Annotated in this window: 51 protein-coding genes, 1 tRNA gene and 1 pseudogene (1 of these 53 running past the window's edge); 23 read left to right on the top strand and 30 right to left on the bottom strand. The window is 63.8% G+C overall.

Annotated features, from left to right (window positions below; genetic code table 11):
• The first annotated feature begins 357 nt into the window (after positions 1–357).
• The 5 genes and pseudogenes from D0Z70_RS14460 to D0Z70_RS14440 all read left to right on the top strand — a co-directional run.
• A complete protein-coding gene (locus D0Z70_RS14460) occupies positions 358–660 on the top strand; it encodes a hypothetical protein (protein ID WP_119747601.1) in 303 nt (100 codons plus the stop codon).
• Positions 657–2,702 (top strand): type IV secretion system DNA-binding domain-containing protein, encoded by a 2,046-nt coding sequence (locus D0Z70_RS14455; RefSeq protein ID WP_119747599.1) that lies wholly within the window; start codon positions 657–659, stop codon positions 2,700–2,702. The genes D0Z70_RS14460 and D0Z70_RS14455 overlap by 4 nt, the downstream gene beginning before the upstream one ends.
• Positions 2,699–5,653: a MobF family relaxase gene (gene mobF / locus D0Z70_RS14450; protein WP_119747597.1), complete on the top strand. Its 2,955-nt coding sequence runs from the start codon at positions 2,699–2,701 to the stop codon at positions 5,651–5,653. The genes D0Z70_RS14455 and mobF overlap by 4 nt, the downstream gene beginning before the upstream one ends.
• Complete coding sequence (locus tag D0Z70_RS14445; protein ID WP_420820384.1) at positions 5,631–6,221, top strand: lytic transglycosylase domain-containing protein; 591 nt, start codon at positions 5,631–5,633, stop codon at positions 6,219–6,221. The genes mobF and D0Z70_RS14445 overlap by 23 nt, the downstream gene beginning before the upstream one ends.
• 473 nt (positions 6,222–6,694) lie before the next feature.
• Positions 6,695–7,732: pseudogene (locus D0Z70_RS14440) on the top strand (recombinase family protein); the annotation flags it as partial.
• 33 nt (positions 7,733–7,765) lie between these two features.
• Here the strand turns inward: D0Z70_RS14440 and D0Z70_RS25195 are convergent.
• The 4 genes from D0Z70_RS25195 to moaA form a co-directional block, all read right to left on the bottom strand.
• Positions 7,766–7,930 (bottom strand): hypothetical protein, encoded by a 165-nt coding sequence (locus D0Z70_RS25195; RefSeq protein WP_220475648.1) that lies wholly within the window; start codon positions 7,928–7,930, stop codon positions 7,766–7,768.
• Positions 7,931–8,249: 319 nt separating this feature from the next.
• Positions 8,250–8,324 (bottom strand) — tRNA-Asn (locus D0Z70_RS14435).
• Between the two features lie 124 nt (positions 8,325–8,448).
• The gene (locus tag D0Z70_RS14430) at positions 8,449–9,225 is read right to left on the bottom strand and encodes an NAD kinase (RefSeq protein WP_119747595.1); all 777 of its coding nucleotides are present in this window, start codon (positions 9,223–9,225) and stop codon (positions 8,449–8,451) included.
• Positions 9,222–10,235: a GTP 3',8-cyclase MoaA gene (gene moaA, locus D0Z70_RS14425; protein ID WP_119747593.1), complete on the bottom strand. Its 1,014-nt coding sequence runs from the start codon at positions 10,233–10,235 to the stop codon at positions 9,222–9,224. The genes D0Z70_RS14430 and moaA overlap by 4 nt, the downstream gene beginning before the upstream one ends.
• Before the next feature lie 78 nt (positions 10,236–10,313).
• Here moaA and D0Z70_RS14420 point away from each other — a divergent pair, with 78 nt between their 5' ends.
• Positions 10,314–12,371, top strand: coding sequence for a putative bifunctional diguanylate cyclase/phosphodiesterase (locus tag D0Z70_RS14420; RefSeq protein WP_239018934.1), 2,058 nt, complete (start codon positions 10,314–10,316; stop codon positions 12,369–12,371).
• A gap of 178 nt (positions 12,372–12,549) precedes the next feature.
• Here the strand turns inward: D0Z70_RS14420 and D0Z70_RS14415 are convergent, their stop codons facing one another.
• From D0Z70_RS14415 to D0Z70_RS14405, 3 genes are all read right to left on the bottom strand, one after another.
• Positions 12,550–12,945, bottom strand: a complete 396-nt coding sequence (locus D0Z70_RS14415; RefSeq protein WP_119747667.1) for an MAPEG family protein — start codon at positions 12,943–12,945, stop codon at positions 12,550–12,552.
• Positions 12,946–13,008: 63 nt separating this feature from the next.
• On the bottom strand, positions 13,009–16,473 hold the full coding sequence (gene mfd / locus D0Z70_RS14410; protein ID WP_119747591.1) for a transcription-repair coupling factor: 3,465 nt from the start codon (positions 16,471–16,473) through the stop codon (positions 13,009–13,011).
• 114 nt (positions 16,474–16,587) lie between these two features.
• Positions 16,588–16,854, bottom strand: coding sequence for an FAD assembly factor SdhE (locus D0Z70_RS14405; RefSeq protein ID WP_119747589.1), 267 nt, complete (start codon positions 16,852–16,854; stop codon positions 16,588–16,590).
• An 87-nt stretch (positions 16,855–16,941) separates the two neighbouring features.
• Here D0Z70_RS14405 and recG point away from each other — a divergent pair, with 87 nt between their 5' ends.
• Positions 16,942–19,005, top strand: coding sequence for an ATP-dependent DNA helicase RecG (gene recG / locus D0Z70_RS14400; protein WP_119747587.1), 2,064 nt, complete (start codon positions 16,942–16,944; stop codon positions 19,003–19,005).
• Positions 19,006–19,012: 7 nt separating this feature from the next.
• Here recG and D0Z70_RS14395 read toward each other — a convergent pair whose 3' ends face one another.
• A complete protein-coding gene (locus D0Z70_RS14395) occupies positions 19,013–19,366 on the bottom strand; it encodes a PilZ domain-containing protein (protein ID WP_119747585.1) in 354 nt (117 codons plus the stop codon).
• Positions 19,367–19,442: 76 nt separating this feature from the next.
• On the bottom strand, positions 19,443–20,660 hold the full coding sequence (gene tyrS / locus D0Z70_RS14390; protein WP_119747665.1) for a tyrosine--tRNA ligase: 1,218 nt from the start codon (positions 20,658–20,660) through the stop codon (positions 19,443–19,445).
• 54 nt (positions 20,661–20,714) lie between these two features.
• Here tyrS and D0Z70_RS14385 point away from each other — a divergent pair, with 54 nt between their 5' ends.
• Positions 20,715–21,800: an anhydro-N-acetylmuramic acid kinase gene (locus D0Z70_RS14385; RefSeq protein WP_119747583.1), complete on the top strand. Its 1,086-nt coding sequence runs from the start codon at positions 20,715–20,717 to the stop codon at positions 21,798–21,800.
• Between the two features lie 106 nt (positions 21,801–21,906).
• On the opposite strand, the gene D0Z70_RS14380 is transcribed toward D0Z70_RS14385, so the two are convergent.
• From D0Z70_RS14380 to D0Z70_RS14370, 3 genes are read right to left on the bottom strand one after another with little or no spacing between them, the layout of a single operon-like run.
• Complete coding sequence (locus tag D0Z70_RS14380; protein ID WP_119747581.1) at positions 21,907–22,785, bottom strand: DUF817 domain-containing protein; 879 nt, start codon at positions 22,783–22,785, stop codon at positions 21,907–21,909.
• Positions 22,782–23,762: a 2OG-Fe(II) oxygenase gene (locus D0Z70_RS14375; RefSeq protein ID WP_119747579.1), complete on the bottom strand. Its 981-nt coding sequence runs from the start codon at positions 23,760–23,762 to the stop codon at positions 22,782–22,784. The genes D0Z70_RS14380 and D0Z70_RS14375 overlap by 4 nt, the downstream gene beginning before the upstream one ends.
• The gene (locus D0Z70_RS14370; protein ID WP_119747577.1) at positions 23,762–24,937 is read right to left on the bottom strand and encodes a vWA domain-containing protein; all 1,176 of its coding nucleotides are present in this window, start codon (positions 24,935–24,937) and stop codon (positions 23,762–23,764) included. Before D0Z70_RS14370 ends, D0Z70_RS14375 begins: the two co-directional genes overlap by 1 nt.
• A gap of 143 nt (positions 24,938–25,080) precedes the next feature.
• On the opposite strand from D0Z70_RS14370, the gene D0Z70_RS14365 reads away from it, so the two are divergent.
• Entirely contained in the window at positions 25,081–26,445 is a 1,365-nt protein-coding gene (locus D0Z70_RS14365; RefSeq protein WP_182913974.1) for a methyl-accepting chemotaxis protein, read from the top strand.
• A 42-nt stretch (positions 26,446–26,487) separates the two neighbouring features.
• Here D0Z70_RS14365 and D0Z70_RS14360 read toward each other — a convergent pair whose 3' ends face one another.
• On the bottom strand, positions 26,488–27,762 hold the full coding sequence (locus D0Z70_RS14360; protein ID WP_119747572.1) for a serine hydrolase: 1,275 nt from the start codon (positions 27,760–27,762) through the stop codon (positions 26,488–26,490).
• A gap of 32 nt (positions 27,763–27,794) precedes the next feature.
• Complete coding sequence (gene parE, locus D0Z70_RS14355) at positions 27,795–29,771, bottom strand: DNA topoisomerase IV subunit B (protein ID WP_119747570.1); 1,977 nt, start codon at positions 29,769–29,771, stop codon at positions 27,795–27,797.
• 159 nt (positions 29,772–29,930) lie between these two features.
• Between parE and D0Z70_RS14350 the strand changes: the two genes are divergently transcribed.
• Entirely contained in the window at positions 29,931–30,773 is an 843-nt protein-coding gene (locus D0Z70_RS14350) for an outer membrane protein (RefSeq protein WP_119747568.1), read from the top strand.
• Positions 30,774–30,843: 70 nt separating this feature from the next.
• On the opposite strand, the gene D0Z70_RS14345 is transcribed toward D0Z70_RS14350, so the two are convergent.
• Complete coding sequence (locus D0Z70_RS14345) at positions 30,844–31,548, bottom strand: GcrA family cell cycle regulator (protein ID WP_119747566.1); 705 nt, start codon at positions 31,546–31,548, stop codon at positions 30,844–30,846.
• 115 nt (positions 31,549–31,663) lie between these two features.
• Here D0Z70_RS14345 and D0Z70_RS14340 point away from each other — a divergent pair, with 115 nt between their 5' ends.
• On the top strand, positions 31,664–32,524 hold the full coding sequence (locus D0Z70_RS14340; protein ID WP_119747564.1) for an ABC transporter permease: 861 nt from the start codon (positions 31,664–31,666) through the stop codon (positions 32,522–32,524).
• 3 nt (positions 32,525–32,527) lie between these two features.
• Here D0Z70_RS14340 and D0Z70_RS25690 read toward each other — a convergent pair whose 3' ends face one another.
• Positions 32,528–32,650, bottom strand: coding sequence for a hypothetical protein (locus tag D0Z70_RS25690; protein ID WP_275402219.1), 123 nt, complete (start codon positions 32,648–32,650; stop codon positions 32,528–32,530).
• A 226-nt stretch (positions 32,651–32,876) separates the two neighbouring features.
• Here D0Z70_RS25690 and wecB point away from each other — a divergent pair, with 226 nt between their 5' ends.
• The 4 genes from wecB (at position 32,877) to D0Z70_RS14315 (ending at position 38,436) form a co-directional block, all read left to right on the top strand.
• A complete protein-coding gene (gene wecB, locus D0Z70_RS14335) occupies positions 32,877–33,986 on the top strand; it encodes a non-hydrolyzing UDP-N-acetylglucosamine 2-epimerase (RefSeq protein WP_119747562.1) in 1,110 nt (369 codons plus the stop codon).
• A gap of 266 nt (positions 33,987–34,252) precedes the next feature.
• On the top strand, positions 34,253–35,548 hold the full coding sequence (gene wecC / locus D0Z70_RS14325; protein ID WP_119747558.1) for a UDP-N-acetyl-D-mannosamine dehydrogenase: 1,296 nt from the start codon (positions 34,253–34,255) through the stop codon (positions 35,546–35,548).
• A 102-nt stretch (positions 35,549–35,650) separates the two neighbouring features.
• The gene (locus D0Z70_RS14320; protein WP_119747663.1) at positions 35,651–36,346 is read left to right on the top strand and encodes a polysaccharide biosynthesis/export family protein; all 696 of its coding nucleotides are present in this window, start codon (positions 35,651–35,653) and stop codon (positions 36,344–36,346) included.
• Complete coding sequence (locus tag D0Z70_RS14315; protein ID WP_119747556.1) at positions 36,346–38,436, top strand: GumC family protein; 2,091 nt, start codon at positions 36,346–36,348, stop codon at positions 38,434–38,436. The genes D0Z70_RS14320 and D0Z70_RS14315 overlap by 1 nt, the downstream gene beginning before the upstream one ends.
• A 46-nt stretch (positions 38,437–38,482) precedes the next feature.
• On the opposite strand, the gene purQ is transcribed toward D0Z70_RS14315, so the two are convergent.
• On the bottom strand, positions 38,483–39,157 hold the full coding sequence (gene purQ, locus D0Z70_RS14310) for a phosphoribosylformylglycinamidine synthase subunit PurQ (RefSeq protein ID WP_119747554.1): 675 nt from the start codon (positions 39,155–39,157) through the stop codon (positions 38,483–38,485).
• 3 nt (positions 39,158–39,160) lie between these two features.
• Positions 39,161–39,394 carry a phosphoribosylformylglycinamidine synthase subunit PurS gene (gene purS, locus D0Z70_RS14305; RefSeq protein ID WP_006959918.1) on the bottom strand — a complete coding sequence of 78 codons (234 nt, stop codon included), beginning with the start codon at positions 39,392–39,394 and terminating at the stop codon, positions 39,161–39,163.
• A gap of 166 nt (positions 39,395–39,560) precedes the next feature.
• On the opposite strand from purS, the gene D0Z70_RS24940 reads away from it, so the two are divergent.
• A complete protein-coding gene (locus D0Z70_RS24940; RefSeq protein ID WP_182913972.1) occupies positions 39,561–39,710 on the top strand; it encodes a hypothetical protein in 150 nt (49 codons plus the stop codon).
• A gap of 46 nt (positions 39,711–39,756) precedes the next feature.
• A complete protein-coding gene (locus D0Z70_RS14300; RefSeq protein WP_119747552.1) occupies positions 39,757–40,509 on the top strand; it encodes a sulfite exporter TauE/SafE family protein in 753 nt (250 codons plus the stop codon).
• A 97-nt stretch (positions 40,510–40,606) separates the two neighbouring features.
• Here the strand turns inward: D0Z70_RS14300 and purC are convergent, their stop codons facing one another.
• The 7 genes from purC to D0Z70_RS24935 all read right to left on the bottom strand — a co-directional run bounded on the left by purC (position 40,607) and on the right by D0Z70_RS24935 (position 47,356).
• Positions 40,607–41,389 (bottom strand): phosphoribosylaminoimidazolesuccinocarboxamide synthase, encoded by a 783-nt coding sequence (purC, locus tag D0Z70_RS14295; protein WP_006959912.1) that lies wholly within the window; start codon positions 41,387–41,389, stop codon positions 40,607–40,609.
• A 242-nt stretch (positions 41,390–41,631) separates the two neighbouring features.
• The gene (locus D0Z70_RS14290; RefSeq protein WP_119747661.1) at positions 41,632–42,909 is read right to left on the bottom strand and encodes an aminotransferase class V-fold PLP-dependent enzyme; all 1,278 of its coding nucleotides are present in this window, start codon (positions 42,907–42,909) and stop codon (positions 41,632–41,634) included.
• Positions 42,910–42,983: 74 nt separating this feature from the next.
• Positions 42,984–43,115 (bottom strand): hypothetical protein, encoded by a 132-nt coding sequence (locus D0Z70_RS25685; protein WP_275402218.1) that lies wholly within the window; start codon positions 43,113–43,115, stop codon positions 42,984–42,986.
• 9 nt (positions 43,116–43,124) lie between these two features.
• Positions 43,125–44,531: an alpha,alpha-trehalose-phosphate synthase (UDP-forming) gene (gene otsA, locus D0Z70_RS14285; protein ID WP_119747550.1), complete on the bottom strand. Its 1,407-nt coding sequence runs from the start codon at positions 44,529–44,531 to the stop codon at positions 43,125–43,127.
• On the bottom strand, positions 44,528–46,372 hold the full coding sequence (locus D0Z70_RS14280) for a glycoside hydrolase family 15 protein (RefSeq protein WP_220475647.1): 1,845 nt from the start codon (positions 46,370–46,372) through the stop codon (positions 44,528–44,530). The genes otsA and D0Z70_RS14280 overlap by 4 nt, the downstream gene beginning before the upstream one ends.
• Before the next feature lie 29 nt (positions 46,373–46,401).
• Positions 46,402–47,148, bottom strand: a complete 747-nt coding sequence (gene otsB / locus D0Z70_RS14275; RefSeq protein WP_239018932.1) for a trehalose-phosphatase — start codon at positions 47,146–47,148, stop codon at positions 46,402–46,404.
• Between the two features lie 49 nt (positions 47,149–47,197).
• Positions 47,198–47,356 (bottom strand): hypothetical protein, encoded by a 159-nt coding sequence (locus D0Z70_RS24935; RefSeq protein WP_182913971.1) that lies wholly within the window; start codon positions 47,354–47,356, stop codon positions 47,198–47,200.
• A gap of 117 nt (positions 47,357–47,473) precedes the next feature.
• Between D0Z70_RS24935 and D0Z70_RS14265 the strand changes: the two genes are divergently transcribed.
• The 5 genes from D0Z70_RS14265 (at position 47,474) to D0Z70_RS14245 (ending at position 53,188) form a co-directional block, all read left to right on the top strand.
• Positions 47,474–48,400, top strand: a complete 927-nt coding sequence (locus D0Z70_RS14265; RefSeq protein WP_182913970.1) for a LysR substrate-binding domain-containing protein — start codon at positions 47,474–47,476, stop codon at positions 48,398–48,400.
• Between the two features lie 40 nt (positions 48,401–48,440).
• Entirely contained in the window at positions 48,441–48,689 is a 249-nt protein-coding gene (locus tag D0Z70_RS14260; protein WP_119747546.1) for a type II toxin-antitoxin system CcdA family antitoxin, read from the top strand.
• A complete protein-coding gene (locus tag D0Z70_RS14255; RefSeq protein WP_119747544.1) occupies positions 48,689–48,985 on the top strand; it encodes a CcdB family protein in 297 nt (98 codons plus the stop codon). The genes D0Z70_RS14260 and D0Z70_RS14255 overlap by 1 nt, the downstream gene beginning before the upstream one ends.
• A gap of 52 nt (positions 48,986–49,037) precedes the next feature.
• A complete protein-coding gene (parC, locus tag D0Z70_RS14250; protein ID WP_119747541.1) occupies positions 49,038–51,365 on the top strand; it encodes a DNA topoisomerase IV subunit A in 2,328 nt (775 codons plus the stop codon).
• 68 nt (positions 51,366–51,433) lie between these two features.
• A complete protein-coding gene (locus D0Z70_RS14245; protein ID WP_119747539.1) occupies positions 51,434–53,188 on the top strand; it encodes a putative bifunctional diguanylate cyclase/phosphodiesterase in 1,755 nt (584 codons plus the stop codon).
• On the opposite strand, the gene D0Z70_RS14240 is transcribed toward D0Z70_RS14245, so the two are convergent.
• From D0Z70_RS14240 to D0Z70_RS14225, 4 genes are read right to left on the bottom strand one after another with little or no spacing between them, the layout of a single operon-like run.
• Positions 53,152–54,363, bottom strand: coding sequence for a CCA tRNA nucleotidyltransferase (locus D0Z70_RS14240; RefSeq protein ID WP_119747653.1), 1,212 nt, complete (start codon positions 54,361–54,363; stop codon positions 53,152–53,154). The genes D0Z70_RS14245 and D0Z70_RS14240 overlap by 37 nt on opposite strands.
• Positions 54,360–54,959 carry a CoA pyrophosphatase gene (locus D0Z70_RS14235; RefSeq protein ID WP_119747537.1) on the bottom strand — a complete coding sequence of 200 codons (600 nt, stop codon included), beginning with the start codon at positions 54,957–54,959 and terminating at the stop codon, positions 54,360–54,362. Before D0Z70_RS14235 ends, D0Z70_RS14240 begins: the two co-directional genes overlap by 4 nt.
• Positions 54,956–55,522 (bottom strand): DUF1285 domain-containing protein, encoded by a 567-nt coding sequence (locus tag D0Z70_RS14230; protein WP_119747535.1) that lies wholly within the window; start codon positions 55,520–55,522, stop codon positions 54,956–54,958. Before D0Z70_RS14230 ends, D0Z70_RS14235 begins: the two co-directional genes overlap by 4 nt.
• Before the next feature lie 44 nt (positions 55,523–55,566).
• Positions 55,567–56,079 (bottom strand): GNAT family N-acetyltransferase, encoded by a 513-nt coding sequence (locus tag D0Z70_RS14225; protein WP_182913969.1) that lies wholly within the window; start codon positions 56,077–56,079, stop codon positions 55,567–55,569.
• A gap of 134 nt (positions 56,080–56,213) precedes the next feature.
• On the opposite strand from D0Z70_RS14225, the gene D0Z70_RS14220 reads away from it, so the two are divergent.
• Positions 56,214–56,597, top strand: a complete 384-nt coding sequence (locus tag D0Z70_RS14220; protein WP_119747649.1) for a dihydroneopterin aldolase — start codon at positions 56,214–56,216, stop codon at positions 56,595–56,597.
• A gap of 78 nt (positions 56,598–56,675) precedes the next feature.
• On the opposite strand, the gene D0Z70_RS14215 is transcribed toward D0Z70_RS14220, so the two are convergent.
• A protein-coding gene (locus D0Z70_RS14215) for an isopenicillin N synthase family dioxygenase (RefSeq protein ID WP_119747646.1) crosses the window boundary here: on the bottom strand, positions 56,676–56,746 show its 3' end. Its footprint extends 877 nt past the window's final position; only the last 71 of its 948 coding nucleotides appear in the window; its start codon lies off the right edge, out of view — the gene reads right to left on this strand; its stop codon occupies positions 56,676–56,678.

Raw genomic sequence — 56,746 nt, 5'->3', positions numbered from 1 at the left:
GCCCTTCGGGGGAGCCGCGCCCCTTCCGGTGCGAGGCTACGCAGCGACGCTGTCGCAGCGAAAGGGAGGACGCACGCCCTGGGGCGTTTGTAATGCACCCCACGCACGGGTGCTGCGGCGCAATTTCTGCCGGATTAATAATATCTTGCATGTGTCACAGATCGGCAGCCATTTTGGCGCAGTTTGGCTGCCCGTGGCAGCCACGCGATAGGCGTGATCGAGCCAAGTGTTTGATCTTCCTTGGCACAATGTGGCTGCCAGCGGCAGCGACCATAAATCCTTGAGATCAAGCGCTAATTCTGGTATAAGAGCTGCGCTTCATCACGATCGTCAGGGTGCCAGACCGGAGTCTCGCCCTTGGCTCGCATTACAATCCGCGTCGATGACGCCCTTTTCAGGCGCCTCGATGCCCGTGCCCGCGACGCGGGAACGCCCACAGCAACCTACTGCCGCGACATCCTCGATCGCCATGAAGGCACGGACCCGACCGGGTATCACGCCCGCTTCGATGAACTGCATGCGACCGGCATACAGACGCTCGCAATCCTCGCTGCGTCGGTGGGCAAGCGCACGCCAGATATCCTTGAACAGGGCCTCGCCGATGCCCGCCGCCTCCTCCGGGAAAGGGGGCTGCTCGATCCCGAGCAGGATCGGCCATGAGCATCTTCCGGCACGATACGCTGGGGAGCTGGACGCGCGGCGGCCAGGCGATCGTCCACAATGTCCGGATGACCACGCAGGTCTTCTATCAGACCCTGCTGGCGGGGCTGGTCATCTGGATCGGCGGGATCATCTGGTACGGGTTCGAGAAGTCCACCGAATATGAACGCTATGTCCTGCTGAAGCTGGGGCAAGCGACCTTCATGGGGGACGCGGTTCCGGGCAATGCGACGCCCATATTGTTCAAGACGCCGGCCGGCCGGGAATATTGGACGACTCCGAAGGGACTTCTCGACTCCGGGGTCGCACACACCACGCTGGAGGCGTTTGAACGCTATCTCATCCACGGGGCGGCGCTCTCGGGTGTGTTCGCGCTGGCCATGCTGTTCTGGGCCTGGTTCTATTTCACCCGGACGGGAAGGGGTCTCGGCTCCAACCAGTTCTTGCGCGGCGCCCGGTTCGGAACTGTGCGGGAAGTACGCCGCGCGCTGTGGCGTCATGCACGGGGCAGCTTCGAGATTGGCGGGGTCAACGTCCCTGATATCTTCGAGCCGGAGCATATCCTGATCTGCGGTGCTCCGGGCACCGGCAAGACCAACATCATCATCAAGATGCTCGCCGGCATCCGCAAACGCGGCAAGCGGGCGATCGTCTATGATACCGCCGGCACCTTCGTCGAGAAATTCTACCGCCCCGGAATTGACGTCCTGCTCAACCCGCTGGACGTCCGATCCGACTGCTGGTCCCCCTGGGTCGATGTCCCCAAGGACTATCATTATGACCAGATCGCGGAGTCCACGATCCCGGACAAGGCGGGCGATCCCTTCTGGGCCAAGTCTGCTCGCGGCACCCTGGTGGCGGTGCTCCGCAAACTCGCACGCCAGCAACGCACGCTCGTCTCGATCCTTCTCGATACACTGCTGCGCTCCAAGCTGAAGGATCTCGCCGCCTTCGCGCAGGGGACCGACGCGGCGGCATTCATCTCCATGGAGGGAGAGCGGACCTCGGCCGGCATCCAGGCTGAACTCGCCTCGGTGATGCGGTCGTTTGCCTATCTGGACGACACCGAGGATGGGCTGTCGATCCGCGACTGGGTGGCGAATGAGCGGGACGACAGTTGGCTCTTCATCACCGTGAAGGCCGATCAGCTTCCCTCGCTCCGTCCCCTGATCACGGTATGGCTCGATATCGCGATCAGCGCGATCATGAGCCTCTCGCCCGACCGGGCACGGCGCCTCTATTGCGTTATCGACGAGCTTCCGTCGCTCCAGAAATTGCCGAGCCTTTCCGACTTCCTGGCCCGCGCCCGGAAATATGGCGGGTGCGGTATCCTCGGCTTCCAAAGCTACCCGCAGCTCGAAGCGACTTACGGCATCCAGGATGCCGCGGCGATCACCGGCTACTGCTCAACCTGGGTGGCGCTGCGCGCGAATGACACCCCGACCGCGAAGCATGTCAGCGAGAATCTCGGCCAGGTCGAGCAGGTCGAAGCGAATGAAGGCATGTCCTACGGCGTCAATGATATGCGGGACGGCGTGAACCTCTCGCGGATGCAGGTGACCCGGCCGCTGGTGATGCACACCGAGGTCACCAACCTTCCCAATCTTTGCGGCTATCTGCGGTTCGGCCGCAATCTGCCCGTGGTGCGTTTCGAGGACAGCTATAACCGCATGCCCTCCATCGGAGCCGCGTTTGAGGAGCGCACGACCGGTCCCGTCCGGATGATCTTGGAGCCGCTCGCACCACCCGAGCCGCCCGCCGAGCCACCGCCGCCGCCCTCGCGTCCGACGACGCGGCGGCGGCGCTCGTCTCCTGCGGACAGCGGACCCGAACTGCCGCTGGGCCAGCCCGCTCCTTCACCACCAACCGAAGCGGTGGAACCGATCGACGCGCCGATTGCGGAGGCGGCCGACCCGGGCCGCGCCGGAGATGTCGCACAGCCATCGTCCCCACCGCTCACGCTTTACGGGAAGCCGACCGCTTCCCGGCTGCGCCAGCATGGTCGCCATAGTGGCGACCGGAACTCGGCGAGGCCGGCATGATCAATCCCATCCGCCTCAAGGGCACGCCCGCCAATATCAGTCGCTATTATACGGTCGGCGACTATTACACCAAGGGCACCGACGAGCATTCGGAGTGGGGCGGCCAGATCGCCGCCGAACTCGGGCTGGAGGGTAAGGTCGACCCGGCCGTGTTCCAGGATCTGCTTGCCGGGAAGGTGGGCGATCTTCAGCTTGGCCGTCACCGCGCCGAGGGGAAGATCCAGCATCACCCTGGCTGGGATTTCGCGGTCAATGCTCCGAAGTCCGTCTCGATCATGGCGCTCGTCATGGGCGACGAGCGTATCCTCGCTGCCCATGAGAAGGCCGTCGGCGTAGCGCTCGACTATCTCGAGGAACATGCTTCCCTGCGGCACCGGGTCGCAGGCGAAATCGTCCACGAAACGACCGGCCGGCTGATCTTCGCGCGCTTCACCGAACATGCATCGCGGGAACTTGATCCGCACCTCCACACGCATGTCGTCGTCATGAACATGACCAACCGCCAGGACGGCGATCGGATGGTCAGTCTCGAAACCAGGGCGATGTTCGTCGAGCAGATCGTCGCCGGCCAGGTCTATCGCAACGAGCTGGCGCACGACCTTCGCGCGCTTGGCTATCAGATCGACTTCGACCCCCGCAAAGGTCTTTTCGAAATCCGGGGGATACCGTCCGAGCTGGCCAAGGCCATGTCGCAGCGGGCCGAACAGATCAATGCGCATGCCAAGGAGCATGGCCTGACCGGACAAGCCGGCCGACAGAAATCCTTCTATGCGACGCGTGGTCCGAAGGAGAAAATCTCGCTGGAGCAGTTGCACGACCAGTGGGCGTCCAGATCGGCGCCTTATCGGAAGATACTCGACGCCACGCGAGAAAGTGCAGACCGCAGCGAGCATGACATCGGGCCCCCGGATGATCGCACCTCGGCCCGCGCAATGCTGTTCGGTATTCGCCAGGCAGAGACCCGGGAAGCCGTCAACAATCTGGGACGCATGTTCCGGCTGGCGCTTGCCTCTCATGTCGGAGAGGTTCGGCTCTCGGATATTCGCCCCCTGGTCGAGGAGCATGAAAACCGCTTCAAGCTGCTTGCGACAAGGCATCAAACCGGAGATGAAATCCACACGCGAGGGCGCACCACTCGGCGCACGGCTCGCCTGGAACTGGCCCTTTCCGAGCATCTCTCGCTTTCGCTGGGCGACGCGACGCCCATTGCGACGGCCGAACGCATCCGGGCTGTCATGGCCGAAGCTGGCCTCAATCCCGCCCAGGAGGCAGCGCTCCTTCACATCGGGACGACCGGCGACCGTCTTGTCGGGGTCCATGGCGTCGCTGGTGCGGGCAAGTCGACGCTGGTGAAGTCACTGAACGACACCGCGCCACAAGGAATGACGCTGATGGCGCTCGCGCCAACTTCGTCGGCGGCGGCCAAACTTGGCGCCGACGCACGGATCGATTCCCGGACGGTCGCCAGTCTCGTCGCGGGAGGCGGGCGCACCATCGATGACAGCTATGTCCTCGTGCTCGACGAGGCGGGCCAGCTCGGCAACCGGCAGGCGCTGCGTGTCCTAGAAATCAGCCGCATCACCGGCGCAAGGCTGATCATCCTCGGTGACAACAAGCAGACGGGTGCCATCGAACAGGGAAAGGCCTTCTGGCTGTTGCAGAAGCTGGGCCTCCCGACGGCCGAGCTCACCGAGTCCGTGCGTCAGGAAACGCGCATGATGAAAGCCGCGGTCACGCAGGCCCGGCTGGGCAACTATGCCGCATCGCTTGAGAACCTCGACAAGGTGGTCAGCGGTGGGGATGCCGAAGCGCTGGCCAAAGGATTGGTCGGCGAATGGACCAGGCTCAAACCGGAGAACCGCGCCAACACCAATATCCTCGTGCTGGAGAATGCCACCCGGCTGATCGTCAACAGCAAGATCCGGGAAGCGCTGAAAACTGAGGGCGCAATTGCGGCGGAAGACGCTCGCCTCTCAGTGCTCACGCCCGCCGGGATGACGGATCAGGAGAAGCACTTCGCCCGCTTCTATTCGGGCGGGCAGGTGCTGATCTTCTCCCGCGACAATGCCGGGCTCGGGATTGCTCGCGACGCCGAATATCGGGTTGTCGGGATCGGCCGTGACGCGAACGGTCGGCAGGTGGTCCGGATGGTCGACGAACATGGTCGGACCATCCGGTGGGACCCTCGTATCGGACGTGCTTCGCAGGTCAATGTGTTCCGCAGCGAAGAGCGCGATTTGGCCACGGGTGACCGTATTCAGTGGCGATTGGTGAGCCATGACCTCGGCTTGAAGAACGCCGAGCGGGGGACGGTCGAGCGCCTGGATGGAGCCGTTGCCACGATCCGCTGGGATCGGGAAGGGCGGGTCCAGGACATCGACCTTTCGCAGCACAAGAGCTGGGACCATGGCTATGCGGAGACGGTCTATTCCGCACAGTCGAAGACCTATGACCGCGCCTACGTGCTGGCGCCGGTGAACTCCGGCCTCGTGACGGGCCAGAACTATTATACCGCGATCACGCGAGCCCGCTACGGCGTGAAGCTGTGGACCGAGGATCGGGAACGGCTCGTCGAGAAGCTCGAACGCCACTCCGGTGAGAAGACCTCCGCACTAGAAGGCCTCGGCAGGCTCGATCGCGACAGTCACAGGGCCCGCGAGGAGCGCCACGGAGAGCGCTGGGATCGACTGCGGGATCAGCAGCGCGGCGATCGCGAGGAGCGCAAGGATCGGATGCGCGCGGAGCGAGAGGCTCGCGAGCGCCCGGAACCAGATGGCCTTGCCCATCTGCTCGCTGGTCGTGCGCAATCGGCGGTAGAGACCGTGGATCGGTGGCTTACGAACATCCTGACACGGAGTGTCGAGGAGGGCCGGCACGGTCCGACGGCGCCCTCACGTGCTGATCCGACCCCCGCACAACAGCACGACCATGGGGCTGGCCATGATCACTAGGGCCGCTTTTGCGCCCAGGTTCGCGCCGATCTTCATCAGGCCGATCTTGGCTGCCCTGGTGTTCGCATTCCCTGTCCATTCCCTGGAAGCCCGAACAACCCGTCAAAACACGATCGACGAACAGATCGTCGCGACGTGCATCGCCCGGTCGGCCGCCGGCCGCGACTGGCTTGCCAAGACGCTCTGGGGATTGCGCGATCAGGAGGGCGGCTGGGTAGGCGCGGAAGTCGCAAACAGCGACGGCAGCCACGACCTCGGGCCATTACAGGTCAATAGTTGGTGGGTACCGCGGCTGGCGGCGATCACAGGTCGGCCGGAGCAACATGTCCGCCATTGGCTGAAACAAGATGCCTGCTTCAACGTCGAGGCTGCACGCTGGATATTCCTCTCCGGCTTGGCCGCCACGCGTGACTATTGGAAGGCGATCGGTGTCTATCATAGTCCCACGGGATGGCGACAACAACGCTACACCTCGAGCGTCCTCGTTCATCTACGGCGACGGTTCGGGGCCAGCCTCTTTGCTCGACCCTCAAAGGGGCCATCGCCAGTTTCTGGGTTTACGCCATGAGGCGTCGTCGGCGGCCCAAGGCTCTGGGAGCCAGTTCACCACCCCCTCCGCCCGTAGTGGCAGAAGTTGTCGCCTCACCTCCAGAATTTGATTCCGAGCACGATCCAAAGCCCGTCGCACCGCCACCACTAGCTTTGATGACTGTGTCCTCCGGGATGCATGACACATCGCCTAGCTTTGGAAGGCGACGGGTTTCCAGGCGCGCGATGTTCTCGGCCGCCCTAGTCGCTGACGCCAGAGCGTATTTCGAACAGCACCTCGATCGTCCTGTCAGCGACGATGAAGCGAGAAACTTTCTGGGGGATTTCGCGGATTTTTTCACCGCCTTCGACAGTCGCAAATAGGATCGTGGAGGGAACCGTCAGGTGCAAGGAAAATCAAACAACCCCAAGTAATACACACATCGAACTTTTCGGATGACTTTCAAAAACGGGAGGATGGATGGTATATTGGGGTGAGGAGGAGTAATTGAGATGACGAGACCCCGCGCAAAGATCGTACAGCCGAAGGCAAAGCGTATCATTCAAGAACGCAATAAGGCCGTCATGTACGCACGAGTATCAACCAGCGAGCAGGAGAAGGAAGGGTTTTCTATCCCGGCACAGCAGAAGTTGATGCGAGAGTATGCAGTTCAGAACGGCATAACGATCGCCTCTGAACATGTTGACGTGGAGACCGCGAAGCGCGCCGGTCGTACCGGATTCGAGGAAATGCTCCGCTACATCAGATCCCATCCGAGCGTCAGAACGATTCTGGTCGAGAAGACCGACAGGCTCTACCGCAACCTCAAGGATTGGGTGACGGTCGACGGATTGGATATCGAGATCCATTTCGTGAAGGAGAATGTCGTTCTCTCTCGGGATTCGCGATCGTCGGAGAAGTTCATGCATGGCATCAAGGTTTTGATGGCCAAGAACTACATCGACAATCTCTCTGAGGAGACCCGCAAGGGAATGCTCGAAAAGGCAGAGCAGGGGATTTGGCCGACCTTCGCTCCGCTGGGCTATGTGAATGTGATGGGCCCGCTCGGCAAGAAGGTCATCACAATCGATCCGGATATCGGTCCGTTGGTGACCCGCGTGTTCGAATGGTTCGAGAGCGGCCAATATTCGCTCAAGGAAGTGACCCAATTAGCCGTCAGGGCTGGCCTCCGGTACCGCAAGAGCGGAAAACCGGTGGGCGTGAGCACGATCAATACAATGCTACGCAGCCGGATTTACACGGGCTCGTTCGAGTGGCTGGGCAAACTCTACAAGGGCTCGCATACTCCGCTGACGACCTTTGCCACCTGGTCCAACGTGCAGGAGATCCTGGATGGCCGGAGCATCTCCAACGTCCACGGCAATCGGCTTCAATTTGCTTACACCGGACTGATCACCTGCGGTCACTGCGGTTGCGCGGTCACGGCCGAGATCAAGAAGGGCCGATACATCTACTACCACTGCTCCCGGTTCAAGGGGCGCTGCCCTGAGCGGTATATCCGCGAGGAGGCCCTCGACGATCAGTTCGCAGCTGTCCTCAGGCGGCTTCGGTTGGATGATGCGTCATTCCGGCTCATTGAGCGAGCGATCCGCGAGAGTCATGCAGACGAGCGGCGCGACCGCGACGAATCGGTTGAGCGCTTGCGAGCGGAGGCTGATCGCCTTCAACACCGATTGGACACCCTCTACCTCGACAAGCTCGATGGGCGGGTCACGGTCGAATTCCACGACCGGGTTTCAGCGACCTGGCGTGAGGAGCGGGATCGGACTCTGCGAGACATGGAGAGCCTGCATAGCGCAGAGGACGACCTGATCGATGATGGTCTGGCATTGCTGGACTTCGCGAGGACCGCCCACAACCAGTTTGCGGATCAGCCCTTGGCGACCAAGCGGCGGGCTCTGAATTTGATATTATCGAACTCGTCATTCGCGGGTGGAGCGCTGACCGTCACGTTCCGCGAACCGTTTGGAATTCTTGAAAAAATCGGCGAAACTGGCGGTTCCGGCCCAGCACCAAAAGGGGGCAAAAAACCCCCAATTTTAGAATTGGCTCCCCGAGTAGGATTCGAACCTACGGCCATTCGATTAACAGTCGAATGCTCTACCGCTGAGCTATCGGGGAGCAGCCCGACTTCCGCCGGGCAGGCCGCGCCTATAGCAGCGGCTTTTAAGAATTGGCAAGCGCTAATCTGATGATTTTTTTGGCTCCCCGTCAGGCCGGGCTTTGGCTCCGTTCAAGCCCCCGTTCAGGCGATGAACTGTTCGGCCGCAATGCGATCGTCCAGCGTATGTTCCGGGTCGAACAACAAGGTCAGCGGGGTCGCGCGGTCGATCTTGATTTCCACCTGGGCGACGTCGCGGACTTCGCGCTGGTCGGCCACGGCGCTGACCGGGCGCTTGACCGGATCAAGCACCGTGAAGCGGATGATGGTATTTTCCGGCAGGATGGCGCCGCGCCAGCGACGCGGGCGGAACGGGCTGATCGGGGTCAGTGCGACCAGCGCCGAACCCAAGGGTAGGATCGGCCCATGGGCCGACAGATTATAGGCGGTGGACCCGGCTGGCGTCGCCACCAGCACGCCGTCACACACCAGTTCGGGCAGGACGACGCGGCCATTGACCTGCACCTCCAGCTTGGCGGTCTGGCGGGTTTCGCGCAGCAGCGACACTTCGTTGATGGCGGGGATGGAAAAACGCTCGCCATCGACCGTATCGACGATCATGCGCAACGGATTGACCTTGAACATCTTGGCCGCTTCCAGCCGCTGCTCCAGCCGCTCCAGCCGCCATTCGTTCATCAGGAAGCCGACCGTGCCCAGGTTCATGCCGAACACCGGGACGATCCGTCGTGCTTCCAGCATCGAATGGAGCGTCTGAAGCATATAGCCGTCGCCGCCCAGCGCGATGATCATCTCGGCCTGATCGACCGGCACGAAGTCGTAGGTGGCGCGCAACCGTTCCTCGGCGGCCTTGGCTGCCTGGGTAGGGGACACGACCAGCGCGCGCCGAACTTCGCCGCTCATCCGCCGGTGACGCTCATATGACGACGGGTTGCAGGCGCGGTTTCACCCGCGCCGATGCGGAAATCATGCCGCGCGGGCTTCAGCCGCAGGGCGCGGTCGATCAGCGGCTCGACCGCGGGCAGCCCGCCTTCGCGCAGCGCCGTCTTGAAATCGACATGATCCTCATGGCCCAGACACATGAAAATCTTGCCCTCGCACGTCATGCGGATGCGGTTGCAATCGGCGCAGAAATTATTGGTGAGCGGGGTAATGAGGCCAAGCCGCGCCGTCATTCCCGCAACGCTGTGATAGCGTGCGGGGCCACCGGTGCGGTCGGACACAGGCGTAAGCGCATAATGCGCGCGAATATCGTCAGCCACCTGGCTCAGCGGCAGATAATGATCGGTCCGGTCCTCGCCTGTTTCGCCCAAGGGCATCGTCTCGATCAGCGTCAGGTCCAGGCCTTCCGCGTCGCACCAGCGCAGCATCGGCAGGATTTCACCGTCATTGACACCTTTCAGCGCCACCATGTTAATCTTGATCGCCAGCCCCGCCGCCTGCGCGGCTTTCAGCCCGCCGAATACCGCCTGTATGTCGCCGCCGCGCGTAATATGGGCAAAACGCGCCGGGTCCAGGCTGTCGAGGCTTACGTTGATCCGGCGCACGCCCGCATCGGCCAGCATATCGGCATGATTGATCAAACGGGTGCCATTGGTCGTCAGCGTCAGCTCGTCCAGCCCATTGCCCAGATGCCGCCCGATCCGGCGCACCAGATCGCCAATGTCGCGGCGCACCAGCGGTTCGCCGCCGGTCAGGCGGATCTTGTTGATGCCGCGTGCGACGAACAGGTCGGCCAGCAGCGCGATCTCCTCCAGCGTCAGCACCTGATTTTTGGGCAGGAACTGCATCTTTTCCGCCATGCAATAGCGGCAGCGCAGGTCACAGCGATCCGTGACGGATATGCGCAAATAGCTGATCCGGCGGCCAAGGCCGTCGGTCATCTGCGTGCGTGAGGGTTCCGCCATGGCCATGGTCCCCTAGCTAGGGGATGGACCTGCCTCGCGCAAGCACCCCGGTTGCGGGATACGCAAGACGTCGGTAACCCGTTGATGCTAAGGCGGCAGGATGCGCGCGCCCAGGGGACCATATCAGTGATCGCGGATCAGGCCGCAGACGGACAGCGCAGCCTCTTCATCCTGTCGCCTGGCGACCGGGACGGGCTGTGCCATGCCGCGCAGGCGGCTGGTTGGCGCGCCATTGGTGCGCGCCGTGCGCGGGAGGCACCGCAGCGCTATTTGCGCAGCGAAGCGCAGGTCGCACTGGTGGATATGCGCGCAGGTGGCGGGGAAGCGAAGCTGCTGGCTCCGTTGGTGCCGGCGATGGAAGCGGGCGGCGGCGCGCTGATCGTGCTGGTCGATCAGGCGGACGAAGCGATGATCCCCGACCTGCTGGATGCAGGGGCCACCCATTTCCTGACCGCCCCCTATAGCGAGGCATCGCTGCGCGCGGCTCTGGCATCGGCGCAGCGGCTGGTGGAGCGATTGGGCGGCGGGGCATCGCACAGCCAGCGCGCCCAGCGAATCCGCCGCGGCGACGCGCTCTACTGGGAATTGGGGCGCAGCGATTTGCTGCTGCGATTGAGCGAAAGTCTCGCCCGTCATCTCGATTTGCCGATGGCGCGGGTGCATCCTGCGGCGCTGATCCGCCGCCTGCCACGGGCGGAGCGGCGCGCGGTGCTGACGGCGCTAAGGGTGATGATGCGGGCGGGGCGTCCCGCCGCGCTGGCGCATGACCTGCCCGACAGGCCCGGCAACCGGCTGGTCCACCATCTGCGGATCGAGGATGGCGTGGTCGCCGCCGATGTCGAGTGGCTGTCGGACGCGCAGGAGCGCGATCTGGCGAGCCGCGACTATCTGACCGGGCTGCGATCGCGGCAGGCGGCGTTGGACTGGCTCGACCGGCGGACCGGGCTGGCGACTACCGCCATATTGCTGTCGATCAGCCAGTTTGAGCGGATGAACGCGGCCTATGGCCAGGTCGTCGGCGACGCGCTGCTGGGGCGCATCGCCAGACGGATCGAGCGGATGGTCGATGACGTCGCGCCCGGCGCGATGGTCGCGCGCATCACCGGCACCGAATTTCTGGTCGGCCTGACCGGCGAAGTGGCGGGCAGCGACCGCGCGACCTTCCTGGCGCGGCAATTGATCGCGGCGATCGGTCGTCCGTTCAGCGCGGGCGATCATCTCATCCGCCTGATCGCCCGCTGCGGCATCGCGCAGGCTCGCCCCGAAGATGATGCGACCCATTTGCTGCGCCGCGCCGGCACCGCGCTGGCCGATGCGCGGCAGGCGGGCGGGGAGGGCATTCGCATCCTGTCGACCGATCGCCACAGTCGTCAGGTCGATCCCGACCAGCTGGAAACCGACCTGCGGCTTGCGCTCGATCGCGGCGAGATAGGCATCGTGTTCCAGCCGCAATATCCGGTGGATTCGGAGGTTATCAGCGGGGTTGAGGCGCTGGCGCGCTGGAACCATCCGCAATATGGGCCGCTGGGCGCGGGCATATTGTTCGCCACTGCCGAACGGTCCGACTATATGCTGCCGCTGTCGGCGCATATTCAGGTGGAGGCGTTGCGGCAGGCAGCGGCATGGCCGCGCGCCCTGTCGGCGCTGCGCCTGTCGATCAATGTGACGGCTGCGGACATTGCCCAGCCCGGTTTCATGAGCGGGTTGCTGGCGATCGTGGACAGCAGCGGCTTTCCTCGGTCAAGGCTTACGGTGGAGATCACCGAAAGCGGGCTGATCGAGGATGTCGATGCCGCCGCCGCTTTGCTGACCGCGCTCCGGTCGGAGGGGCTGGCAGTTGCGATCGATGATTTCGGCACAGGCTATTCCAGCCTCGCCTATCTCAAAAGCCTGCCGCTCGACTATCTCAAGATCGACAGCGGGCTGGCGCAGGATATTGCCGGGACTGCGCGCGACCGCATCGTCGTGCGCGGGGTCATCCACATGGCCAAGTCGCTGGGCCTGAAGGTCGTGGCGGAAGGGGTGGAGACGCAGCAGCAGCTTGATTTGCTAGCGCGTGAGGGATGCGATTATTATCAGGGCTTCCTGCGGTCAGCAGGTGTGTCGTCCGCCGATCTGGTCGCGCTGGTGCTGGCGGGCTGAAGCGCAATGCCCTTAGTTTGCCTAACATCCGTTCGTGCTGAGTAGAGACTGAGCTTGTCGAAGGCTCGTATCGAAGCATTATGCGCAGCGCCTGGTCCTTCGATATGCCATTTGACCTACGGTCGTCTGCGACTCCGACTTCGCTCAATGTCTACTCAGGGCGAACGGGTATTATATTCTACAGGCGCAGTAACGGCCACAGCACCATGCCCAGCCCGAACAGGCTGACAAGAAAGATGAGCGTGCGGATTTTGGGGATGCCCAACGCATAGACCGGCAAATAGAGGATGCGCGCGCCCAGCCAGATATGGGCGCCGAGCATGGTCATCTCGCTCGACCGGCCAGCCACCACGACGCCGATCAGCGCGACGATGGCGATGGGCAGGGTTTCCTGAAAATTCGCCTGCGCCCGCGCCAGACGACCGGCCACCGGGTTGAGCGGCGGCAATGTCTCATCGCGCGCGCCCATGTTCCAGTTGGTGCCATATTGCTTCGTCTTGACATGGGCGGCGGCGAAGATGTGGATCAGGAGCAGCACCATGCTCCAGGCCAGCACGAACAGTTCGACAGCCATGATCTTCATCTCCCACCCCGTTGACGCCTCAGCCTAAGCTATCGCCCGGCGGACGACAAGCGGTCACCCGGCCGCCTTGGCCAGCCCCTTCGACAATTGCAGCGCGCCGTTGAGGCGGGCGGCGGAGTCGGCCCAGTTGCGGTTGACCACCACCTTGCTGTCGGGCCGCAGCCGCGCCACGCCGTCGAGCCGCTGGATATAGGCGACGAGCCCTGCGGGATTCGGAAAGCGATCCTCGAAGAAGCTGACCAGCGCGCCCTTTTGCCCGACATCGATCTTGGCGATGTTGGCTTTCACGCAATTCTGCTTGATCTCGATGATCTTGAGCAGGTTTTGCGTGGGCGCGGGCAGCTTGCCGAAACGGTCGATCAGTTCGGCGGCGAAGGATTCCAGACCCTGCCGGTCCTCCACCTCGTTCAGGCGGCGGTAGAGTCCCATGCGCAGGTCGAGGTCCGGCACATAATCGTCGGGGATCATGATCGGCGCATCGACGCTGATCTGGGGCGAGAAGCTGTCGCTGCGCGGTTCAAGGCCAGCGCCGCCCGCCTTGGCGTCGAGGATCGCCTCCTCCAGCATCGACTGGTAGAGTTCAAAGCCCACTTCGCGGATATGGCCTGACTGTTCGTCACCGACCAGATTGCCCGCCCCGCGAATGTCGAGGTCATGGCTGGCCAGCTGGAAGCCTGCGCCCAGCGTGTCGAGATCGGACAGCACCTTCAGGCGCTTTTCCGCCGTTTCGGTGATGATGCGGTTGGCGGGGGTCGTCATATAGGCATAGGCGCGGGTCTTGGACCGGCCCACGCGCCCGCGCAGCTGATAGAGCTGGGCGAGGCCGAAACGGTCGGCGCGGTGGATGATGAGGGTGTTGGCGCTGGGGATGTCCAGTCCGGATTCAACGATGGTGGTGGACAGCAACACATCGTAGCGCTTGTCGTAAAAGGCCGACATGCGTTCTTCCACCTGCGTCGCGCTCATCTGGCCATGGGCGACGATGGCCTTGATTTCTGGGACTTCGGTGCGGAGATATTCCTCAATCTCGGTCAGGTCGGCGATGCGCGGGACGACGAAGAAGCTCTGTCCGCCGCGATAATGTTCGCGCAGCAGCGCTTCGCGGATGACCACCCCGTCCCACGGCATGATGTAACTGCGCACCGCCAGACGATCGACCGGCGGGGTCTGGATCACCGACAGTTCGCGCAGCCCCGACATCGCCATTTGCAGCGTGCGCGGAATGGGTGTCGCCGTCAGTGTCAGGACATGCACGTCGGTCTTGAGCGACTTCAACCGTTCCTTGTGGGTGACGCCGAACCTTTGTTCCTCATCGACGATGACGAGGCCGAGGCGCTTGAATTCCAGCCCCTTGGCCAGCAGCGCATGGGTGCCAAGGACAATATCGACCGTGCCATCGGCCAGCCCCGCCTTGACCGCCTTGGCCTCCTTGTCGGGGACGAGGCGCGAGAGGCGGCCGATATTGACGGGGAAGCCCCGAAAGCGTTCCTCGAATTGCATATGATGCTGACGCGCGAGCAGGGTGGTGGGGCAGATCAGCACGACCTGCATCCCGGCCATCGCCGCGACGAAAGCCGCGCGCAACGCCACCTCGGTCTTGCCGAAACCGACATCGCCGCAGACGAGCCTGTCCATCGGCTTGCCCGCGCCCAGATCCTCGATCACGTCGAGGATGGCGCGCTCCTGATCCTCGGTCTCCTGATAGGGGAAGCGATCGACAAAGGCGGGATAGCCCGCACTGTCAGGTTCGGCGACGGTGGCGGCGCGCAGCGCCCGTTCGGCGGCGGTCTTGAGCAGTTCACCCGCAATTTCGCGGATGCGCTCCTTCATCCTGGCCTTGCGCCGTTGCCACGCTTCGCCGCCCAGCTTGTCGAGGCCCACGCCTTCGCTGTCGGAGCCATAGCGGGAAAGGACTTCGAGATTTTCCACCGGCACGAACAATTTGTCGCCGCCGGCATAGCTGAGCGCCACGCAGTCATGCGCGGTCTTGCTGACCGGGATCTGGGTCAGTCCTTCATAGCGGCCGATGCCATGGTCCATATGGACGACCAGATCACCGGGTGAGAGCGTCGCCAGCTCAGCGAGGAAGGCATCGGCGCTTTTCTTGCGCTTGGCCCGGCGGACCAGCCGGTCGCCCAGCATATCCTGTTCGGTCAGCACCGCGACGTCGGGCGCGGTGAAACCATGGTCGAGCGGCAGGATGGTCAGCACCACGCTGCCATTGGCGGCCAGCCCCAGCGCCTCCTGCCAGCTGTCCGCCGCCGCCATCCGCTTGACGCCATGGTCGGCGAGCAAGCCCGACAGCCGTTCGCGCGCGCCGGCGGAATAGCTGGCGATCACGACCTTTTTTTTCGTCCGATGCAGCGTGCCGATATGCTTGCCGACCGCTTCATAGACATTGGCGTTCTGCGCGCGTTCCGGCGCGAAATCGCGCGGACCATCGACGGCGAAATCCAGCACGGTGGCGCTGTCCGGCTCGTGAAAAGGCGTCGCGACGTGCATCGGCCAGCGGGCGACGACCGCGTCCCATTCGGCGGCGTCGAGATAGAGAAGGTCGGGCTTGAGCGGGCGATAGGCACCCGGATCGGACGATTTCGCCTGCACCCGGTTGGCGTGATAATCACGGATCGCCTCGAACCGGGAATCGGCCGCACCGACAACGCCATGGTCGCGGATGATGACGGCATCCTCGGCCAGATGGTCGGACAGTGGGACCAGCTTTTCCTCAAACAGGGGCAGCCAATGTTCCATGCCGGACAAGCGCCGTCCGTCGCTGACCGCCTGATAGAGCGGATCGCCGGTCGCGGTCGCGCCGAACATCTCGCGATAGCGACCGCGGAAGCGCTTGATCGTATCCTCGTCCAGCAATGCTTCGGACGCGGGGAGCAGGGTGAAGCCATCGACGCTGCCGGTGGTGCGCTGATCGCCCGGATCGAAGCGGCGGACCGTCTCTATCTCGTCCCCGAAGAAATCGAGGCGGAGCGGCTGCTCCTCACCGCCCGGAAACAGATCGACAATGCCGCCGCGAATCGCAAATTCGCCCCGGTCATGGACGGTATCGGTGCGGACATAACCATTGGCCTGCAGCATCTCGGCCAGCCGCGTTATCGCGATCCGCTCCTTGGGTGCGAGCTTGGCCACCAGTTGCCGGACGCGGAACGGGGTCAGTGTCCGCTGGGTCAGGGCGTTGAGCGTGGTCAGGACCAGTTGTGGGCCGTTGGGTTTGGCCTGCAAGGCGTACAGCCCGGCAAGCCGCGCTGACGCGGTGCGCAGCGACGGGCTGGCCCGATCATAGGGCAGGCAGTCCCATGCCGGGATTTCGATGATCTCGATCTCCGGCGCGAAATAATGCGCCGTCTCCGCGACTGCCCGCATCAGTTGCTCGTCGGAGGCGACGAATACGGCGCGGCTCGGCGAGGCGCGGGCGATGTCCGCCAGCAGCCAGGGCTGGAACCCCGCAGGAACGCCCGACAGGGTCAGCGGCGCTTTGGCGCGGAGGATTTTCTGGAGATCGGTCATATTCACTACTCGTTCCCTTCCCGCTTGCGGGAGGGGCTAGGGGTGGGCCAGCGGAACAGAGGTGGCGCACGCCCACCCCCTAACCCCCTCCCGCCTGCGGGAGGGGGGAGCTGGTCAGTTTTCGATCTTCACGAAATCGAGCTTCAGGAACTTGTCCATCATTGGTCCCTTCCATTCGTCCGGCACTGGGATGGTACCCAGCGCCCAGCCGATGATGTCGGCATCCTGTTCATCCATGAACCGCTCGAACCAGGCGATTTCCTCGGCATTCCATTCGCTGTGATAGCGCTCGAAAAAGCCGCCGACGGCATAATCGGATTCGCGCGTGCCACGGTGCCAGGCGCGGAATTTCAGGCGGCGCATCTGGGGATCATCGTTCACAATTTGTTCCTTTTGCGGACACGCCGAAAAAGCCGATCGGATGTTTGTGCCATCGTCCCAGCTGGGGTAGATGCTGGCCAGATAGACATGCGACCCGATATTCTCAATCCGCTCTTTGCCGAAATCTCTGTCCTTAAGGGCATTGGACCGGCGCTGGCCCGCCCGCTGGAGCGGCTGGGGCTGGCGCGCGCGGTCGATGTGGCGTTCCATCTGCCGGTCAGCTGGGTCGATCGCGTCCTGACCGACGAGCTGGATATGGCCGATGCGGGCCGGGTGATCGGCATCGTCCTGACCCCGGTGGACTATCGCGCCAGCGGCAGCGCCCGCGCGCCGTTCCGCGTCCATGCGACCGACAGGCATGGCAATTATGTGTCGCTGACCTATTTCGGCAGGAACAGCGCCTGGCCGCGCAAGCTGTTGCCGCTGGGTGAACCCAAATTCGTGTCGGGCAAGCTGGAGGCCTATGGCGACAATCTCCAGATCGTCCACCCCGACCATGTGCTGCTGCCCGACGAGGCCGCGACCATCCCCGCGCGCGAACCGGTCTATGGTCTGTCCGAAGGGCTGACCAATAACCGGATGCGCGATCTGGTGGGACAGGCGCTGGCCCGTGCGCCGGACCTGCCCGAATGGATCGAACCCAGCCTGCTGGCCCGCAAGGACTGGCCGGCATGGCGGGATGCGCTGGCGCGGATTCATGCCGACCCGTCTGACGCCATGGCCCGCGAACGCCTGGCCTATGACGAGATTTTCGCCGGGCAACTGGCGCTGATGCTGGTGCGACAATCGTCGCGGCGGCGGCGGGGCGTGCCGATCGCGGGCGACGGGCGGCTGCGCGCGATGCTGAAGCTGCCCTTCGCGCCGACCGGAGCGCAGCGCCGGGCGTTCGGCGAGATTGAGGGCGACATGGCGCAGGCCACGCCGATGCTGCGGCTGCTCCAGGGCGATGTCGGGTCGGGCAAGACGCTGGTGGCGTTGATGGCTTTGCTGAATGCGGTCGAGGCCGGGATGCAGGGGGCGATGCTGGCCCCGACCGAGATATTGGCGCGGCAACATTATGAGACGCTGCGCAAGACGGCGTCGGGCCTGCCGGTGGAGATCGCCATCCTGACCGGGCGCGACAAGGGCAAGATACGCGAAGCCACGCTGATGGGGCTGGCCGATGGCAGCATCGACATCCTCGTCGGCACCCACGCGATCTTTCAGGAGGCGGTGCAGTACAAGCATCTGGGTCTGGCGGTGATCGACGAGCAGCATCGCTTCGGCGTGGCCCAGCGGATGATGCTGGCGAACAAGGCGGAGCGCGCGCCGCATCTGCTGGTGATGACGGCGACGCCGATCCCCCGGACACTGACCCTGACATATTATGGCGAGATGGAGGTGTCCAAGCTGGACGAGATGCCGCCAGGTCGCAAGCCGATCCAGACGGTGGTGATGGCCGCCACCCGGCTGGACGAAGTGGTCGATGCGCTGGCCCGCCATGTCGAGGGCGGCGGGCAGGCCTATTGGGTCTGCCCGCTGGTCGAGGAGAGCGAGACCAGTGATCAGGCGGCAGCCGAAGCGCGGGCCGAATCGTTGAAGCTGCGCTTTGGCGATCGGGTGGGGCTGGTCCATGGCCGGATGAAGGGACCGGACAAGGATGCAGCGATGGAGGCCTTCGCCGCCAACCGGACGCAGATACTGGTTGCGACCACGGTGATCGAGGTCGGCGTCGATGTGCCCAACTCCAGCCTGATCATCATCGAGGGCGCGGACCGGTTCGGGCTGGCGCAATTGCACCAGTTGCGCGGACGGGTGGGTCGCGGTGAAAAGCCGTCGGTCTGCCTGCTGCTGCGCGGCAACGCACTGGGCGAAACGTCGCGGGCGCGGCTGGCATTGATGCGGGAAACCAACGATGGCTTCCGCATTGCCGAAGAGGATCTGAAGCTGCGCGGCGCGGGCGAAGTGCTGGGGACGCGCCAGTCGGGCGAGCAGCAGTTGAAGCTGGCCACGCCGGAGCATCTGGCGTCCTTGCTGGACGCGGCGCGCGATGACGCCCATCTGCTGATCGACCGTGACGGCGGCCTCGACAGCCCGCGCGGGCAGGCAGCGCGAACCTGCCTCTATCTGTTCGAACGGGATGCGGCGGTAGGGTTGCTGCGGGGCGGGTAGCGACCTGCTACCAGGCCGTCCGGCGCGGCGGGACGAGGGACATCAGCGCATCATAGGTTCGCGGGGCAATGGGTTTCAGAAACTCGATGCCCAGCCGCCCATCCTCGACCCAGCGCACTTCGGCAGGATGGTCCTTCAGGATCGGCAGCCAGATGGTCATCCGTTCGCCCATCAGCAATTCGCCATCGCTGCGGCACATGGCACCGAGCGCGGAGATGTTGATGATCCGCACGCCATGGGTGCGGCCGCGGGCCGTGACATGGCTGACCATATCGACCAGGTCACGCGCGGCGCGGCGCTGATCCACCGCTGGATCGCGCGAACGCATGACATGATTGAGATTGGCGAACAGCGACGACATGGCCGCAGCCTAGGGCGGCGAAGATGGACGCTTTGCTAGGGGAGAACGTTAATTTCTCCCTAACATTCTTTCTGCGTCAGGCGACCACGATCCCATGCTTCTTGGCACCGAAGCTGACCTTGTCGCCCGGTTTGAGCGTCAGGGCGGGATCGTTCACCACTTCCCCATTCACCCGGATCGCATTTTCCGACAATTTCCGGCGCGCTTCCTTGTTCGACGTGGCAAAGCCGAGCGCGACATTGGCCTGCACCACGGTCAGCCCCTCCGCACCGATGCTGACCGTTGGCAGGTTGGCGTCGGACGCGCCTTCCTCGAAAGTCTTGCGGGCGGTTTCAGCAGACGCAGCCGCGGCTTCCGCGCCATGGGCCATGGCGGTGGCGGCATCGGCCAATATCTTCTTGGCCTCGTTGATCTCCGCGCCCTGCAAGGCTTCCAGCCGAGCGATCTCGTCCAGCGGCAGGTCGGTGAACAGCCGCATGAATCGACCGACATCGGCATCCTGGGTGTTGCGCCAGAATTGCCAATAATCATAGGGCGGCAGCGCGTCGGCATTCAGCCAGACCGCGCCGTTCATCGTCTTGCCCATCTTGCCGCCGTCCGCCGTGGTGATCAGCGGGCTGGTCAGCCCATAGACCTGCGTGCCATCGACCCGGCGCGACAGTTCGATGCCGTTGACGATATTGCCCCACTGGTCCGATCCGCCCATCTGCAACCGGCAGGCGGAGCGGCGCGACAGTTCCAGAAAGTCATAGGCTTGCAGGATCATATAATTGAATTCGAGGAAGCTGAGCGACTGCTCACGCTCCAGCCGCATCTTGACGCTGTCGAAACTAAGCATCCGGTTGACCGAGAAATGCTGGCCGATGTCGCGCAGGAAGGGGATATATTCCAGTTTGTCGAGCCAGTCGGCATTGTCGACCATGACCGCGTCGGTCGGACCATCGCCAAAGGTCAGGAACTTCTCGAACACCCGCTTGATGCTGGCGACGTTGGACGTGATGAGATCGTCGGTCAGCAGCTTGCGCGCTTCATCCTTGAAGCTGGGATCGCCGATCTTGCCGGTGCCGCCACCCATCAGGACGATCGGCTTGTGCCCCGCCTGCTGCATCCGCCGCAGCATCATGATCTGGACCAGGCTGCCGACATGGAGCGAGGGCGCGGTCGGATCGAAACCGATATAGCCCGGCACGATCTCCTTTTGCGCCAGCGCGTCGAGACCCGCCGCATTGGTGACGTCATGGATATAGCCGCGCGTGTCGAGCAGGCGCAGGAGGTCGGACTGATAGTTGCTCATGGCGCGCGCCTGTAGCATTGGGAGAGCGGCTGTAAAAGAGGCGGAGAGTCGTAAATGCTGGCAATCGGCCTGATGTCGGGGACATCGCGCGACGGGATCGACGCGGCGCTGATCGAGACTGACGGGGACGGGCTGGTCAAGCCGGTCGCCTTTCATGCGCAACCCTATCATGACGGCTTCCGCGTGCGGCTGGCCGAAGCCTGCGGCCGCGCCATGACGATGGACGCACCGGGGTTCGAGCCGCTGATCGCGTCGGTCGAGGCGGAACTCACCGAATTGCATGTCGAGGCGGTGGCCGACCTGCTGGGGCGCAGCGGCCATGTGGCGGAGGATGTTGGCGTCATTGGTTTTCATGGCCATACCGTGGCGCACCGGCCCGACCGGCGCTGGACCTGGCAGATTGGCGATGGCGCGGCGCTGGCCGGGGCGTTCGGGATTCCGGTGGTCGGCGACCTGCGCAGTGCGGATGTGGCGGCGGGTGGTCAGGGCGCGCCGCTGCTGCCGGTCTATCATCGCGCGCTGGCCGCCGGGCTGGACAAGCCAGTGGCGATCCTCAATCTGGGCGGGGTCGCCAATGTCACTGCGATCGGATCGGACGGGGCGCTGACGGCTTTCGACACCGGCATGGCGAGCGGGCTGATCGACAATTGGATGCAGGCGCACGGGGATGCGGCCTATGACGCGGGCGGGGTTTGTGCGGCGCTTGGGACGGTCGATGAGGCACGCCTGGCGGCGATGCTGGCCGACCCCTGGTTTGCCGTGCCGCCGCCCAAGAGCATCGACCGGGAGGCGTTCACGATTCATGCGGTGCAGGGGCTGAGCCTCGAAGATGGCGCGGCGACGCTGACCGCCTTTTCGGCTGCGGCGGTGGCGCGGGGCATCGACCATCTGACCGAGCGGCCGCTATGCCTGCATGTCGCTGGTGGCGGGCGGCATAATGGGACGTTGATGGCGATGCTGGCTGCGCGTTGCGGCGTGGCGGTTCGGGCTGTGGACGCGCTGGGATGGGACGGCGACGCGCTGGAGGCGCAGGGCTTTGCCTATATGGCGGTGCGCCATCTGGAGGGGCTGCCGATCAGCTTTCCGGGGACGACGGGCGCGCCGGAGCCGATGGCGGGCGGGGTGCTGTTTCGCCCTTAAAATGTGGTGACGTTGGGTTGAACACCCAACCTCCGTTCGTTTCGAGCGAAGTCGAGAAACGTCGCGCGCAGGTTTCTCGACTTCGCTCGAAACGAACGGCTCAAAGTTAAGTCATCGCACCGTTATTCGCAGAAGCAGCGGGTGGCCGTCTGATCGGCGACACCAGCGACACCAGAACGAAGCTGATGATCATCAGCAGATACCAGGCCGCCATTTTCATCGGCGATACCATGCGCCATCCGTCGGCCTGATCGGGATAGTTCCAGGCATTGGCAAAGGTAGCGATATTCTCGGCAAACCAGATGAAGAGGGCGACGAGGAACCAGCCCAGTAACAGTGGCATCGACCTGTGATGGTGGAGCGCCCTGAACCAGATGCGGCAGCGTCCGAACAGCAGAGCGGTAACCCCGAACAGCAACAGCCGAATATCGGGCAGCCAGTGATGGGCGAAGAAATTGATATAGATGGCGGCGGCAAGGACGAAGCTGGTCCAGCGCGGCGGGTAGGCACTGAAACGGAAATCGAAGATGCGCCAGACGCGCGCGATATAGCTGCCGACCGCCGCATACATGAAACCGGAAAAGAGCGGGACAGCACCAATATGCAGCAGACTGGCTTCGGGATAGGCCCAGGAACCCGCCGCCGTCTTGAACAATTCCATCACTGTGCCGACGATATGGAATATGCCGATGACCGCGACTTCGCGCCATGTTTCCAGCCGGAAGGCGATCATGCCGATCTGGATCGCCAGCGCACACAGGGTTAGAAAGTCGTAACGGTGTAGTGGTGCTGAGGCCGGGTAGAAAAAATGCGTGCCGAGCAGCAGCGCGAGGATCAAGCCGCCGAACAGGCAGGCCCATCCCTGTTTGAAACCGAACATCAGAAATTCGAAAACAGGACCGCGCCACCCCGGTGCAATGGCGGTCTGCTCCAGCGCAAGGCGTATGCGGGCAAAGCGGGTCTGGTCGCTCGGCGCAGGTTTCACGCCATCGCCTCATGCTGGCCAAAGCCGTCCGGGACTTCGGGCGGTCGCTGCCTGATCCATCGGCTGGCGATCAGCTTGATGCCGGATTGCACCGGTAGCCCGGCATGTTCGCTCATCGGGTCGGGGCGGCTGTCGGGCAGGGTGTTGGCGAAAAGCAGACCGTCGCCCTTGCGGCCGCGATGGGTGAGGGGGAGGCGAGTGAAATGGGTTTCGCCGCCGTCATAGGCATCGTTCAGATAGATCAGCAGGGTCAGGCTGCGCTGGTTGGTGAGGCCCGGCACGGCGTCGAGATGGGGGCGATATTGCTGGCCGGGGCGGTAGCGCAGGACTTGGAGCGTCTCCCCCTGTTCGACGGCGGTGCCGCTGGCGGCGGCCAGGCGGCGGTTGATAGCGTGGACGGCGGGCCATTCGGACACGATGGGAAAGCCCGCCGCATCCGAATCGCGGACCGGATCGGCGATGAAGCGCTTTTGCCCTTCGTGAAAGATCAGCGCCGGACGCAGCCGCCGGTCGGACAGGGTGGCGAGCAGGTCACATTCCGGCGCGGTGAGCAGGCCGGGCAAGGCAACGATCATTGGGTTGTCGGACAGCGACTGGGGCATAGGCAGGTCGAGCGGATCGCCTTTGGCGTCGATCGCCATCGCGGCGATCAGGGCGCGTTGCTGCGCGGCGATTGGATCGCGGTCCGCCCAGTCGTCGAGCATCGCCAGCGCCCCGGCCCAGTCGCGCGTGCCACCGATCCCGATGGCGAGGAAACCGGCCAGAATCCGCGCGGCACCGATCGTGTCGGCAGCGGCCAGATCAGCGCGCGCAGCAGGCAGGTCGCGCAGCACCAGCCGCCCCTCGACCCGCCACAGCGCCCGCATCGCCAGCGCGTCGCCATCACCGCGTGCGCAACCGGCATCAATCAGCCCACGCGCCGACGCGCTGTCGCCGCGCTGGAGCAGCGCCAGCGCCTCTGCGGCCACGCTCGGCATCAGCGCTTGCGGGTCAACTCCCGCATGGCCGCGTCGATGCCCTCGATCGTCAGCGGATACATGCGGTCGTTCATTGCCTCGCGGATCAGGCGGGTCGACTGGCTATAGCCCCAATGCGCTTCGGGCGTCGGGTTGAGCCACACGGTCGCGGGATAGGTATGGGCGACCCGTTGCAGCCACACCCCGCCCGCTTCCTCATTCATATGTTCGACCGAGCCACCCGGATGGCTGATCTCATAGGGACTCATCGCCGCGTCGCCGACGAAGATCACCTTATAGTCATGACCATATTTGTGGAGGATGTCCCAGGTCGGGGTGCGCTCGGCAAAGCGGCGGCGATTATCCTTCCACACCCCTTCATAAAGGCAGTTATGGAAGTAGAAAAATTCCATATTCTTGAATTCGCTGGTGGCTGCGGAGAAGAGTTCCTCACACAGCTTGACGAACGGGTCCATTGATCCGCCGACATCGAGAAACAGCAGCAGCTTGACCGCATTATGCCGTTCCGGGCGCATGCGGATGTCGAGCCAGCCCTGTCGCGCGGTGCCACGGATGGTTTCGTCGAGGTCCAGTTCCTCTGCCGATCCTTCGCGCGCGAAACGGCGCAGGCGGCGCAGCGCGACCTTGATATTGCGGGTGCCCAGTTCCTTCGTGTTGTCGAGATTGGCAAAGTCGCGCTTTTCCCACACTTTGATCGCGCGCTTATGCTTGCTCTCCCCGCCGATGCGGATGCCTTCGGGATTATAGCCGCCATGGCCGAAGGGGGATGTGCCGCCGGTGCCGATCCATTTATTGCCGCCCTGATGCCGCCCCTGCTGTTCCTCCAGCCGCTTCTTGAGCGTCTCCATAATCTCGTCCCAGTCGCCCAGCGACTTGATCTTCTCCATCTCTTCGGGGCTGAGATATTTTTCGGCGACCAGCCGCAGCCATTCCTCCGGTATCTCCGCCTCCAAGCCCGAACTGCCCAGCACGCCCTTGAACACCTGCCCGAACACCTGATCGAAGCGATCAAGCAGCCCTTCATCCTTCACATAGGTGGCGCGGGCGAGATAATAGAAATCCTCCGGTCGCCGTTCGATGACGTCGCGGTCCAGCGCTTCCAGCAGCAGCAGATGCTCCTTGATGCTGGCGGGGATGCCAGCGGCCCGGAGCGCATCGAGAAAATTGAGTAGCATGTCCGCCCTTGTCGGGCAGCGCGGCGCGCGATGCAAGCGGCCGGATTGATGGCTTGTCGGAATATTAAGTGTTGCAGTGCATGGTTAATGCGTCACTATTCGTTCTTCCAGAAATTTGGGGCGCACGCTTGGAAAACAGGGACTTGCTGGCTGACCTTGGTGAACGGTCAGGTGATATCGCGTTGCAATGCAGCGAAACGGCCGGCTTTCTGAGCGAGCTGAACCGTCGCATTCAGCAGGATTCGGCGCGCCTGTCAGATTTGCAGGCGAATATGGATACGCTGGCCACCAGCCAGAATGAGAGTGTCGCTGCCGCGCAGGAATTGAGCCTGACCGCGCGCCGGGCCGGGCGGATCATCGCCGACGGGCATGAGGTCGTCACCCTGTCGCTGGGCGAAGTGGCGGGCCTGGTCGAGCATGTCACGGGGCTTGAGGGACATTTGCGCCAGTTCCTGTCGGTGATCGAGGCGGTGGGCGACATCTCCGACGAGCTGGGCGCGATCGCGCGGCAAACGCGGCTACTCGGCATCAATGCCGCGATCGAGGCGGCGCGCGGCGGGGAAGCGACGCAGGGCTTTGCCGTGGTGGCGGATGAAATCCGGCGGCTGGCGGGGCAGGCGGGCGAATCGGCGGCGTCGGTTGGCGACAAGCTGGGCCAGCTGGATCGCGATGCGCGGCGGCTGATCGGCGGGGTGGAGGCCAATATCGTGCGCGGGCGCGATGTTGGCACGCATATCGACCGGCTGCGGATGAGCATGGCGGAGATCGCGTCGTTGGTGACGCAATTTGCCGAACGGTCCGACGCGATCGTGACCTGCACCGACGAAGCCGATGGCGATGTCGCGGCGTTGCGGCAGGGGCTGGCGCTGTTCAGCCGGTCGGCGAGCGAAAGCGCGACACGGGTTGAGGTGGCGCGCGGGCAGTTGGAAGGGTTGGAGGGAATGGCCAACGCCATGCTCGATACCGCCGCCCATGGGCCGGGGCGGACCCGAAACAGCCGCTATATCGCACTGGCGGAGGAAGGTGCGGACGAGGTGATGGCGCTGATCCAGCAGGGAATTGCGGATAATCAACTGAGCCTCGCTGACCTGTTCGACAGTGATTATCGCGCGATCGAGGGTTCGGACCCGGTGCAATATCAGACCCGCTTCACCGCCTTTGCCGACGCGCTGCTGCGCCCGACGCTCGACCGGCGTACGAGCGAGGACAGTGCGATCGTGGGCTGCTGCCTCATCGACATGAACGGTTATCTGCCTACCCATATCAGCACGCGCAGCCAGCCCCAGCGGCCGGGCGACCCGCGCTGGAACATGGAACATGCGCGCAACCGCCAGATGTTCATGGACAGCCAGACCCGCCGCGCGCTGGACGGGGAGGGGGATTTCTTCCTGTACACCTATCGGCAGGATCTGGGCGAGGGCCGTTATCGCGCGCTGCGCAGCGTGTTCGTGCCGCTGATTTTTGAAGGGCGGCGTTGGGGCCTGTATGAGGTGGGCTATCTGATCTGACGGACGAGATCGGGACAGGGCGGTTTCCCGTTTGATTTCAGGCTACCCCGCGATCAGGTTCAGCGCACGGGTCAGCAGCGCCACGAAGCGCGCTTCATCGACGCGGGCGGTGTTGTCGTTCCAGCTGGCCGCAATCGCGAACCAGCGGCCATCGCGCGCCTGCGCCAGGAAATTCATGGCGATGACGCCCGGCTCCGATCCGCCTTTATAGCCCAGATAGCGCCAGCGTTTCGCGTCGGCGGGCGCGATGCCGGGATTGACCGCCATGATCGGCAGAGCATCGCCGCCATTGCGCCGCAGCCAGTCGAGCAGGTGAACCATATCGCGTGGTGTGGCAAACCATTCGATGCTGTCGATCGCGGTCGGCACTTCCGCGACCGTGCCGATATCCACCGCGCCCGCTGTCAGCCGTTTGGCGTCGGCCGCAATCAGCGCGCGGCGCGCGTCGGGCGTCGCGCCGACATAGCGGCGCGCAAGGTCGGCATTGGCGGGCATTTTGAGCGCGAACGCCTCCGCCGTGGTCAGCAGCGGCAGCGTCGCGTCCGGGCGGGCATGGCCGCTTATCCCCACCATCGCGTCCACCTTCGTGCGCCCCAGCGCCAGCAACAGCGTATCAGCTGCACTATTGTCGCTCTCCGCGATCATCGCCAGCGCCAGACTGTGCAGCGTCATCGGCGCACCGTCCGGCGTGGTGAGCAGTCGCCCGGAAAAGCTCTTGTGCGAAAGCGGAATCACATCGCTCCAGCGCCGCTCCCCCGCCGCAACGGCGCGGGCGAGTTCTGCCACTATATAGAGTTTGAACGATGACCCGATGGCCATCAGCGCATCGGCCCTGTGGTCATGCAGCCAGACCGGCCCAGCCTCGTCCAGCCGGGCTATGGACAGGGCCGCCCGACCGGGCAGGCCGGCGATATCCGCCAGAAGCCGGTCCATGCTGTCACCGCTTTGCCGCGTGCCAACCAGTTGCAGGCCGATGACGCGGTGGGGCGCTTGCGGCGCGACCACCAGCGTGAAGCCGACCGTTGCCCGCTCATAGCGAATTTCCACCACCCCCGTGGTGGGGCTTTCGACCTGCACCGCCCCGCGCGCCACTGGCCTGCCATGCTGGTTGCGCAGATCGGCGGCCAGTGCGCGCCATTGCGCTACCGGCACGGCGTCCAGGAACAGGGTGGAGAAATAGGCGTCCTCGCCGCCAGGGGCGCTGAGCATGTCGAGCAGCTGCGATGCCCGTTGCTGATAGGCGACAGTGGGTTGGGCAAGGCTGCCGGTCGGCAGAAAAATCACAAACAGGGTGATGAGGATCGACCAGAGCCGCACACGCTAGATCCGTATCCGGGTTAGACGGCATTTCATGCGTCGATCGCTTCTTCGTCGACCGCTGCCGCATTTTCCTGAATGAAGGCGAAGCGGTGCGCCGGGTTGGTGCCCATCAGCCGGTCGACCAGATCGCGCACGCTGGCGCGTTCCTCGACATCGGCGGGCAGGGTGATGCGTATCAGGCTGCGGGTTTTGGGGTCCATGGTGGTTTCGCGCAGCTGCATCGGGTTCATTTCGCCCAGCCCCTTGAAGCGGCTGACTTCGACCTTCTTGCCCTTGAATTCCTTGCGCATCAGCGCCTCGCGATGCGCATCATCCTTGGCATAGAGGCTCTTGCCGCCAGCCACGATGCGATAGAGCGGCGGCTGCGCCAGATAGAGATGCCCGCGCCGCACCAGTTCCGGCATTTCCTGAAAGAAGAAGGTCATCAGCAGCGTCGCGATATGCGCGCCGTCCACGTCGGCGTCAGTCATGATGACGATGCGGTCATAGCGCAGATTGTCGGGGTTGCAGTCCTTGCGCGTGCCGCAGCCCAGCGCCAGGATCATGTCGGCAATTTCCTGATTGGCCAAAATCTTGGCATTATTGGCCGACGCGACGTTCAAAATCTTGCCGCGCAGGGGCAGGATCGCCTGGGTCTTGCGATCGCGCGCCTGTTTGGCGGAGCCGCCGGCCGAATCGCCTTCGACCAGGAAGATTTCGGTGCCTTCGGGATTGTCGGTCGAACAGTCGGTCAGCTTGCCGGGCAGGCGCAGCTTGCGCGCACTGGTCGCGGTCTTGCGCTTGACGTCCTTTTCCTGCTTGCGCTTGAGCCGCTCGTCCATCCGGTCGATGACATAGGCCAGCAGCGCCTTGCCGCGATCCATATGGTCGGTCAGGAAATGGTCGAAATGGTCCCGCACCGCATTTTCCACCAGCCGCGCCGCGTCCGGGCTGGTGAGCCGATCCTTGGTCTGGCTTTGAAATTGCGGATCGCGAATGAACACGGACAGCATGATTTCCGATGACGTCATGATGTCGTCGGCCGTGATGTCCTTGGCCTTTTTCTGGCCGATCAGGTCGCCAAAGGCGCGGATGCCCTTGACCAGAGCGGTGCGCAGCCCCGCTTCATGGGTGCCGCCATCGGGCGTCGGGATGGTGTTGCAATACCAGCTGTAGCTGCCATCCGACCAGAGCGGCCAGGCGACCGCCCATTCGACCCGCCCGGCGGTGCCGGGGAAATCCTGATTGCCCGCAAAAAACACGCTGGTCGCACATTCGCGGTCGCCAACCTGTTCTTTCAGATGATCGGCAAGGCCACCGGGAAACTGGAACACGGCCTCGGTCGGCGTATCGTCGCTGATCAGTTCCGGCGCGCATTTCCAGCGTATCTCGACGCCCGCGAACAGATAGGCCTTGGACCGGGCGAGGCGATGGAGCCGGGCAGGCTTGAATTTCTGTTCGCCGAAAATCTCCGTATCGGGAACGAAGCTGACCGACGTGCCGCGCCGGTTGGGGGCCGCGCCCACCTTTTCCAGCGTGCTGGTAGGGTGACCCTGCGAAAAGCTCTGACGGAACAGCTCCTTGTTGCGGGCGACCTCTACCATGGTGGTGGTCGACAGCGCGTTGACCACGCTGATGCCGACGCCATGCAGGCCGCCCGACGTGGCATAGGCCTTGTCGGTGAACTTGCCGCCCGAATGGAGCGTGGTCATGATGACCTCCAGCGCCGACTTGCCGGGGAATTTCGGGTGCGGATCGACCGGGATGCCGCGGCCATTGTCGATGATGGTCAGCCGGTTGCCCGGCTCCAGCGTCACCTCGATCCGGGTGGCATGGCCAGCGACCGCCTCGTCCATGCTATTGTCCAGCACTTCGGACGCCAGATGGTGCAGCGCGCGCTCGTCCGTGCCGCCAATATACATGCCGGGGCGGCGGCGGACTGGTTCCAGTCCTTCGAGCACTTCAATGGCGGAGGCGTCATAGCCGGGGGAGGATGTGGGCTGGGCGGCGAACAGGTCATCGGACATGCCGACAAGCTATAGGCAGGCGAGCGATCCACGCAAGCGCTGTGCTGAAATGGCAACAGCAACGAAATGTTACATCTGCGAGTGAAACAAAAGCGCTTATCAAGCCGTTAGCGGTTCGCAGTTGGGTTTTGACACCCGATCAGGCGAGGAGATTTTTCAATGCATTTCAACCGTATCGCGCCGCTCGGCGCCACCCTGGCGCTCGTTCTGGCGGCGTCGCCCGTTCTGGCGCAGGATAGCGGCACGGTCGACTGGACCGGTCCCTATGTGGGTGGGTCGTTCGGCTATAATTTCCAGAAGAAGGACGGCGCCGAACATCTGCGTTTCGACACCAATGCGGACGGCACCTATGACGACACTATCCGCACGACGACTGGTGCCAATGCTTTCTCGCCCGGCACCTGCGGCGGCGCGGCGCGCGGTGCCACCCCGGCAGCGGGCTGCGACGATGACAAGGATGCGATCGGCTGGATGGGCCATGTCGGCTATGACATGCAGTTTGGCGGCATTGTCGCCGGTGTCGTCGCCGAAGCGGGCAAGGCCTATATCAGCGACAGCGTGAGCGAATATTCGACCACGCCGGCTTTCTACACCATGACGCGCCGGATCGACTGGAACGGCAATCTGCGTGCGCGCCTGGGCTACACCACGCCGGGCGGCATCATGCCCTACATCACCGGCGGTCTGGCCTATGCGAAGGTCAAGAACAGCTTTGGCACCAGCAATGGCGCGAACAGCTTTACGCAGGTCGATGCCAAGGAGGATGCATGGGGCTGGACCGCAGGCGGCGGTATCGAAGCGAAAGTGTCCGACAATTTCTCGATCGGCGCCCGCTATTTGTGGACCCGCTATAATGTCGGCGATTATCGCGTCGATGTCGGTGCGGGTAGCGCCCCTGCGACCAACCCGTTCCGCATCACCCCGTCGGGCGGCGCGAGCATCAATCGCGGCGACAAGTTCGACACGCAGAGCGTGATGGTAACCACCAGCTTCCGCTTCTGATCAATGGCATGAAAGAAGGGGCCGGTTCCTGCGCAGGAACCGGCCCCTTCTTCGTGTTTGGATTAGATGCTTAACGAACCCGCGGGCCACCAAAAGGCAGCGGCGGGGGCGGACGGCGGGTGCCGCGCGGCAGTTGCGCCTGATAGGCGCGACCGCAATGTTCGACGCAATAGGGGAAGCCGGGATTGACCGCTTCGCCGCAGAAATGGAAGTCCGGCTCGCCCGGATGCCCCATCGGCCATTTGCAGATCCGCTCGGTCAGATCGAGCAGCGATGTCTTGCCAGCAATCTCGGCGCTCGGCTTGGCGGGAACCAGACGGCGCGGTGGTGCTGGCGGGATCGGCGCCTGCTGGTCACCCGGACCCTGACGCAGGAATCCGCCGGGACCAACCGACACGATGCGCGGCTGCGGCTTGGGGGCTACGACTGGTGCCTCGTCCGTAACGGGCGCAGGCGCGGCGGGCGCAGCGGCGGGGGTGAAGGCGCGGACCGGAGCCGGGGCTTCAGCCACTGGCGCGGGGGTGGCCGGACGCTGCGCTGCCTCAACCTCCGTCGCCGGAGCGGCGCTGGCGGGCTTGCGCGGTGGCACCGCTGCTTTCTTGGGCGCGTCATTGGCCTTGACCGGCGAAGGCCGCGATTGCAGGCCAAGGCGATGGGCCTTGCCGATCACCGCATTGCGGCTGACGCCGCCCAGTTCCTCGGCAATCTGGCTGGCGGTCAGGCCGCGCTCCCACATCCCCTTGAGCTGGTCGATACGCTCGTCGGTCCAGGACAATGAAACACTCCTCAAAATATCTGGCTGCGTCCCTATATGGGAAGCCGGTGCGCAGGTTCAAATGTGTGAACAGCGCCCTTGCAGCAAATCCTCTCAGCCGATAGTCGATCCATCCATGAACGACCAGCCCAAAATTGCCCCGACCGCGCCAGCCCTGCCGCCATTCCCCGAACCGGGGGTGCCGGTGATTCGCAACATCAACTGGGCGGGCAGCTGGGCGCTTTATCTGAAAGAAGTGCGCCGCTTCATGAAGGTGCAGCTTCAGACGGTGTGGGGCCCTGCGATCACGACCCTGCTGTTCCTGGTCATCTTCATCGTCGCCCTGGGCGGCAGCGGCCGCACCGTGATGTTGCGCGGACAGGCTGTTCCCTTCGCCGATTTCGTCGCGCCCGGCCTCATCATCATGGGCATGATCAACGCCTGCTTCGCCAATGCGAGTTTTCCGCTGATGGTGGGCAAGGTGCAGGGGACATTGGTCGATTATCTGATGCCGCCGATTTCGGTCGGCGAATTATTGGGCGCACTGGTCGCCTCCTCGGTCACGCGCGCCTTGTTCGTCGGTTCGGCGCTATGGGCGGCGATGGCGCTGTGGCCCGGCGTGCATGTCACCCCGGCGCATCTGTGGGCGGTGCTGTGGTTCGCGCTGATCGGCACCAGCTTCATCGCCTTTCTGGGCGTGCTGACCTCCATCTGGGCCGACAAGTTCGATCATAACGCTGCGGTCACCAATTTCCTCATCGGCCCGCTGGCGCTGCTGTCCGGCACCTTCTACTCGATCGACCGGTTGCCGCCCTTCTTTCAGGCGATCAGCCACGCCAATCCCTTTTTCTATATCATTTCGGGCTTCCGCTATGGCTTCGTCGCGGCAGCGGACACCAATATCATCGTGGGCAGCAGCGTCTTGCTGGCGCTCAATATCGGGCTGGGCGCGCTTTGCTACATGCTTTTAAAGCGGGGCTGGAAGATCAAGGCGTAGCGCTCAGGAAAAGGCGGCGAGGATCGGCATGATGGCACTAAGGACGATCACTATCGCCGCCGCCAGCAGCCAATGACGCCAGCGGGGCAGGGCGCTGTCGTGCGCCTCTTCGTCCCACGGCCACATCAATGGCCGACACTGCCAAAGCGCGTGGACGTAAAGCCCGCCGCGATCATCGCACATTTCATCAAATGCGTATCACCCGCTCAGATATGGATGCCCTAGCATAGCGTCTGGACGGCACAAAACCATGGGCGGGCGGCCCCGTGTTCAGGCGATGGTTACATTTCTCTGCCACATCGGGCTGCGATACCGCTTTGCAGCATGAAAGATTGATGATGAAGGTTGCCCCATGAAGGTCGCCATAGTGTTCGGCACGCGCCCCGAAGCGATCAAGATGTTCCCGGTGATTCACGCCTTGCGCGCACGGCCCGGCGTGGAAACCCGCGTCATCGTGACGGCCCAGCATCGCGGACTGCTGGATCAGGTGCTGGAGATTGCCGGAATCGTGCCGGACGTCGATCTTGACGTCATGGTCCCCAACCAGACGCTCGACGGGCTGACCGCCAAGCTGATCGTCGAACTGGGCAAGGCGTTCGACGCCGAAAGGCCCGATCGCATTGTCGTCCATGGCGACACGCTGACCACCATGGTCGCGAGCCTTGCGGCCTATTATCGCAAGATCCCGGTCGCCCATGTCGAGGCGGGCCTGCGCAGCGGTGACATCCACCATCCCTGGCCCGAAGAGGTGAACCGTCGCGTGGTCGCCTGCATCGCCGACATGAATTTCGCGCCCACGCAAGCCGCCGCTGACGCGCTGCTGCGCGAAAGCCGCGATGCGGCGGGCATTCACATCACCGGCAATACCGTGATCGACGCGCTGCTCGCGACTCGCGACAGGGTGCTGGCTGACCCGTCGCTTGCCAGCGGCCTAGATGATCTCGCCGCGCGCTTTGCGGGCAAGCGCATCATTGCCGTCACCAGCCACAGGCGCGAAAATTTCGGCGGCGGCATGGAGGCGATCGCCCGCTCCATCGCCGACATCGCTGCCCGTCCCGATGTCGCGGTGATCTTCCCGGTCCATCCCAACCCCAATGTCCGCCCGATCATGGACGCCGTGCTGGGCGTCCTGCCCAATGTGGCGATGATCGAGCCGCTGGATTACCCCCATTTCGTCCGCCTGCTCGATCTCTGCACTCTCGTCCTGACCGACAGCGGCGGCGTGCAGGAAGAAGCGCCCTCGCTCGGCAAACCGGTGCTGGTGATGCGCGAAACCACCGAACGGCCCGAAGGGGTGGAGGCTGGAACGGCGAAACTGGTCGGCACCGACCGCGCGCTGATCGTGCGGGAGGTGCTGGCGCTGCTGGACGATGAGGCGGCCTATGACGCCATGGCGCGGGCGCATAATCCGTTCGGCGATGGTCATGCGGCGGAACGGATTGCGGCGATTATCGCGGGATAGAGCGTCCAAATCTCCTCTCCCTCAGGGGAGAGGCAACGAGACTTGGCAGCTTGCTGCCTTAGTCGCAGTGGTGAGGGCGTCCGCCCTGACGTTGGCGCACAGCCCCCTCATCCAACTGCGCCTAACCGATCCTTCGGATGCGGTAAGGCTCCATATCCTTCTCCCCCAAGGGGAGCAGATCGATCTTGGTGCCACCGTTACCGAAATCTTCAGCATTTCCGGGCAGAAACAGGGGCAAATCTTAGCCTCATAAGGACTGCCCCTCCATGCCCGTCGACACCAAGCAGAAGGTTTCCGTCATCGGCCTTGGCTATATCGGTCTGCCGACCGCAGCCCTGATCGCCCGTGGCGGCGCGCAGGTGGTGGGCGTGGATGTGTCCGCCCATGTCGTGGAAACCGTCAATTCGGGCCGCGTGCATATCGAGGAGGTCGATCTGGACGGGCTGGTGCAGGGCGTTGTCGCGCGCGGCAATCTGCGCGCCAGCCTCACGGTCGAGGAAAGCGACGTGTTCATCATCGCCGTGCCGACCCCGGTATCGGAAGATCGCGCGCCCGACATCAGCTATGTTCTCAAAGCCGCCCGCACCATCGCTCCGGTGCTGAAGGCAGGCGACACGGTGATCCTGGAATCCACGTCCCCGGTCGGCACGACCGAAGCGATGCGCGACGTAATCGGCACGATGCGCCCTGACCTCAAAATGCCCGGCAAGGGCGTGCAGGGCGACATCGCCATCGCCTATTGCCCTGAGCGGGTTTTGCCCGGTCGTATCCTGGTCGAGCTGATCGACAATGACCGCTGCATCGGCGGCATCACGCCGCGTTGCGCGCGCAAGGCGCTGGGCTTCTATCGCCAGTTCGTGCGCGGTGCCTGCATCACCACCACGGCCCGCGCGGCGGAGATGGTCAAGCTGGTGGAAAACAGCTTCCGCGACGTCAACATCGCCTTCGCCAATGAACTCTCGGTGATCGCGGAGAATATGGACATTGACGTGTGGGAAGTGATCCGGCTGGCGAACCGCCATCCGCGCGTCAACATCCTCTCGCCCGGTCCCGGCGTCGGCGGCCATTGCATCGCGGTCGACCCGTGGTTCATCGTCCATGGCGACCCGGAAAATGCCCGCATCATCCGCACCGCACGCGAAGTGAATGACGGCAAGACCGACTATGTCGTGGCCAAGGCATCCGACATGATCGACGCCTTCGCGAACGAAAATGTCGCCTGCCTGGGCCTCGCCTTCAAGGCGAATATCGACGATTTCCGCGAAAGCCCGGCGGTCAAGGTCGCCGCGCGCCTCGCCCGCCGCTATGGTCGCCGGATCAAGCTGGTCGAACCCTATGCCCATGCCCTGCCGATGGAATTTGCCGGGACCGGCGCGGAACTGATCGATCTCGATACGGCTCTGGAACAATGTGGCGTGTTCGTCATTCTTGTCGATCATGACATGTTCAAATCTGTCCCCGTCGATGAACGTGTCGGCAAATCTGTCTATGACACGCGCGGCATCTGGCCGGACCAGCCGCGCCGCATCGCTGAACCGGCGCCGGGGCGCGTCGCCGTCTGACAATCGGCCATCGGGCGCGACCCGTCGCGCCTGTGGTTGCCATCGCCGTGCCGCACCGCTACCCCCCGGCCTCAAGTGGGCCATAAGGGGGCAGATGTGCAGATGACCATCAGGCAGATATATGCCGCGATGACAGGCTGCGCCTTGCTGTCCGCCTGCGCCAGTGTCGAGCAGGCACCGCGCGGTGACGCCGCCTATGCGCTCATCCCGCCAGCGCTCGCCATCGGTGCCGATTATCGCCTCTCCCCCGACGATGTGCTGCGCATCCAGGTCTATCATGAACCCGGCCTGTCGCTGGAGGATGCGCAGGTCAGCGCGGCAGGCATGGTGCGGATGCCGCTGATCGGGGATGTGCCGGTCGCTGGCCTGTCATCGGGCGACGCAGCAGACCTGATCGCCGCGCGGCTGGGCCAGCGCTATCTGGTGTCGCCGCAAGTCACGATCTTTGTCAAAAAGGCCGTCGGTCGCCGCATCACCGTGGACGGCGAAGTGCGCGAGCCGGGCCTGTTCCCGCTCGACGGGCGGCTGACGCTCAGCCAGGCGGTGACGCTGGCAAAGGGGCCGACCCGCCTCGCCAGCCTCTCGCAGGTCATCGTTGTGCGGCAGATTGACGGGCAGCGGCAGGCGGCGATGTTCGATCTTGCCGCGATCCGCCGGGGACAGGCCGCCGATCCCGAAATCCTGCCCGGTGACACGATCATCGTCGGCCTGTCGCGGGCGAAGGCGATTCTCGGCGGCTCCCTGCTGGCCGCGCCCGCGCTGGCAGCGGGGTTCATCGCCCTTGACGGGAAGAATTGATGAGCGCTTCTGAGATCATCGCATCGGATGAAGGCCGCGCCGCCCGCTTCGCCGCCACCACGCGCCACGGCTGGGCCGTGTTGCGCCGCCATCGCGTCATCCTGTTCGTCACCATGGCACTGTGCCTGCTGGCGGGCGCGCTGTTCATCCTCATGTCCACCCCCGACTATCGCGCGACCGCCTCGGTCGAGGTGCAGGACATACCCGCAGGCGCCGCCGGGGCAGGGGCGCAGGCCACCCCGCGCGTCGCGCCGGGCGACATCGAATCGCTGATGCAGACCGAGTTGGAAGTGCTGCGCAGCCGTGCGCTGGCCGAAGAGGTCGCACGCGATCTGGCGCTGGTCGGTACGCCCACTTTCTTTGCCGGCATGGACCGCCAGCGCCCGACCGAGGGCGCAGGCAGCCTGACCCAGCGGCAGGTCGAACAGGATGCGGTCATTCGTCTGCTGCGCGACAATCTGGAAGTCGAACTGCCCGGCAAGTCCCGCGTGTTGCGCATCAGCTTCGTGAGCGCCGACCCAGTCCTGTCGGCGCGAGTCGCCAACAGCTATGCCGACAGCCTGATCCGCGCCGACCTGAAGCGCGGCTTTGAATCGGGCGTGCAAGCGCGCCGTTTCCTGCTGGGCGAACTGGACGGCGCGCGTAACGATCTGGCACGGGCGGAGCGCGATCTGGCGGTCTATGCCGCCCGCACCAGCACGGCGACGGACGAAGAGAGCGACACGCAACGCCCACCGGAAGGCACCATCTCGGCCCGCCTCGTCCAACTCAACGCCTATCATGCGCAGGCGCTGGCCGATCGGATCGCGGCGCAGAAGCGTTGGGAAGGCGCCCGCCGGGCGAGCGCCGAAACTCTGCCCGAAGTGCTGGGCAATGGCGCGATGCAGACATTGATGGCCAGCCGCGCCGAAGCCCGCGCCGCTATTGTCGAGGAACGCCAGTTCCGCAAGGACGCCCATCCCGACATGCGCGAGGCCCGTGCGCGCCTCGCCGCGCTGGACGATCAGGCGGAGGTGATGGCCAACACCATCCGCGCATCGCTGCGCGAACAATATGAGGTCGCGGTGCATGGCGAAACCCAGATTGCCGCCGAAATCGCCGATCTGGAACGGCAGGCGCAGGCCGAACGCGGGCGCGACGTGCAGACCGGCATATTGGAACGCTCGGTCGATACATACCGGATGCTGCATGACAGCCTGCTCCAGCGCTATCGCGACATGGCGTCGCAGGCGGGGTTTCAGGCAGGCCGCATCCAGCCGCTCGATCGTGCCGCCGTGCCGACCCGGCCTTTCTCGCCCCGCATCGGCGTGACGCTGTTGCTGGCGTCGCTGGGCGGGATTGCGCTGGGCCTGCTGCTGGTCGCGGCGCGGCATATGTTTGACGACGCCGTCACCTCCGCCGATACGCTGGCGGAGCGGGTCGGGCTGCCGCTGCTGGGCGCAGTGCCGGTGACCGGCGATGCACCCCAGCCGGTCGACATCTTCTCGCCGCTTGCCTCTTCGCTGCTGCTGGCGTCGGCGGGGGGGCTGCCCCGCTCCATCCTCGTCACCAGCGCGCAGGAGGGGGAGGGCAAGTCGCTGACTCTCCACGCGCTTGCTTTGGCGCTGGCGGGGTTGGGCAAGCGCGTGCTGGTGATCGACGGCGATATGCGCCGCCCGGTCCAGCACAGCCTGTTCCGCCTGCCCGCCGGGCGCGGCATCAGCGAATTATTGACCGGGCAGGCGAGCGCGGATCAGGTCATTATGGACACCGGCACGGCGGGTGTCGCCCTGCTTCCCTGCGGCGCGGTGCCGCCCAACCCGGCGGAACTGCTGGCGACCCCGGCGCTCGAAGCGCTGCTGCTTGCGGTGCGGGAGGACTATGACACGGTGCTGATCGACGCGCCGCCGATCCTGGGCGGGACTGACGCGCTATTGCTGGCGGGCAAGGTGCAGGCCAGCCTGCTCGTGGTCGAATGGGGCCGCAACCATCATGGCGGCCTGCGCGCAGCCGTGGACCGCCTGCGCCGCGCGGGCGGCACCATTATCGGCGCCATCCTGACCAAGCAGCAGGGCCGGGCGATGGAATATGATTATCACCGGGGCGGGTGAGGCATAAAGCACCCCTCCCCTAAAGGGGAGCGGTTAAAGCGCGTTATTACGCCCGCGCCAGCAGTCCTTCGACCAGCCCGTCGAACAGACGCTTGCCATCGGTCGCGCCATGGGCGGCCTCGATCACCCGTTCGGGGTGCGGCATCATGCCCAGCACATTGCCCTTGTCGTTCAAAATGCCCGCAATATTGCGCGCCGAGCCATTGACGCTTTCGGCATAGCGCAGTGCGACCCGGCCTTCGCCTTCCAGCCGGTCGAGCGTCGCGTCGTCAGCGAAATAATTGCCATCATGATGCGCGACCGGATAGGAAATCGCTTCGCCAGCAGCATAGCGGCTGGTGAAGGCGCTCTGCGCATTTTCCACCGTCAGCGCGACGTCACGGCACACGAAATGCCCACCGGCATTGCGCAGCAGCGCGCCGGGCAGCAGGCCGCTTTCGGTCAGCACCTGAAAACCGTTGCAGATGCCCAGCACATAGACGCCGCGATCGGCCGCCTGCGCCACCGCCTGCATCACCGGGGACCGCGCGGCCATCGCACCCGACCGCAGATAGTCGCCATAGGAAAAGCCGCCCGGCACGCCGATCAGGTCGATGTCGTCGGGCAGCTGCGTGTCGCGATGCCACACCATGGTCGGCTTCGCACCCGTCGCGGCCTCGAACGCCACTGCCAGGTCGCGGTCGCAATTGCTGCCCGGAAAGACGATGACGGCGCTCTTCATGGCTCAGGCGACCTTTTCGATGCGGTAATTTTCGATCACCGTGTTGGCCAGCAGCTTGCGGCACATGGCGTCGATATCCTCGTCACTGGTGCCATCGGCCAAATCCAGCTCGATGAGCTTGCCTGCGCGCACATCATTGACGCCATCAAAGCCCAGGCCTTCCAGCGCATGGTGGATCGCCCGGCCCTGCGGATCGAGGACACCGCCCTTGAGGGTGACGAAGATGCGGGCTTTCATGAGGGGCGAACTCCTTGACAAGGACAGGACCGAACCATGCGGTTGCGGGGGTATCGACTTTGCGGCTCCCCTAGTCCCCACACGGCGGGGAGGCAAGCCATTATGCTTTTGTTAGCGACTGTCGCGATACTGTCACGCTGTAGAAATTCGGGGGAAGCATTGGGGCATGTCCGGGCTGGCGCTGGCGATGTTTGTCGGGCTGTTCGCATGGGGGCAGCAGATTGTGGGCTATGACGACCCGCATGGAAAGGTGCAGCTTGCCCTGCTCGCCACCTTCAGCTTCGGTCTGATGATCGGTTATCGCGCCAATCGTTGAGCGTTTTTCAATGCCAATTGCCTGCCCCTTGCGCTAGGCGAGCGGCATGACGCCTGATTATGTCTATCTCGCCTGCGCCTTTGTCGCCGTCGCCATTTCGGGCCTGGCCAAGGGCGGCTTTGCCGGTGTCGGCGCGCTGGCCATGCCGATCATGGCGTTGGCGGTCGATCCGGTCCGCGGCGCGGCGATACTGCTGCCGATCCTGATCCTGCAGGACGCCGTCAGCGTCTGGGCATTCCGCAAAAGCTGGGACGGCCATATCTTGCGGGTGATGCTGCCTGGCATGGCGGTCGGCGTGGCGCTGGGCTATCTGTTCGCCGCGCAAGTGCCTGAGACCACGGTGCTGGGCGCTCTTGGCGCGATTTCGATGCTGTTCGGGCTGCAACGGCTGTGGGTCGAGCGGGGCGGGGCGATCGTCCTGCCGTCCACCTCGCCCGATTGGGTGGGGACGTTGTTCGGCGTCGCCAGCGGTTTTACCAGCCAGATCGCCCATGCAGGATCGCCACCGTTTCAGATGTGGGTACTGCCCAAGCGCCTGCCGCGCGACAGGCTGGTCGGGACCACGGCGGTCGCCTTTGCCACGATGAACTGGATGAAGGTGCCCGCTTATGCTGCGCTGGGCCAATTCACCCGCGCCAATCTGACCGCCACCGCCATGCTGGTGCCGGTCGCGGTGGTCGCGACACTGGGGGGCGTGGCGCTGGTGCGCCGGGTCGACGCCGCGCGCTTCTATACGCTCATCTATGTGCTGATGGTGCTGCTGGGTATCAAGCTGATGGCTGACGCGCTGTTGGCGTGATCCAAAACCGTCATGCCGGACCTGATCCGGCACCCAGAGCGGCTTTGGACCGACCCTGGATCCTGACTTGCGTCAGGATGACGGTGGAGTGAAGGACTTATTCCTTCTCGCGCTTCTTGCGATGGGTGTCGAGATCCAGCACCGTGGTGTCCAGCCCTTCGGGCAGCAGGCCCAGACGGCGCGCCACTTCCTGATAGGCTTCCACTTCGCCGCCCAGATCGCGGCGGAACCGGTCCTTGTCCAGCTTTTCGTTGGTCACCGCGTCCCATAGGCGGCAGCCATCGGGGCTGATTTCGTCGGCCAGGATGATGCGGCTGTAATCGCCGTCATACAGGCGCCCGAACTCCAGCTTGAAGTCAATCAGGCGGATGCCGATACCAGCGAAAAGCCCGCACATGAAGTCGTTGATGCGGATCGCCATGTCGGCAATGTCGTGCATCTCTTCCTGCGTCGCCCAGCCGAAGCAGGCGATATGCTCTTCGGAGATAAGCGGGTCGCCCAGCGCATCGTCCTTGTAGCAATATTCGATCAGCGTGCGGGGCAGCTGCGTGCCTTCCTCGATCCCCAGCTTCTTGCTGAGCGATCCGGCGGCGACGTTACGCACCACGACTTCGATCGGCACGATCTCCACCTGACGCACCAGCTGCTCGCGCATGTTCAGGCGACGGATGAAGTGGGTCGGCACGCCAATCTGGCCGAGCAGCGTGAAGATATGCTCGGAAATCCGGTTATTCAGCACGCCCTTGCCGGAAATCGTGCCCTTCTTCTGCGCGTTGAAGGCGGTTGCGTCATCCTTGAAATATTGGATGATCGTGCCCGGTTCCGGGCCTTCATAAAGGATCTTTGCCTTGCCTTCGTAAATCTGGCGGCGACGGGCCATGCGCGTTCCTGTCTGGTCAAAAATACTGCGCCCCGACAATCGCGAATCGAGAAGGATCAGCGGGTGCCGGGGCTGCTTGGGCCTCGCCCATAGAGCAAAGCGTGCGGACGTGCAATTGCACCCTGTTCCCTCTCCGCTTGGAGAGACGGGGGATTGCACAGCGCCCGCCCCCTCTTCCAACTTCGCCTAACTCGCTGCGCTCGTAAGGCTTCATATCCTTCTCCCCCAAGGGGAGAAGGGATTCAACTGATCCCCTTCATCTTCCGAAATTCGTCGAACAGCCCCAGGAAGCGGTCAATGTCCGCCTTGCTCAGGAAATAGGGCGTTGCGAGGCGCAGCTTGCTGGGTGCGCCGCCGCGGATGCGGACCTTGTGGTTGGTCCACAGCCAGTCCTGCAATTCCATCCGCTGCACCGGCGGCACATTGACCGTGGCGATCGCCCCGCGCAGCGCCGGGTCGGGCGATGTCCAGCTTTGCGCGCCGCGCTTCATCATCTGATCGTGGATATAGTCCGCCAGCATCCGGTTGCGCGCCTCGATCCGGTCCATCCCGATCGCGTTGGCCAAGCCAGTCGCGGCGTTCAGGCCCATCAGCGTCGGGATGCAGGACGATCCGATCTGCATATAACGGTCCGCCTTGCGCGTCGGATCGTCATAGCCGCCGGTCACGACGGTACTCCACACCCGGTCCATCACATCCTCGTCGCGCAGATAGAGGAAGCCGGTCCCCTTGGTCGCGAACAGCCATTTGTGCATCGACCCGGTATAGATGTCGCAGCCGATGTCGTTGAGGTCGACCTTGATCATGCCGGGAGCATGAGCGCCGTCAAAGGCCGACAGGATGCCCTTTGATCGGGCAAGCGCGGCAATGTCTTTGGCGGGCAAAACCACGCCGGTCGCCGTGCTGATATGGCTGACGAAGATGATCCGGGTTCTGGGCGTGATCGCATCATTGATGCGGTTCAATATGTCCGCCGCGTCCTTTGGCGGTTTGGGCATGGCGAATTTCTTGACGACCACGCCATAGCGGCGCTGGCGCAGCATCCAGGGCATTTCGCCCGACCCATGTTCCTCGTCCGACATCAGCACTTCGTCGCCCAGCTTCATGTCGAACCCGTTGGCGACATAGCTGTTCGCCTCGGTGCAATTGCGCAGGATCGCCATCTGATCGACGGTCGCGCCCATGAAATCGGCAAAGGGCTTGCGATACGCCCCCCACGAGCCATAGCCCCAGATCGGATAATCCTCCGATCCCGCCTGCGTCATCTGCTCGCTCGTCTCGAACCCGTCGAAAATGGCTTTCAGCACGGGACGGGGGGAGGAGCCGACGGTGCCGACATTCAGGTTCACGACATCGGCCGGGATCAGGAATTGCTGGCGCAGCGCCGCCCAATAGGCGTCCTCATTCCTGCCGTGGAGATCGGCGGTGGGTAGGGGAATGGTGGCCAGCGCCTGCGCGGCGACCGGCTGGGCCAGTCCCGCTGCCGCCGCGCCGCCAAGGAAGGAACGTCGATCGAACATGAGCGCCTTTCCGGGCCGGTGCGGCCCATCGACAAATTTGCTCAATGTTCAACGATGCGCCAACCAAAATCCGCCTACAGCACATCCCCGAACATTGCCCAGATCAGCGCCAGCCAGGCCACCATTCCCACCGCACCGATGATGACGCCCGACCGGGCGCGCAGGGTCGCGGCCAGCCCGCGCGGTTCGTTATCATCCTCGATCATGCGGCGATGCTAGCCGTCCATCGTCTCCGGCTCAACCCGCGCCGTATCGCGATCGACCGCCATCAACCGTTCGGTGAAGGATTGCCGCCACCAGCTGATATCCTGCTGCTCGACACTGTCCATCATCGCGCGCCAACGCCGCTTGCGCTCGTCCAGCGGCATGGCGAGCGCGCGGAGAATCGCGTCGGACATCTCCTCCGGGCTGTAGGGATTGATCAGCAGCGCGTCTTTCAGCTGCATCGCCGCGCCGGCGAAGCGCGACAGGATCAGCACCCCCGGATCGTCCGGGTCCTGCGCCGCGACATATTCCTTGGCGACCAGGTTCATGCCGTCGCGGAGCGGCGTCACCAGTCCGATGCGTGCGCTGCGGTAGATCCCTGCCAACTTATCGCGCGGATAGCCTTGGTTGACGTAACGGATCGGCGTCCAGTCGACATCGCTATATTCGCCGTTGATCCGCCCGGCGAGCGAGTCCAGCGTTGCGCGGATCTGCTGATAACTCTCCACCTCGCCGCGCGACGGCGGCGCAATCTGCGTCAGTAATACCTTGCGATGCTGATCGGGATTGTCCTTCAGGAAACGGGCATAGCCGTTGAATCGCTCCTCCAGCCCCTTGCTATAGTCGAGCCGATCGACGCCAACGATCATCGCGCGGTCCTGAAGCGAGGCGCGTATCTGGTCGAGCATCGCGCGCGCCGCTTCGCTGTCGGCGGCCTCGGCAAATTCCTTCGCATTGATGCCGATCGGGCAGGCGACCGCCTGGATCGTCCGGTCGCCCACGGTAACGAAATCGCCGTTCACGCTGCCGCCCATCTCGCGCTCGACATAATGGCGGAAGGATTCCAGCCATTCCTCGGTATGGAAGCCCACGACATCATAGGCAAACAGGGTGCTGACCAGCTTGTTATGATGGGGCAGCGATACCAGCAGCCGTGTCGGCGGCCAGGGAATGTGCAGGAAAAAGCCCATCTTGTTGCGATGGCCCCGGTCGCGCAGCATCTGGCCCAGCGGGATCATGTGATAATCATGGACCCAGATGACATCTTCCGGCTCGATCAGCGGCGCGGCGGTGTCGGCAAAGCGCTGGTTGACCCGGTTATAGCCGCCCTCGAAATCGCGGGCATATTCGGCCAGATCGATGCGGAAATGGAACAGCGGCCACAGCGTCTTGTTGGCATAGCCATTATAATATTCGTCGACATCCTGCTCTTCCAGGTCGATCGTCGCCGTCTTGACGCCATCATCCTCGGAAAAGCCGATATGGCCGGTGAAAGTGTCGGTGACCTCGCCGGACCAGCCGATCCACGTCCCCCGGCTTTCGCGCAAGGCCTGCGCCAGCGCGACCGCCAGCCCGCCCTGATTGCCCGACTTGTTGGGCCGCGACACCCGGTTGGAAATGACTATCAGGCGGCTCATCGCATCACGCTCCACGGTTTGCTCAACAGGACGGCGCAGTTGATGATGCCGACGAGCGAATAGGTTTGCGGATAATTGCCCCACAATTCGCCGGTCGCCGGATCGATGTCCTCGGACAATAATCCAGCGGCGGTGCGGCGGCTCAGCATCTCCTCAAACAGGCTGCGCGCTTCCTCGGTGCGCCCCGTGCGATGCAGCGCCTCGATCAGCCAGAAGGTGCAGACGTTGAACGCGGTCACCGGCTCGCCGAAATCATCGGGCGTGCTGTAACGCAGCATGTCATTGCCACGCCGCAGGTCCGCCTCCAGCGCTGCCAGCGTGCCCATGAACATCGGATCATCCGCCGTCAGGAAGCGCAGGTCGAGCAGTTGCAGCAGCGATGCGTCGCGCGAATCATCCTCGAAGTTCGCCGATATCGCCTGACTGTCCGCCCGCCACGCCGCCTCGACGATCCGCGTCTTCATCGTATCGGCCCGGTTCTGCCAGTGCGCCGCTCGCAGCGGCAGGTCGAGCGCCTGCGCCGCATGGGCCAGCCGGTCGCACGCCGCCCAGCACATGACCGCACTATAGCTGTGGACATGCGCGCGGGTCCGCAATTCCCACAGGCCTGCGTCGGGCTGATCATAGACAGTCCAGGCACGTTCGCCCACCGCCTCCAGCGCCTCGAAATCGGCATGGCTCGCCATTCGCAGCAGCCGCTGGTCGATAAAGCCCTGCACCGACGACAGCACGATCTGGCCATAGGCGTCATGCTGGATCTGGCTATAGGCGGCATTGCCTACCCGCACCGGACCCATGCCGCGATAGCCGGGCAGCTTGTCGGCTTCCCATTCGGTCAGCGTCGCCTTGCCGCGCACGTCGTAAAGCGGCTGAATATGACCGCCCTTCGCGCCATCGACGATGTTGCGCAGATAGACGAGATAGGATTCCAGCACATCGAGCGCGCCCAGCCGGTTGAGCGCCTCGACCGTATAATAAGCGTCGCGCACCCAGCAGTAGCGATAGTCCCAGTTCCGTCCCGAATCGGCATGTTCGGGGATGCTGGTCGTCAGCGCCGCGACGATCGCGCCAGTCTCTTCATGCTGGCACAATTTCAGCGTGATGGCGGATCGGATGACCGCCTCCTGCCATTCCGCCGGAATCGCAAGACCCCGCACCCACAGCCGCCACTCCTCGATCGTGTCGTCCAGCATCCGCTCGATCGCCGGGCGCAGCGCATCGGAAAAACCCTCGTCCGGTCCCATGAAGAAATGCGCATCCTGTTCCAGCCGGAACCAGCTTTCCTGCGCGATCAGGCCAATGGGCGCATCGGTCGACACCCGCATCGCCATATAGGATAGCACCATGCGGATATGGTTGGAGCCATAGCTGATAGGCACGCTTTCCGCATTCCACGCCGTCGTGGGCCGCAAACGCACCCTGATGCGCGGCGAACCGGCCACCGGGCGCACGATCCGCGCAAAGGCGACCGGCCGATACATACGGCCCTTATGCTTGTGGCGCGGGCAGAAATCGAAAATCTCGATCGCATTGCCCTGCGCATCGCTCTGCCGCGTGACCAGCACCGGCGTATTGCGCAGATAATGCTGCTCCACCGCAACGCAATTTTCCAGCTCGATCGCCCAGAAGCCGCGCGCCGCGTCATCCTCCCATTCGACATCGTCCAGCAGCGCGGAAAAGACCGGATCGCCATCGACGCGCGGGACGCAGGCCCACACCATGCGACCGGCGCGGTCGATCAAGGCCGACGCCTGGCAATTGCCGATCGGCCAAAGGTCCAACGTGCGGGCGTCGCCGCCCAATATCGGGTGGTGGATGCTGTTTATCGGTCTGCCCCTCATGCATATCTGGCTGGTGGAGGGGGCGCGGATCAGCCGAGCCGCGAGACCCCTTCAGCCAGATAATGCCTGACGGCCGCAACCTGTTCCAAACTATATGCCGCGTATGTCGCCCGCTTCGGCCCGACCAATATGCCGGCCCCGCCCAGATCGGCGGCGGCGGCAAAGCCTTCTTCATCGGTCACATCGTCGCCGATAAAGACAGGCACGCCGCCCGCCATCGGCCCCTGCGCCATCAGCGCATGGACCGCGCTGCCCTTGTCGGCGCCATCGGGCCGCAGCTCATAGAGCATTTTGCCCTGCTGGAGCGCCAGTCCATCATGATTCGCCCACTGGCGTGCCAGCGCATGGGCCGCATCCTGCCAGACCGGCGCGCCGCGATAGTGCAGCCCGACGCTGATCGACTTGCGTTCGACCAGCACGCCAGGCTTATCGGCGGCAAAGGCATGGAAGGCGGCTTCGACATCGTCAATCGCCGCCGGGCGCGGTGGCGCCTCGACCGCGCCGCCGGGCCGCGCAAATTCCAGCCCATGCGTTCCCGCCAGCAGGAAATCGCCAAAGCCCAGCGCGCGCAATGTTTCAACCGACCGTCCACTGACGATCGCCAGACGCCCGTCCAGCCGCTCCCGCAGCGTCAGGAGCAACGGCACCAGGCCATCGTCCACGATCACCCCGTCTGGGGTCGCGCTAATGGGCGTCAGCGTCCCGTCAAAATCCAGAAACAGCGCGGCACCGGTCAACAGCGCGGGCGGGGGCGGGGGAAGGGGATGATCGAGCACGGGCGCAAAGTGGCGTCTCGCCCGCGATCCGCAACCCCCATTCTCGATTTTACGCGCCGCACCGGCCCTCGTCGGACCAGGGAGCCGACCAGTTTATGCAGTGCAATACGCGGAAAGCCTGCATGATCCGGGCGATCAGCCGGTCGATCCCGGCGCTGGCTTCGACATGATTTTCAGTCCACAACTGGGCGTCATACTGGTCGCGCATGGTCGCGATCCTTTCGATTGAAATGGTGCAGCTTTGCGCAACCGCCAATGCGCCGTTTCCGTAGCGATCACCAACAAAAGCATGGACAGCGATTATAAGCCTGCCTTATGCAAAGCCATGTCCGTCCTGCCCCCGCTCTCCGCCGTCCGCGTGTTCGAGGCTGCCGCCCGGCTCGAAAATTTCACGGCAGCCGCAAACGAACTGGGCATGACCCAGGCTGCCGTCAGCTATCAGATCAAATTGCTGGAGGAACGGCTGGGGCTGAGCCTGTTCCAGCGCGCCGGTCGCCGTGTGCTTTTGACCGACAAGGGGCGGGAGATCGCGCCGGTCATCATCCGCGCTTTCGATCAGATGCGGCAGGGTTTCGCCGCATTGGCGCAGGACCATTCGATCGTCCTCACCATCAGTTGCACCAACAGCTTTGCCCATCTCTGGCTCGCGCCCCGGATCGGTGCGTTCCAGATGCGGCATCCGGGGCTGGCGGTGCGGATTCAGGCGGAGGATGCCGTGGTCGATCTCGCCCGTGCCGGGGCGGACCTTGCGATCCGCGGCGGGAAGGGCGACTGGCCGGGGCTGGAGGCACGGCTGCTGACCCACAATCGCCTCGCGCCGATGTGCAGCCCGGCCTGGTTGGAACGCAACGGCCCCGTCGCCGATGCGCGGGCGCTCCACGCCCTGCCGCGCCTGTCGCCCGATGACATGTGGTGGCATGAATGGTTCGCGGCCATGGGGGTGGAGGCTGACCCGGCTGACGGGCCGCCCGGCATCGCGCTTGACAGTCAGGTGATGGAAGGCCGCGCCGCGATTGGCGGGCAGGGGATCGCCATCCTCAACCTGTTTCTGTGGAAGGCGGAGGTGGAGGCGGGCCTGCTGGTCGAGGCCATGCCCTCCTATGTCCGCGAATTTGCCAGCTACTGGATCGTCTATCCGCCCCACGCCCGCAACACGCCCAAGGTGAAGGCGTTTCGCGACTGGATCAGCGCCGAATTTGCCGCCGCCATCGCTGACGACCCGGAGGGACGCTACTTGCCCCGTGACGCATGATGCGTATGTTCATGCGCATGATTCATGAAGGATTCTGTCCATGACCCGCCACGACCGTGAAGGCTTCGCCACGCGCAAGGCCACCAACCTGTCGCTGGACGCGGGGCTTGTCACGGATGCGCGAGATTTGGGGATCAATCTGTCACGCACATGCGAAGATGCGCTGCGCAAGGAAATCGCCGCCGAACGCGGAAGACGCTGGCAGGAGGAGAATAAGGAGGCGATCGCAGCATGGAACCTCTGGGCCGAGAATAACGAGCTGCCGCTCGACAAATATCGGCAGTTCTGATGGCGCGCTTTGGCGTGTACCGGCTCCCGGATCGGGGCCTGGTCCTCGATTGCCAGAGCGATCATGTCGATCATCTGGGAACCCGTCTGGTCGTTCCGCTATTGCCGCCCGATGAAATGCCAGCCGCCCTGCCGGCGCTGCACCCCTGCTTCGATATAGAGCGTGAGCGGCTGATGATGGCAACGCATCTGGCCGGGGCTGTCCATTCACGACTGTTGAAACAACCCGTTGCGATGCTGCACCACCGTCAGGATGACATTATGCGCGCACTCGACATACTTTTGACCGGTTTCTGATCCTGCGAAATTCCCGTTCCGTTCCTTTCATCTGCCTGCTATCCCGCCTGTAATGACCGATTTTCGCGATCCCTTCGACAGTATCAAGGACCATCCGTTCGACGCTGCGCTGTCGCAACGCTATCTCGTCTATGCGCTGTCCACCATCACGGCGCGATCGCTGCCGGATCTGCGCGACGGGCTGAAACCGGTGCATCGTCGCCTGCTCTGGGCGATGCGGCTGCTCAAGATGGAACCGTCCGGCGCGTCGCCCGATGTGCTGGTCGCCAATCCCGCCCGCAACGGCACCAGTTACAAGAAATGCGCCCGCGTCGTGGGCGATGTCATCGGCAAATATCATCCCCATGGCGACAGCAGCGTCTATGACGCGATGGTGCGGCTGGCGCAGGATTTCGTCCTGCGCACACCATTGGTCGACGGGCAGGGCAATTTCGGCAATATCGATGGCGATAATGCGGCCGCCATGCGTTACACCGAAGCGCGCCTGACCCAGCCCGCCGCCGATCTGATGGCGGGGCTGGACGAAGGCACGGTCGATTTCCGCCCCACCTATAATGGCGAAGATGAAGAGCCGGAGATTTTCCCCGGCCTCTTCCCCAATCTCCTCGCCAACGGGGCCAGCGGCATTGCGGTCGGCATGGCGACCAGCATCCCGCCACACAATGTCACCGAAATCCTTGATGCAGCAGCCTTGCTGATCGACGATCCCGATACGACACATGCCGCGCTGATGGCGGTGGTGAAGGGGCCGGACTTTCCCACTGGTGGCGTGCTGGTGGATAGCCCGGCGATCATCGCCGAAGCCTATGCCACCGGGCGCGGCGCGTTTCGCACCCGCGCGCGCTTTTCCACCGGCAAGGATGATCAGGGCGTCTGGGAACCAACCGGTATCGAAAAGCTGGGCGGCGGCACCTGGCAACTGGTTGTCAGCGAAATCCCCTATCAGGTGCAGAAGGGCAAGCTGATCGAGCAGATTGCCGGGATCATCAACGACAAGAAGCTGCCGATCCTGGAGGATGTCCGCGACGAAAGCGATGAGACGATCCGCATCGTCATCACGCCCAAGACGCGCAATGTCGATCCGCAGGTGCTCAAAGACAGTCTCTACCGACTGACCGATCTGGAAAACCGCTTCCCGCTCAATCTGAACGTCCTGGACGCCACCCATACGCCGCGCGTGCTGGGGCTGCGCGCCGTGCTGGTCGAATGGCTCAAGCATCAGATCGACGTGCTGGTCCGTCGCGCCCAGCATCGCCTCGCCAAGATCGCCGACCGGCTCGAACTGCTCGACGGCTATATCATCGCCTATCTCAATCTCGACCGGGTGATCGAGATCATCCGTACCGAGGATGAGCCGAAGCTGGTGATGATGGACGAATTTGCCCTGACAGACCGGCAGGCCGAAGCCATTCTCAACATGCGGCTGCGTTCGCTGCGCAAGCTGGAAGAGATGGAGTTGCGCCGCGAACATGCCGATCTGGTGGCGGAGCGGGACGATCTGCAAAAGCTGGTCGAAAACCCGCAGCGCCAGTGCGCCAAGCTGAAGCGTGATATCGCCGCGCTGCGCAAGCGCTATGGCCCGGATACGCTACTGGGCCATCGCCGCACATTGGTGGAGGAAGCCGGACCCGCGCGGGAAATCCCGCTGGAGGCGATGATCGAACGCGAACCGATCACCGTCATCCTGTCCGAACGCGGCTGGATCAGGGCGATGAGCGGTCATCGCGATCTGGCCGCCGCCGACACGCTGAAATTCAAGGAAGGCGACGGCCCGCAATTTGCCTTTCACGCCTACACCACCGACAAGCTACTGCTCGCCACCTCCACCGGCCGGATCTACACGCTGGGGTCGGACAAATTGCCGGGCGGACGTGGCTTTGGTGATCCCGTGCGGTCGCTGGTGGACATGGACAATGAAGGCACGATCGTCGCCTTCATGCCTGCACGGACCGGCACGGACCTGTTGCTCGCCTCCTCCGACGGACGCGGCTTCATTGCGGCGGTGGCGGAGATCATGGCCGAGACTCGCAAAGGACGTCAGGTTGTCAACATCCGCACCGGCGCGAAGCTGGCTGTCATCCGCCCGGTCGCGCCGGGGGCGGACAGCGTCGCGGTGATCGGTGAGAATCGCAAACTGTTGGTCTTTGCGCTCGATGAAATGCCCCGCATGGCACGCGGGCAGGGGGTGCAGATGCAGCGCTATCGCGACGGTGGCCTGTCCGACGCCATCGCCTTCCGCCTGTCCGATGGGCTTAGCTGGACCATGGGTGGCGAAACCGGACGGACCCGCACCGAATCGGACATGACGCCGTGGAAAGTGGCACGCGGGGCAGCCGGGCGGATGCCGCCCACCGGCTTCCCGCGCGACAATCGTTTTTAATGTCTGTTTTTCACAACGATTGCTGGATCGTTTCCTGAAAATTTACCGCTTGCCGATATGGCCAACGCATGGAATCCATTTCGGTGCGCAACTGGCCAGTCGGCAAGACGAGCAGCGCCCCCTTGTCAGGGGACGCGGACGCACATCTGTCACCGATCATCGACGTCAACCAGTGGCTCGCAGCCATGCCACAATATGCTGCGATTTTATCTTTCGAAAATAATCAGATAAACGTCATAAAGACCAATCCACGTTTTACTGCTGCCTACAGTCCGGTGCAGGAATCGAACGAGAACGGCCCGGCGGCCAGAATCGAATGGGTCGAACAGGTCCGTCGCTTCGCTCAGTCGAATCGGACCTGCGACAGTTTTGAAGTTCGCCGTGATGGGAAGCTGGGACCGGAATATTTCATGTGCACCATCGGCCGACTGCCGGCTGATGCGGATCACCCCGAACTCTATCTGTTCACCGCGACCGACCGCACCAGTGAACGGACGATCGAGAAGAATCTGCGCCGCGAGCTGCTGTCCGACGGGCTGACTGCACTGCCCAACCGCACCGGTTTCGGTGAAGAGATTGACGACCGCATTACCAATACGGTCTGGCCCGACAATGCCCAGTTCGGCATCATCGCCATAGACCTCAGCCGGTTCAGCCGGGTCAATGAATCGCTCGGCCCTATGGCGGGCGACGAATTGCTGATCACGGTCGCCAAGCGGCTGAAGTCCAGCCTGCGCCAGGGCGATGTGCTGGCCCGGATCGGCGGCAATGATTTTGCGATATTTGCGCGCCTCAACAACGGCTTGTCCGACGCACTGCATATCGTCCAGCGCATCAAGGAAGCGCTCAGTTCGCCGATTCGCCTCAGTGATCTGCAAATCCGGGTCGACTGCGCGATCGGCTGCGCCCTGTCGACCAGCCCGAACGATGATCCCGACGATGTTGTTCGCAAGGCGCAGGCCGCAGTCAAGATCGCCAAGCGCAGCGGCAAGGTGGAAATCTACCGCAACGGCGTCCTGAAGGAAGCGCAGCGCCGCTTTTCGATCGAAAGCCGGCTGCGTGACGCGCTGGCTCAGGGTGGCCTCTCGCTCGCCTATCAACCGCTCATCCACCTCCAGACCGGCGAGATTACCGGGTTCGAGGCGCTCGCCCGCTGGGATGACGAGGAACTGGGCCATGTGTCCCCGGTCGAATTCATTGCCGTGGCTGAGGAAAGCGGCCTCATCACGCCGCTGGGCCGCTGGGCCGCCTATGAGGCGGCGCAGGCGCTATCGCGCTGGGACGCCAAATTCGGCCAGCCCATGCCCGTCGGTGTCAACGTCAACCTCTCGCCGATCCAGATGGCGCGCGATGATGTGGCGTCCATGTTTGAGGAAGCGCTGCGCTATTCGGGCATTGCCGGGCATCGCCTGACCGCCGAAGTCACCGAAAGCGCGATCATCGCCGATCCCGACAAGGCGCGCAAATTGCTGTTCGCGCTCAAGGATTTGCATATGTCGATCGCGATGGACGATTTCGGCACCGGCTTTTCCAACCTTGCCAGCCTGCACAGCCTGCCGATCGACATATTGAAGATCGACCGCAGCTTCGTGTCGTCCATGCTGGAGGATCGCGACAAGACGGTCATCGTCCGCACCATCCTCTCGCTCGCCGAATCGCTCAATCTCAAGGTCACGGCCGAAGGGATAGAGACGCAGGAACTCGCCCACGCGCTCCAGCAAATGGGGTGCTGGCAGGGGCAGGGCTATCATTTCGCCAAGCCGATGGCGGAACAGGACGCCTTCGACTATTGGCGCGCCCGCTGGAATTTCGAAACGGTCTGATCGGCGATCGCGCCAACCCGCGCGGCATCGGGGAAGCCCTCCGCTACCCACATATCCTGCACGACATTCAGCGCCTTGGCGACATCGGGGCCAGGCGCCAGCCCCCGTGCGATCAGCGCGCCACCACTGATCGGCAGCTTGGGCGGCGTCCAGTCGGCCAATGCAGCCACGCTCGACAGGTCCGCACCACCATCCAGCAACAACCGGTCGATCGCCCCCTCAACCCCGATATGCCACGCCAGCGCTCGTAAAGGCGCATCGCCCAGTCCGCCCTCCAGCGCGATCGTCAGCCGCTTGCGTGCCTTGTTCGACAATTTGAGCCGCGCGCCCACCAGATCGGCCCGCGCCGCATCGGGCGGGAGCAAGGCCGCCAGCCGCCGCAGCGCCGATGGCGCGACGCCCGCCGCTTCCTCGCGCGCCATCAACCGCGCCAGCCGGTCGATCCCCACGCCATCCACTTCGGGCAAAACCGGCGTCAATATCCCGCCATCGACCATCAGCCGCAACGCATGGATCGGGGAGGCGACCCCAAGCAGCTTGATCAACTCATCGGCAATCCGCTCGCGCGACAGGGCCATCAGGCTGTTGGCCGCGGCGACGCAGGCGGCATAGGCAACATTGTCCAGCTCATCGTCGCCATAGCGCGCCAGAAAGCGGAAATAGCGCAATATGCGCAGATGATCTTCGGCGATCCGCGCATCAGCATCGCCGATGAAGCGCAACCGCCGCGCTTCCAGGTCAGCTATTCCGCCAAAAAAGTCGGTAATCTCTCCGCTCAGCGGATCGGCATAGAGGGCGTTGATCGTAAAGTCCCGCCGCGCCGCATCCTCGCGCCAGTCATCGGTATAGGCAATGATCGCGCGCCGCCCGTCGGTGCTGACATCACGGCGCAGCGTCGTAATCTCCACCGGCCAGCCTGCAATCACGGCAGTAATCGTGCCATGCTCGATGCCCGTCGGCACAGCCTTGATCCCCGCCGCCTTCAGCCGGTCGACCACCTCATGCGGGTCCAGCGTCGTCGCAATGTCCAGATCATTGACCGGCAGCCCCAGCAACCCGTCACGCACTGCGCCGCCGACGAAGCGCGCCTTGCCACCCGCCGCATCCAGCGCCACCAGCAAGTCATCAAGCCCCGGACGATGCCGCCATGGCGCATCGGGCAACAGCAGGCTCATGCCGCCCCCAGCCTGCGCGACAGGTTCGCCAGGATTGCGGCGGTAATGCCCCATATCCGCCGTTCCTGCCACATGATCTCATAATAATGGCGCACCGCCCCTTCAAATTCGACGGCATGTTGGGTCCGGTTGGCCGGGTCGAGCGCATAGGCGAGCGGCAGTTCGAACCAGTCCGCCACTTCGCTTTCCTGCGGCCGCAGCGGCAGGTCGGGCGGGATCACCGCCAGCACCGGCACGATGTCGAATCCGGTAAAGGTATGATAGCGATCGGACGTGCCGATTACCTGCGCCAGATGCGGCGGCAGGCCAATCTCCTCCTCCGCTTCCCGCAGTGCCCCGGCTATCTCATCGGCATCGCTGGCATCGACCCGCCCGCCGGGAAAGGCGATCTGTCCCGCATGTTTGCGCAGCCTTTCAGACCGCTGCGTCAGGATCAGCCCCGGTTCTGCCCGGTCGGTGATCGCCACCAGCACGGCGGCGGGTGACAGCGCAATATCCCCGTCGATGCGCGGATCGCGCGTGTCAGACGGCAGGAACGCGCCATCGCGGCTATGCCCCTCGGCCAGCGCGGCGCGCAGCCGCTCCGCCAGGGTCATGCCGCGCCGTCCAGCGGGAAAAAAGCACCATTGCTCCACAGGCCGATCCGATCGGCCCCTTCATCCAGAGCCAGATTCATCAGTTCATAATAGACGCTGCGCACGACCAGTGCCTCCAGCCCCGCGCGGACATGCAGATAGGGATGCGGCCCGTCCGCCGTTTCCCGGATCAGCAGCGCATTGTCCGGACCCGCCGCGATCAAATCGCCGGTATTCAGCCTAAACGCCAGCGCCCGTTCGCGCCCTTCGCCCTCACTCTTGAGTTCCACCGCCACGAACGGCGCATCCTCGACCGCGATGCTCAGTTTCTCGACCGGGGTGACCAGCACATAGCTGCCGTCCGCCTCGCGCCGTAATATGGTGGAAAACAGCCGCACCATCGCCTCGCGACCGATCGGCGACCCCTGATGAAACCATGTGCCGTCGCGCGCGATCCGCATCTCACTGTCGCCGCAATGGGCCGGGTTCCATTTCTCTACCGGCGGCAGTTTTTTTTCGGCAAGCAGACGCGCAATGTCGCTCAGCGACAGGTCGGCCAGGTCGGGTAATGGGTCCATCGGCATGGCCTAGCAGATAGGATCGCTATGCCCCGATGGCAAAGGGGGAATCAGGCGGTGACGCGAATATCGGGACCAAGCATCCCCGTGCCACCCACCGCGCGACCATCGACTGACAGCGCCAGCAGGCGACGCTGCTCGACCGGGCCGGGCGCGCACCATCCGCTGGTATCCTCGGCGCTAAAGCCCCAGAAGCGGCCATAATATTCCGGGTCGCCGATCATCATCAGCGGCGCGGTGCCTTGGGCCTTTGCAGCGGCGACCACCGCGTCCATCATCGCCCGGCCATGGCCACCGCCCTGATGCGCCGGATCGACTGCCACGGGACCGACCATGATATAAGGACTGCGCGTGCCATCGGGCTGGGTCAGCGCGACCGGCCAGCTTTGCAGCGACCCGATCAGCGTGCCGTCATCATCCACCACAGCAAAGGATAGCGCGGGAATCCACGCCACCGCCCCGCGAATCAGATAGGCCGTCCGTCCATGCCTATCCATGCCGAACGCATCGTCGAGCAGCCGCTCGATCGCGTCTGGCCGCTGGCTTTCAAGAGGGACAATCATAGACACGTCTTGCCGATCCGCCATCAATGGCGCATGGACCGCGCCGGGAGCGGCGGGCTTTACCGCCCGCATCGCAAAATGAAAGACTAAACTGGCCCCGCCTGACAGCAGGAATGGGCCGGATATGGCGGGCCATGCAGACTGGATTTGACGATTTTCTGACGCTGGAGGTCAACAACCTCCATGTCGATGTGCTGACCGGCATTTATTCGGAGGAGACCCATCTCCCCCAGCCGCTGCGCATCTCCATCCGCGCGCGGCTGACGATCGCGGATCATTATGATCCTGCGACGCCGCTCACGCAGTCCAAAAACTATATGGACCTTAAACATGCTGCCTCCACCGCTCTACCCGATGGCGTCCATTTCACGCTGATAGAGGCGGTGGCCGACCATATCATCGACACCATCTTCCTTCAGGGCGACAATGTGACCCATGTCGAAGTGAAGATCGTCAAGCTGGCCCTGTCCGAACGCGGCGAGGAGATCGGCATCACCCTGGGCCGTAGCCGAAAATAGACGCGACCTGCTCCCGCGCAGGCGGGAGGCCAGTCGAAACGCCAGAACTGGACTCCCGCCTGCGCGGGAGCACGCTGTCTAACTTTTCTTGATCAGCCCGATCTCGATCAGCCGCTCGGTCAGATAGTCATGCGCGCTGATCGGCGGGT

Origin of the sequence: Sphingobium terrigena, assembly GCF_003591655.1 — a bacterium.
Taxonomy (GTDB): Bacteria; Pseudomonadota; Alphaproteobacteria; order Sphingomonadales; family Sphingomonadaceae; genus Sphingobium; species Sphingobium terrigena.
The sequence above is the reverse complement of the archived record's forward strand: the minus strand, read 5'-3'. Positions and strand labels throughout refer to the sequence as shown.

Coding starts and splice junctions, on each gene's coding strand:
- D0Z70_RS14445 (WP_420820384.1), top strand. CDS start 5,631: ATGGGGCTGGCCATGATCACTAGGGCCGCTTTTGCGCCCAGGTTCGCG.
- D0Z70_RS14245 (WP_119747539.1), top strand. CDS start 51,434: ATGGAATCCATTTCGGTGCGCAACTGGCCAGTCGGCAAGACGAGCAGC.
- D0Z70_RS24940 (WP_182913972.1), top strand. CDS start 39,561: ATGTCCGGGCTGGCGCTGGCGATGTTTGTCGGGCTGTTCGCATGGGGG.
- D0Z70_RS14260 (WP_119747546.1), top strand. CDS start 48,441: ATGACCCGCCACGACCGTGAAGGCTTCGCCACGCGCAAGGCCACCAAC.
- moaA (WP_119747593.1), bottom strand. CDS start 10,235: ATGGCCATGGCGGAACCCTCACGCACGCAGATGACCGACGGCCTTGGC.
- otsA (WP_119747550.1), bottom strand. CDS start 44,531: ATGAGCCGCCTGATAGTCATTTCCAACCGGGTGTCGCGGCCCAACAAG.
- D0Z70_RS24935 (WP_182913971.1), bottom strand. CDS start 47,356: ATGCGCGACCAGTATGACGCCCAGTTGTGGACTGAAAATCATGTCGAA.
- D0Z70_RS25690 (WP_275402219.1), bottom strand. CDS start 32,650: ATGTGGCCGTGGGACGAAGAGGCGCACGACAGCGCCCTGCCCCGCTGG.
- wecC (WP_119747558.1), top strand. CDS start 34,253: ATGCCCGTCGACACCAAGCAGAAGGTTTCCGTCATCGGCCTTGGCTAT.
- D0Z70_RS14315 (WP_119747556.1), top strand. CDS start 36,346: ATGAGCGCTTCTGAGATCATCGCATCGGATGAAGGCCGCGCCGCCCGC.
- D0Z70_RS14430 (WP_119747595.1), bottom strand. CDS start 9,225: ATGAGCGGCGAAGTTCGGCGCGCGCTGGTCGTGTCCCCTACCCAGGCA.
- mfd (WP_119747591.1), bottom strand. CDS start 16,473: ATGACCGATCTCCAGAAAATCCTCCGCGCCAAAGCGCCGCTGACCCTG.
- purS (WP_006959918.1), bottom strand. CDS start 39,394: ATGAAAGCCCGCATCTTCGTCACCCTCAAGGGCGGTGTCCTCGATCCG.
- D0Z70_RS14220 (WP_119747649.1), top strand. CDS start 56,214: ATGCAGACTGGATTTGACGATTTTCTGACGCTGGAGGTCAACAACCTC.
- D0Z70_RS25685 (WP_275402218.1), bottom strand. CDS start 43,115: ATGATCGAGGATGATAACGAACCGCGCGGGCTGGCCGCGACCCTGCGC.
- D0Z70_RS14340 (WP_119747564.1), top strand. CDS start 31,664: ATGAACGACCAGCCCAAAATTGCCCCGACCGCGCCAGCCCTGCCGCCA.
- D0Z70_RS14455 (WP_119747599.1), top strand. CDS start 657: ATGAGCATCTTCCGGCACGATACGCTGGGGAGCTGGACGCGCGGCGGC.
- D0Z70_RS14375 (WP_119747579.1), bottom strand. CDS start 23,762: ATGCCGAGCGTGGCCGCAGAGGCGCTGGCGCTGCTCCAGCGCGGCGAC.
- D0Z70_RS14235 (WP_119747537.1), bottom strand. CDS start 54,959: ATGACCCTGGCGGAGCGGCTGCGCGCCGCGCTGGCCGAGGGGCATAGC.
- D0Z70_RS14265 (WP_182913970.1), top strand. CDS start 47,474: ATGTCCGTCCTGCCCCCGCTCTCCGCCGTCCGCGTGTTCGAGGCTGCC.
- mobF (WP_119747597.1), top strand. CDS start 2,699: ATGATCAATCCCATCCGCCTCAAGGGCACGCCCGCCAATATCAGTCGC.
- D0Z70_RS14415 (WP_119747667.1), bottom strand. CDS start 12,945: ATGGCTGTCGAACTGTTCGTGCTGGCCTGGAGCATGGTGCTGCTCCTG.
- parC (WP_119747541.1), top strand. CDS start 49,038: ATGACCGATTTTCGCGATCCCTTCGACAGTATCAAGGACCATCCGTTC.
- D0Z70_RS14300 (WP_119747552.1), top strand. CDS start 39,757: ATGACGCCTGATTATGTCTATCTCGCCTGCGCCTTTGTCGCCGTCGCC.
- tyrS (WP_119747665.1), bottom strand. CDS start 20,660: ATGAGCAACTATCAGTCCGACCTCCTGCGCCTGCTCGACACGCGCGGC.
- purQ (WP_119747554.1), bottom strand. CDS start 39,157: ATGAAGAGCGCCGTCATCGTCTTTCCGGGCAGCAATTGCGACCGCGAC.
- D0Z70_RS14385 (WP_119747583.1), top strand. CDS start 20,715: ATGCTGGCAATCGGCCTGATGTCGGGGACATCGCGCGACGGGATCGAC.
- D0Z70_RS14225 (WP_182913969.1), bottom strand. CDS start 56,079: ATGATTGTCCCTCTTGAAAGCCAGCGGCCAGACGCGATCGAGCGGCTG.
- recG (WP_119747587.1), top strand. CDS start 16,942: ATGCGACCCGATATTCTCAATCCGCTCTTTGCCGAAATCTCTGTCCTT.
- D0Z70_RS14290 (WP_119747661.1), bottom strand. CDS start 42,909: ATGTTCGATCGACGTTCCTTCCTTGGCGGCGCGGCGGCAGCGGGACTG.
- wecB (WP_119747562.1), top strand. CDS start 32,877: ATGAAGGTCGCCATAGTGTTCGGCACGCGCCCCGAAGCGATCAAGATG.
- D0Z70_RS14350 (WP_119747568.1), top strand. CDS start 29,931: ATGCATTTCAACCGTATCGCGCCGCTCGGCGCCACCCTGGCGCTCGTT.
- D0Z70_RS14280 (WP_220475647.1), bottom strand. CDS start 46,372: ATGAGGGGCAGACCGATAAACAGCATCCACCACCCGATATTGGGCGGC.
- D0Z70_RS14255 (WP_119747544.1), top strand. CDS start 48,689: ATGGCGCGCTTTGGCGTGTACCGGCTCCCGGATCGGGGCCTGGTCCTC.
- purC (WP_006959912.1), bottom strand. CDS start 41,389: ATGGCCCGTCGCCGCCAGATTTACGAAGGCAAGGCAAAGATCCTTTAT.
- D0Z70_RS14240 (WP_119747653.1), bottom strand. CDS start 54,363: ATGAGCCTGCTGTTGCCCGATGCGCCATGGCGGCATCGTCCGGGGCTT.
- D0Z70_RS14230 (WP_119747535.1), bottom strand. CDS start 55,522: ATGCCGATGGACCCATTACCCGACCTGGCCGACCTGTCGCTGAGCGAC.
- parE (WP_119747570.1), bottom strand. CDS start 29,771: ATGTCCGATGACCTGTTCGCCGCCCAGCCCACATCCTCCCCCGGCTAT.
- D0Z70_RS14370 (WP_119747577.1), bottom strand. CDS start 24,937: ATGCTACTCAATTTTCTCGATGCGCTCCGGGCCGCTGGCATCCCCGCC.
- D0Z70_RS14320 (WP_119747663.1), top strand. CDS start 35,651: ATGACCATCAGGCAGATATATGCCGCGATGACAGGCTGCGCCTTGCTG.
- D0Z70_RS14420 (WP_239018934.1), top strand. CDS start 10,314: ATGCTAAGGCGGCAGGATGCGCGCGCCCAGGGGACCATATCAGTGATC.
- D0Z70_RS14395 (WP_119747585.1), bottom strand. CDS start 19,366: ATGTCGTCGCTGTTCGCCAATCTCAATCATGTCATGCGTTCGCGCGAT.